Raw genomic sequence first — 55,493 nt, 5'->3', positions numbered from 1 at the left:
GGAAATGCGGGCCGACGCGCTCCCAGCGCTCGGTCGCGAAAACCACCGCCGACAGGGCGAGGAGGGCGGTCAAACCGAGCATGATCGCCGACAGGCGGTCAGCGACCAGATTGATCGCGACCGGTGCCGGCCAATTGCCGAGGAGGTAGACGATGCCGAGGCGCTCCTCACCCCCGTGGACACGGCCGATCAGTATGGCCGCAACGGCGATCAATGCCAGGATGGACAGCAGCGACAGCGCGGATTTCAGCCGGCGTTCGCGATCGTCGAAGAACAGCATCAGCGCGCCCGCGAAAAGCGGGATCAGGACGGGCGCGACCGCGAGATGTGCGGGAGACAGGTCCATTATCCGTCCTCCCTTCCATCGACATGGTCGGTTCCGGTCAGTCCGCGCGAAACGATCAGCACGACGAGGAACAGCGCGGTCGTCGCGAAGCCGATGACGATGGCCGTCAGCACGAGCGCCTGCGGCAGCGGATCGGTATAGGCCGACACGTCGACGGGCGAGGAACCGTCGAGGACCGGCGGCGCATTCACGCGCAGCCGCCCCATCGAGAAGATGAAAAGGTTCACCGCGTAGGACAAAAGCGCCAGCCCGATCACGAGTTGGTAGGTGCGCGGGCGAAGGAGAAGCCAGACGCCCGACGCAGTGAGAATGCCGATTGCGGCTGCAATGACGAGTTCCATCAGCTCTGCCCCCCTTCGCTGGTCTGTCGCGGCGCCTTCCCGCGCTTCATGCGCAGGGATTGGTGGGCGATGGCGACGAGCATCAGCACGATCGCGCCGACGACGAGGCTGAAGATGCCGAGGTCGAACAGAAGGGCGGAAGCAGTGGGCATTTCACCGACGAACGGAATCTCCGTGTATTGGAAATATGTGGTCAGGAACGGGTAGCCGAACAGGAACGAAGACATGCCAGTCAGCAAGGCCACCATCAGGCCGAAGCCGATCCACCGGACCGGCAGGATGCGCAGCCGCTCCTCGACCCAGCGGGTTCCGCCCGCCAGATATTGCAGGAGGAACGCGATGGCCATCGCGACGCCGGCCGCGAAGCCGCCGCCGGGCAGATCGTGCCCGCGCAGGAACAGGTAGGCGGCGAGAAGCGTGATGACCGGGAACATCCAGCGCATGATCACCGAGGGAACCAGAAGGTAGTCCTTCACCGTCTCGCCGACCTCGCGGTCCATGCGTGCATCGTCGAACTCGTTCTGGTCGCGCTGCTGATAGGGAAGTTCCGACGTGTCCTCCGCCGGACGGAAGCGGCGAAGCAGTGCGTAGATCGTCAGCGCGACGGCCGCCAGAACGACGATCTCGCCGAGCGTATCGAAGGCGCGGAAATCGACCAGGATCACGTTGACGACATTGGTGCCGCCGCCTTCCGAATAGGCGTGTTCGAGATAGAAATCGCCCACCGTCGGAGGCAGCGGGGTCAGCATGACCAGGAGCGCGAGGATCGCGACGCCGACGCCGGCCGCGACCGCGATTGCAAAATCGCGATGACGCCGCAGCCGGGTCTTCGTGTCGACGCCCTCGTAGATTTCCTCGTCGCGCTTGGGCAGCCAGCGCAGGCCGAGCAGGATGAGGACGGTGGTGACGATTTCGACGAGAAGCTGCGTGACGGCAAGGTCGGGTGCGGAGAACCAGACGAAGGAGACGCACAGGATGAGGCCGGTTCCGCTCATCAGGATGACGGCGGCAAGCCGGTGGAACTTGGCCTGGTATGCGGCGGCCACAGCGCAGAACGCGCCGATCGCCCACAGGACGCCGAGCACCGGATCGAGTCCGCGTGCGGTGAATTCCGGCCATCTGTCGCCTGCCCCCCACATCGCCCAGACGCCGGCGAGGACCGCAAGCGCCACGAAGATACGAAGCTGCGGTTGAAGGCGGCGCGTCGCCAGAGCGGCTTCGAGCGCGCGCGCCCAGCGCCAACTGACCGTGACCAGTATGCGCTCGAAGATGCGCTGGCCGCGCAGGCGGCGGAAATAGGGCGGTCCTTCCTCGCTCGTGCGCAGGTAGGTCTTGAGCTGCCAGTAGAGCAGGAGGCCCGCCACGAGCGCGATCACGCTCATGAGCAGCGGGATGTTGAAGCCGTGCCAGAGGTAGAGGCCGTATTGGGGCGTGTTGTCGCCGAGGACCGAAACGGCGGCGGTTTCAAGAAACGCACCGACGGCGATGCCCGGAATGATGCCGACGATGACGCACAGGATCACGAGAAGCTCGACCGGCCGGCGCATCCACTGCGGCGGCTCATGCGGCTCATGCGGCAGATCGGCCGGCCTGGGGCCGAAGAAGACATTGTGGATGAAGCGGATCGAGTAGGTCACCGCGAACGCGCCGGCGAGCGTTGCGACATAGGGTGCGACGCCATCGAGGAGGGTGTCCTGATGTTCCGCAAGGGCTTCGGCGAAGAACATCTCCTTCGACAGGAAGCCGTTCAGCAGCGGTACGCCGGCCATTGCAGCGCTGGCGACCATCGCGAGCGTCGCCGTAATCGGCATGGCGTGGAACAGTCCGCCCAGTTTTCGCATGTCGCGCGTGCCGGCCTCGTGATCGATGATACCGGCCGCCATGAAGAGCGACGCCTTGAACGTCGCATGGTTCATCATGTGGAAGATCGCGGCGACGAGCGCCAGCGGACTGCCGAAGCTCAAAAGCGTGGTGATGAGGCCGAGATGGCTGATCGTCGAATAGGCGAGCAGACCCTTGAGGTCCTGTTGGAAGATCGCGAAATAAGCGCCGAGCAGCAAAGTCGTCATGCCCGCGAGGCCGACGATCGCAAACCATTCGGGCGTGCCCGACAGGACGGGCCAGAAGCGCGTCAAAAGGAAGACGCCCGCCTTCACCATGGTGGCCGAATGCAGATAGGCCGAGACGGGCGTCGGCGCGGCCATGGCGTTCGGCAGCCAGAAATGGAAGGGGAACTGCGCGCTCTTGGTCAGCGCACCCAGAAGAATGAGGAGCAGCGTCGGCAGATAAAGGTCGTGCGCGCGGATCAGGTCGCCCGATGCGAGCACCACGTCCAGATCGTAGCTGCCTGCGATATGGCCGAGAAGGACCATGCCGGCGAGAAGGCAAAGACCGCCTGTTCCGGTGATCGTCAGCGCCATGCGCGCGCCGTCGCGCGCGGCCTGGTTGTGATGCCAGTAGCCGATCAGCAGGAACGAAAAGATGCTGGTCAGTTCCCAGAAGACGGCGAGCAAAATGAGGTTGCCGGAAACGACGAGGCCCAGCATCGCGCCCATGAAGGCCAGGAAGAACGCATAAAAACGCGCCACCGGGTCCTTCGGCGACATGTAGTAGCGGGCGTAGATCACCACGAGCAGGCCGATGCCGGTGATCAGCATCGAGAAGAGCCAGGCGAAACCGTCCATGCGCAGCGAGACGGAAAGGCCGAGCGCCGGCACCCATTCGATCGTGTGGCGCACGACGCCGCCGTCGACGACCGACGGATAGGCCGACGCGGTGATGATCAGCCCGCCGAGCGCCACCGTGCCGGCAAGCCAGGCCTCGGCATTGCGCGCATTGGACGACAGGAGCGCGGCAAGAACCGCTCCGACGAAGGGAAGCGCGACGAGCGCCGCGAGAAGGCCGCTATGCCACATCAGGAACGTGCCCCTTCTTCATGCCTTCCCGACGCGATGACGCAGCCTTTGCGTGCAAGGCCAAAGCGTGCTCGAGGCATAAAGGACGGAGCAGGTAAAATGGGCATTATGGGGCTTTCGTCATCGAACTGGCGGCTCACCCCATGGCTTCAGACCGTAAAACGGTGCGTCGGGGGCGGATTTTGCGGCGTGACCGATGCCGCAGGAGGCGCGCGCGAGGAATATCGCACGATAAGACCATATCGCAGATCGGGGCGTTGCAGGTCGGGGCCGTCGCTGTGCGCGGTGACGTCCGCCATGAAAGCCGATGATTGCTGAATGCCCGACCGATCGTCTGGAACGTCCCCGCGCTGATCGCCGGCCGCATGGATGCGGTTGCGGGACTCGTCGGCCTGATCGGGTGCGACGTGAGCCTCATCCATCACGCCGGCCGACATGGCCGCGACCGGATGGGACGGTACCGATGGAAGGCCGCCATAGGCCAGCACTGCAAAAAGCAGAAGCACGAAAGCAGGCAAGCGCCAGATCGGCGCAAGCCACCAACTGTCCCCAGCATGTGCGGTGCGGGATGTTTCCACTCAGAACGTCTCTCGGTTTGGAATACTCTAGATAGTTCGCGCTGGGCGGGTTGTCCATGCGACGAGAGTGCCCAATTGCGACGTTTTGATCTCCTCGGCGAAATACCGCTTCACGCTGTCCTCCTGCTTGCCGCGCCGCTGGCCCTTGAGACGCTCGCTCCGGAATGCGACAAGCACGAAGACCAATCATGCGAGACTGAAATGCTCAAGACCCCTTACCTCCTCTTCCTGGGCGATGTGCCCGATCCGCTTGCCGCCAAGGTGGCCAACGGCATCAAGGACTGGCGGCCGGACCTGTCGGTCGGCCAGTACCGGATGGATGGCTGCAAGGCCGATCTCGGCCTGACGGACATGACGATATCGCAGGCGAAGGCGGCCGGCGCACAGACGCTCGTCATCGGCGCGGCCAATCGCGGCGGCGTCATCTCGAAGGAGTGGGTCGCGGTCATGCTGGAAGCCATCGAGGCCGGCATGGACGTCGCCTCGGGCCTGCACGACCTGCTGCGCGAGGTGCCAGAACTCGTCGAAGCGGCCGAGCGCCATGGCGTCAGGCTGATCGACGTGCGCATTCCCACGGTCGACTATCCCATCGCCAACGGTGTCCCGCGCAAGGGCAGGCGTTGCCTTGCGGTCGGCACGGACTGCTCGGTCGGCAAGATGTACACCGCGCTCGCCATGGAAAAGGTGATGCGCGAACGCGGCATGAACGCCTCCTTCCGCGCCACCGGCCAGACCGGCATCCTGATCACCGGCGAGGGCGTGCCGCTCGACGCCGTCATCGCCGACTTCATGGCCGGATCCATCGAATGGCTGACGCCCGACAATGACGAAGACCACTGGGATTTGATCGAAGGACAAGGCAGCCTGTTCCACGCCTCCTATTCGGGCGTGACGCTGGCGCTGATCCATGGCGGCCAGCCCGATGCGCTGGTTCTGTGCCACGAGCCGACGCGCGCGCATATGCGCGGCCTGCCGGGCTACAAGCTGCCTTCGCTCGACGCCCTGCGCGACCTCGCGGTCCAGATGGCGCGTATGGTCAATCCCGATGTGAAGGTGATCGGCATCTCGGTCAACACGGCTGGCATGAGCGAGGCCGAGGCGCGCGCTTATCTGGCGAAGGTGGAGGCCGAGATGGGCCTGCCCGCCATCGACCCGTTCCGCGACGGTGCCGACCGTCTCGTCGACGCGCTCGCCTGAACGAGAAGAACGGTTCCCGCACCTGTGCGCGGGAACCGCTGGCGGGGGCGCGCGAAGGCGCCCCCTGACGGATCAGAACTGCCGGCCGATCGCGCCGTCCACCGAGTATTTGTTTCCGCCCCGCACGACGAAGAGGAACGTCGCGGCCGCCCAGATCAGCGACAGCTCGGCTCCCGAATAGCCCTGTTCAAGCTGGATCCAGTGGAACCAGACGGTGACGAGCAGGACGAAGGTCGCCGCCAGCGCCACCGGCCGCGTCAAAAGGCCGATGAGAAGCAGGAAACCGCCGACGAATTCGGTCGTCGCGAGTGCGGGCGACCAGAACCAGCCGGGATAAAAGCCGATGCCTTCGACCATTTGAACGGCGCCGAGTGGCGCCTGGATCTTCGGCCAGCCATGCGCCATCAGCGCAAAGCCGATGACGACGCGCAAAAGCGTTTCGGAAATATCGTTCAGCGCCGCATAGACGGGTTTGAGGCGAGGCAGGATGAGGGTTTGCGACTTCGGGGAAGCCGTTGTGAAAGTGGTATCGGTCATGTTGATGAACTCCATCGCGAGCGCTCGTTTCCTAAGGCTCGACGTATCGATTTCGTCCCGCTGGGGACGCGAATGAATGTGGATGGAGTTCAGGCGCGGGGCGGTCGCTTCGGATTTCGAGGCGTCAGCCCGTCATCGGTCGTCCCGGATGCGGCGGCGTGGACCTGGCCGCCGGACCGGCACAAATACGTCCCGCTGGAGGCCAGATAAGGCCCCAGACATTTCGAGGATTTCTCGGCCGTTCCGCCTTTGACGGGCACGGCCGCCGGATCGATGCAGAACTCGCCGTTTTCCATGGTGACGCAGCCCGACCCGGAATCCGTCTCGGGGCTCGCGGCCGAAGCGGCGAACGTCGCCGCAAGCAGCGAAAAGATCATCGCGAGGGAAAGCAGGAGTTTCATGCGACCAGCGGAGCGGGGACCAAAGCCAATGTCGCTCTTTTAATGGCAGCACCGCGCCATGTGCAAGGCTGCCGCGATCCCGTTTCGGTGAACACTGAGGTCAGTGCGCGTGCCCTCGATCAGCCATCGTAGCCGTCGACGATGATCATCTCGGCGTCCGCGACTTCCTGACGGATGGCCTTGGCTGCCTGATACTCGGCCGAATTGTAGCAGTCGAGCGCGGCCTGCATGGACGGAAATTCGATGACGACATTGCGACCGCGTCCCTTGCCTTCCATCGCATGATAGGTGCCGCCGCGCGCGAGGAATTTCGCGCCATAGCGCTCGAAAGCCGGCTTTGCCGTCGACACGTAATCCTTGTAGCGCTCGGCGTCGCGAACCTCGACATGCGCGACCCAGTATCCCTTGGTCATGTTTTCCTCCCTGTTGCGGCGCTCAGGCGCCTTTCATTTCATCGAGAATTGCAGATGCCGCCGCGCGTCGATCGGGTGCGGCGATGATCGGTCGCGCGACGACGAGGTGGCTCGCACCGGCCTTGAGTGCGTCCGCCGGCGTGACGACGCGCTTTTGGTCGCCATGATCGGCACCGGTCGGGCGGATGCCGGGCGTGACGACGGCCATGTCCGGCCCGACGATGCCGCGCACCGCGCGCGCCTCGGCGGCCGAGCAGACGATGCCGCCCATGCCGGCTTCGCGGGCCTGTGCCGCACGCCTGGCAACGAGCGAAGCGGCATCGTCGCCATATCCCGCTTCGATGAGATCGGCGTCGTCCATCGACGTCAGCACCGTGACGCCGAGCAGGCAGATGTCGCTTCCCTTCGCCGCCTCGACCGCCGCGCGCATCGCCTTGGGATAGGCGTGCAACGTCAACATGGTGACGCCCATCCGGGCGATGTTCTCGACGCCCTTGGCGACGGTGTTGTCGATGTCGAGCAGCTTCATGTCGAGGAAGACGGACTTGCCGCTTGCCGCAAGATCGCGCGCGAAGTCGAGGCCGCCGGCGAAGGCGAGCTGGTAGCCGATCTTGTAGAAGGAAACGAGATTGCCGAGTTCGGCGACGGCGCGCTCGGCCTCGGCAAGGGTAGGCAGGTCCAGTCCGACGATCAGGCGGCTGTCAGGCATGGCATCATGTGTCATGGTTTCCCCTCGGTCGGCTGCATCAGGCGCTGACGCGCGGCGATTTCAGATTTGCGTGGTCGATCAGCGTCTTGCAAAGCCGCTCCATGCCCTTGCGGAGCCGGTCGTCCTTGAACGCACCGTTTTCCTCGAACGCCGAACCCCCGTTCGGCACCGAAACCTGCGGCGCGATGACGTCGGCCTGTATGTGGGACAGCACGGCGCGCAGATGCGCGCCGCTCCGGATCCCCGCGAAATGACCAGCGGATGAGGAACACAGCGCCATCACCTTGCCGTTGAAGGGGCGCACCGGACGCCCGTCGATCTTCGACACGCGGCTGATCCAGTCGATCGCGTTCTTCACGAGCGGAGGGATCGAGCCGTTATATTCGGGTGTCGCGATCAGAACGGCGTCGTGACCATCGAACAGGCCGGCGAGCTTGACGGCGTTCTGCGGCACGCCCTTTTCGCTCTCCAGATCCTCGTCCATCAACGGCAGCGGATAGTCGGCCAGCGAGATGCGCGTGACGTCCGCGCCTTGAACCGCCAGTTCCTTGTGGGCCAGATCTGCCGTCTTGCCGCTGTAAGCCCCACTTCGGATGGAGCCGGCAAAAACGAGAATCTTCGGGGTCATGAGGCAGTTGTTCCTGTGCTCGTCGGCGTCCTATAGAGCATGATGCAGCGAAGTGGAATCACTTGCCGTCGCAGATATGCGGCAAAATAGGAACCTGGACCATGATGTCGTCCGAAAACCGGTTCCCACTTTTCGGCATCATGGTCCGACCGATGGAAGCAGGTTGTCAAAACGGCCGCTATGCCTGCGGGCGGCGATAGAGCCAGAGCTGCGTAGGCGGGAAATTGCGCAGCACGAAATCGAGGTGCTCGACCACATAGTCGCCCTTGCCGGCGGGGACGGGCGATCTCGGCCCATAGGTAAGCTGGACGACCGGCCGTCCGGGCGGGACGCGGTTCAGCAGATCGTCGACATAGGCGACGCGCTGGTCGACCGGGAAGTTCAAGAGCGGCACGCCCGACACGATCGTATCGAAGACGAGGCCGCGATCCTCGCCGAGCGTATCATCGAGGTTGAAGGCGTCGCCCTCGATGATGTTCACGTCGGGAAACTGCTCGACCAGATGCTCCACGAAATCGGCGGAGTATTCGATGGAGTAAAGCTTTTCGGGGGGAATGCCGCGCTCCAGGATCGCCTTGGTGATGACGCCGGTGCCGGGGCCGAGTTCGAGAACGGGAAGACCCGAATCGGAATTGATGACGGATGCCATGCGCCGCGCCGTGACGGAACTCGTCGGGATCACCGAACCGACCGCGCGCGGCTGGTCGAGCCAGCCCTTGAGAAATTTCAATTCCTCGTCGAAGCGCCGCGTCAGCCGCTGCAATCCGTTCTTCATGCGTCCATCCCTTCGATTCGCTGTGCAAGGGACCATGCCGGCGCCAAGCAGACAAGCATTATCCGGGCCAATCGATCACAGGATTTCGTGATGAGAGAATGTCAGTTGCCGAAGGACTCGAAGAAATCCTTCATGCGGCTGAAGAAACCGGAGGCTTGCGGACTGTTCTCCGTCGATGACAATTCCTCGAACTCCTGCAGCAGCTCCCGCTGTCTCTTCGACAGGCTCTGCGGCGTTTCGACAGCGACCTGAATGTAGAGATCGCCGACCTGATTCTGGCGAAGGACCGGCATGCCCTTTCCGCGCATGCGAAACTGGCGGCCGTGCTGCGTGCCCTCGGGAACCTTTACGCGCGTTTGCGTGCCGTCGAGCGTGGCGACCTCGAAGCCGCCGCCGAGCGCGGCCGTCGTCATCGAAATGGGCACCTTGCAATACAAATCGGCACCGTCGCGCTGGAAGAATTCATGCGGCTTGAGCGACAGGAAGATATAGAGATCGCCCGAAGGTCCGCCGCGCAGCCCCGCCTCGCCCTCGCCGGACAGGCGGATGCGCGTCCCGTCCTCGATGCCGGCGGGAATGTTCACCGACAGCGCGCGCTCCTCGGTGACGCGGCCCTGCCCGGCGCATTTGCGGCACGGGTCCTGGATCGTCTGGCCGCGCCCCTGACATTGCGGACAGGTGCGCTCGATGGAAAAGAAACCCTGCGCCGCGCGCACGCGGCCCGAGCCTGAGCACATCGAGCAGGTGACGGGCTGGGTGCCGGGCTTCGCGCCCGAACCGGTGCATTCGTCGCACACCATCGAAGAGGGAACGCGAATCTGCGCGGTCTTGCCGGCAAAGGCTTCCTCGAGCGTGACTTCCATGTTGTAGCGCAAATCCGCGCCGCGATTGCTGGCGCCGCCGCGCCGGCGTCCGCCCATCATGTCGCCGAAGATATCTTCGAAGATATCGGCGAAGCCACCACCCTGTCCGAACCCACCGCCGCCGCCGCCGAAGCCGCCGCCATTCTCAAAAGCGGCATGGCCGAAGCGGTCATAGGCCGCCCGTTTCTGGGGGTCCTTCAACGCCTCATAGGCTTCGTTGATGTCCTTGAACTTGCGCTCCGCATCCGCATTGTCGGGATTGCGGTCGGGATGGTACTGCATGGCCAGCTTGCGGAAGGCGACCTTCAATTCCTTCTCGTCGGCGCTCTTTTGCACTCCGAGGGTCTCGTAAAAGCAGGCCTTCATGGTCATCCCTGGCTGGTCTCGATCATCTGGCTATGGGGCTTCGCGGCACTCGAAACGGCGTTACGCCAGCGCTCGATTTAGGAAGCCCGAGCCTCCTATGCCATAGCGCCGGCAAAGAGCCACGCGCATTTCGGCAACAATTCGCATCAAAAACGAAGAAACCCGGCGCAAGGCCGGGTTCCCCGTTCGTCTTCGTGCAATCAGGCGGACTTCTTCTTGTCGTCGTTGTCGTCGATTTCCTCGAAATCGGCATCGACCACGTCTTCGCCGCTCTTGGCGGCATCCGCCTTGGCGTCGGCTTCGGCAGCTTCCGCCTGGCTGGCCTCATACATGGCCTGACCGAGCTTCATGGACACTTCGGCCAGCGTATTCGTCTTGGCCGTGATGTCCTCCGCATCGTCGCCTTCGACGGCGGTGCGCAGGTCGGCAATCGCGGTCTCGATCGCCTGACGATCCTCGGCCGAAACCTTGTCGCCGTAATCCTTGAGCGACTTCTCGGACGAGTGGATCAGGCTTTCGGCCTGGTTCTTCGCCTCGACGGCTGCGCGACGCTTCTTGTCGGTGTCGGCATTCGCCTCGGCGTCCTTGACCATCTTCTCGATGTCCGCGTCGGAAAGGCCCCCCGACGCCTGGATGCGGATCTGGTGCTCCTTGCCGGTGCCCTTGTCCTTGGCCGAGACGTTGACGATGCCGTTGGCGTCGATGTCGAACGCGACCTCGATCTGCGGCACGCCGCGCGGTGCGGGCGGAATGCCGACGAGGTCGAACTGGCCGAGCGCCTTGTTGTCGGCGGCCATTTCGCGCTCACCCTGGAAGACGCGGATCGTCACGGCCGACTGGTTGTCCTCGGCGGTGGAGAAGGTCTGCGACTTCTTGGTCGGGATCGTCGTGTTGCGGTCGATGAGGCGCGTGAACACGCCGCCCAGCGTCTCGATGCCGAGCGACAGCGGCGTCACGTCGAGCAGTAGCACGTCCTTGACGTCGCCCTGCAGAACGCCGGCCTGGATGGCCGCACCCATGGCGACGACTTCGTCCGGGTTGACGCCCTTGTGCGGCTCCTTGCCGAAGAACTGCTTCACGACCTCATGCACCTTGGGCATGCGCGTCATGCCGCCGACGAGGACGACTTCGTCGACTTCGCCCGCATTGAGGCCGGCATCCTTGAGCGCCGCCTTGCAGGGGCCGACGGTGCGCTGCACGAGATCGTCGACGAGGCTCTCGAACTTGGCGCGCGTGAGCTTCATCGTCAGGTGCTTCGGACCGGTCTGGTCGGCCGTGATGAAGGGCAGGTTGATCTCGGTCTGCGCGGAAGAGGAAAGCTCGATCTTCGCCTTCTCGGCGGCTTCCTTGAGGCGCTGCAGGGCCAGCTTGTCGCCCTTCAAATCGATGCCCTGTTCCTTCTTGAACTCGCCCGCGAGGTATTCGACGAGGCGCATGTCGAAATCCTCGCCGCCGAGGAACGTGTCGCCATTGGTCGACTTCACCTCGAACACGCCATCGCCGATCTCGAGAATCGAGATGTCGAACGTGCCGCCGCCAAGATCGTAAACGGCGATGGTCTTGCCGTCCTTCTTGTCGAGGCCATAGGCGAGCGCGGCAGCCGTCGGCTCGTTGATGATGCGCAGGACTTCAAGGCCGGCAATCTTGCCGGCATCCTTGGTGGCCTGACGCTGGGCGTCGTTGAAATAGGCCGGAACGGTGATCACGGCCTTCTCGACCTTCTCGCCGAGATAGGATTCGGCGGTTTCCTTCATCTTCTGAAGGATCATCGCGGAAATCTGCGAGGGGGAATAATCGGTCTCGTGCGCCTTCACCCAGGCGTCGCCATTGCCCGCCTTGATGATCTGGTAGGGCACCATGCCCTTGTCCTTCTGCGTGGTCGGATCGTCGAAGGTGCGGCCGATCAGGCGCTTGATCGCAAAGAGGGTGTTTTCCGGGTTCGTGACCGCCTGGCGCTTGGCCGGCTGGCCGACGAGGCGCTCGCCGTCGCCCGTGAATGCGACGATCGAAGGCGTCGTGCGCGCGCCTTCCGCGTTCTCGATCACCTTCGCGTCCTTGCCATCCATGACGGCGACGCAGGAATTGGTCGTTCCAAGGTCGATACCGATTACTTTAGCCATTTTTCTTGTCTCCGCTTGGCAGGCCGTCTTTGGACCCAATGAGGCGTTCCGGACGACGGCCCCCGTTTCAGTGAAAGTGCCGCGCGCGAGCTTTTGCAGTGCCCGTCGCAACTGTGCGGCGTATATAAGAAGGGCCAATTTGGGACGCAAGTCGGTCCAGGCAATCAATCCACCGTCAAAGCCCGGTCAGGGTGTTTCCGGTTTTGCCGTTGCCTTCCCCGAGAGTTGCGCGCGCTCGAAACCGAGCACCACGAACAGCGACAGGACAAGTGGAATGATCAGGTAGAGAAGCCGGAACACGAAGAGCGCGGCCAGAACGTCGACCGGGTCCATCTCCGGCAGGCCGGTGATGAACACCAGTTCCAGAACGCCGATGCCGCCCGGCGCATGGCTCAGCAACGCGACCGAGAAGGAGACGAGGAAAATGCCGAGCACGATGAAGTAACCGGGGTTTCCCGCTTCCGGCAACACGAAATAGACGATGGCGGCGGCGCAGGCGAGTTCGAGCGGTGCGATGACGAGCTGGCGCGAGACGATCGGCAGGCGCGGATAGGTCAGCTCGAAGGAGCCGATCTTGAGCGGGCGCAGTTTCAGCCAGCTACCCAGGACGTAGATGGCGATCAGTGCGAGGATGAAAAGCCCCGTCGTCGTCGAAGCCTCGACCGGGAGAACGTCGACGAAACGCTCGGTGATGTCCGGCTTGATGAGCAGCACCAGCCCGGTCAGGAGCAGCGTCCCGAGCGCGAACGTAAACGAGCAGAAGGCGACGAGAACGCCGACCTCGGACGCCGTCAGCCCTTTCGAGGAATAGGCGCGGTAGCGCACCAGCGCCCCGGAAAAGACGGATGCGCCGATATTGTGCGCAAGGGCATAGGTGGTGAACGAGCAGAGTGAGATGAAGAGCCAGCCCACCTTTCGCTTCAGGTGCATCAGCGCGAGGTGATCATATCCGGCCAGCGCGGCATAAGCGCCGAGCGTGGCGATGACGGCGAGGCACCAGTCGCGCGCGCCGATGGCCACGAAACTGTCCCAGAACTCGTCGAGCGAGGTTCCGCGCAATTCCTTGGCAAGAAGCCAGATCGACAAGGCGACGGCGCAAAGACCGATCAGAGCCCAGACCTTGTTCTTCAGCGTTCCATCTCCCGAATCAATCCCCATTCCCATTGATCTATCGATCACGCAAAATGTCGAGTTGAAATATTAACGGAGCGTACATTCGCTCGCCGCTCAGACGAATTCCCATCCGTCCTTTTCGCCCGCCCGGTATGACGCGTTCACGACAAGCTGGTTGCGCAGGGAATCTTCGAGCGAGAAGATGGCGATGTCTTGACCGCGTGCCCGCGCGGCGAACGCCTCGACCTGAATCCGGTATTGCCGTGTGCCGGGAAACCGGAAAACGCGCGCTTCGACGCGGCGCTGGTCGTGAAGTTCGATGCGGTGGTGATCGAAATCGCCCGCATTGAAGGGCGCATGGACGGAAATGAAACCGTCCTCCCCGTGGAAGACCATTTCCTGCCGCAGGGCCATCTGGGTCGAGCAGTAGAAGGACAGTTCGAAATCGCAGAAATCGGCGGTCACATCGGCGAGGATGTCGGTTCGAAAATCGCGGTCCCGCTTGACCGTCGCGCGAACGCGTTTCGGCTCCGCGCCCGTGGCGAGGCGGGTCGTGACGATCGGATAGACACCGATATCGGGCAGCGCGCCGCCGCCGAGATCGAGCCTGTTGCGCATATTGTCGGGGTCGCGGTTGAAGTAGGTAAATGCGCCCTGGACCTTCCGCAGCCGGCCGATCGCGCCGGCGGCGATCAGGTCGCGCACCTTCGCCCATTGCGGATGGTAGAAGACCATGAAGGCTTCGGAAACAACAACGCCGTTGCGGTCCCGCGCGGCGATGACCGGCTCGATGTCGGCGGCTTTGAGCGCCAGCGGCTTTTCCACCAGCACATGCTTGCCGGCATCGGCGGCCCGGATCGCCCATTCGGCGTGTTCGGAGGTCGGCAGCGGAATATAGACGCCGTCGATGGCATCGGATGCGAGGAGGTCGTCGTAGGAGCCGAAAGAATGGGGCGCGCCGAACCGTGTCGCGAGCGCCGCCGCCCGCGCACCGTCGCGGCTGGCGATGCCCGCCAGCACGCCGTTTTCCGATTCGAGGATCGCCGGGATCACATGATCCCGCGCGATCTTCGCGGTCGACAGGACGCCCCAGCGGAACATCGTCACGCCCTCAGGACCCCGCCCGTCGACTTCTCCACATTGGCGACGATCTTGGCCGCCAACGCCTCGAAATCCTCGTCGGTCAATGTGCGATCAGCGGGCTGGATCGCGACCTCGATGGCGACGGACTTCTTGTCGGCGCCGAGCGAAGAACCTTCGAAGATATCGAAGACGCGCACGTCCGAAACGAGCTTCTTGTCCGCCCCGGACGCGGCCTTGACGATCGCAGCGGACTCGATCCCCTTGTCGACGACGAAGGCGAAATCGCGCTTCACCGCCTGGAAGGGCGAGAGTTCGAGCTTCGGCTTGGTCCGCGTCGCCTTGGCCTTCGGCTCGGGGATCGCGTCGAGAAACACCTCGAAGCCGGCGAGCGGGCCGGCGGCGTCGAGCGCGTCCAGCGTCTTCGGATGGAATTCGCCGAACGTGCCCAGCACCATCTTCGGCCCAAGCTTGATCGTGCCCGAACGGCCGGGGTGATACCACGCCGGGCCGCCCGCCTCGACCTGAAGCTTGTCGACCGGCGCGCCGGCCGCTTCGAGGGCCGCGAAGGCGTCGGCCTTGGCGTCGAAGACGCCGACGGGGCCTGCATTGCCCGCCCAGTTGCGGCCCGAACCATCGAGCTTCGCCGTACCGCGACGGATGCCTGCCGCCACGCGCCGCTGGCCGTCCGGTGCATCGCTTTCATAGGTTCCCGACACTTCGAACAGCGCGACATCATTCAGCCCGCGATCGGCATTGCGCTGCGCGGCTGCGATCAGCCCCGGCAAAAGCGACGGGCGCATGTCGGACATGTCGGCGGCGATCGGGTTTGCAAGCTTGAGCGCTGTGGTCCCGCCGCCGAAAAGTTCGGCATGGGCGGCCGGGATGAACGACCATGTGACGGCCTCCATCATGCCGCGCACGGCCAGCGCCCGCTTCGTTGCGCGCGTGCGAATCTGAATCGGCGTCAGCATCTTCGAATTGACCGCGCCGAAGGACGGCAATGGTTGCGGCGCGATGTTGTCGACACCGTAAAGTCGCATGACTTCCTCGACGATGTCGGCCTTGCCGTCGACGTCGGGACGCCAGGACGGCACGGCGACCTCGATCGCCTCACCCTTGTCCTGCGGTGCGAAGCCGAGGCGGTCGAGGATCGAGATCGATTCGTTCTTCGAGACGTCCAACCCCGTCAGGCGCTTGACCTCCGAAGCTGGCATCGAGATGCGCTTCGCCTCGTAGCCAGCATAGCCGGTGACCTGCGTTTCGCTCGCCGTGCCGCCGCAGATGTCGAGAACGAGCCGCGTCGCCAACTCGATGCCCGGCACCATGAATTCGGGATCGACGCCGCGCTCGAAGCGATAGCGCGCATCGGTGATGATGCCGAGCGCGCGCCCCGTCTGCGCCACGTTGATCGGGTTCCACAGCGCCGATTCGATCAGCACGTCGCTTGTGTTCTCGTCGCAGCCCGAATGCTCGCCGCCCATGATGCCAGCGATGGATTCGACGCCGTTCTCGTCAGTGATGACGCACATGCCTTGCTTCAAGGTGTATTCGCGCGTGTCGAGCGCCAGCACCTTTTCGCCATCCCGCGCCGAGCGAACGGTGAGGTCGCCTTTGACCTTGGCGGCGTCGAAAACGTGGAGCGGACGGCCACGATCGAATGTGACGTAATTGGTGATGTCGACCAGGGCGTTGATCGGGCGAAGGCCGATGGAGATCAAACGCTGCTGCATCCATTTCGGCGAAGCGCCGTTCTTGACGCCCTTTACCAGCCGCAGCGCGAAGCCGGGGCAAAGCTCGCCGTCCTCGATCATCACCTTCACTGGGGTCTCGCCGGTTCCGGCCACAGGCTTGACCGGTGATGTCTTCAGCGTACCGAGACCCGAGGCGGCCAGATCGCGCGCGATGCCATGGACGCTCGTCGCATCCGGCCGGTTGGGCGTCAAATTGATCTCGATCACCGGATCGTCGAGCTTCGCATAGGTCGCGAACGGCGTGCCGACCGGCGCATCTGCGGGCAGGTCGATGATGCCGTCATGCGCGTCCGAAAGCTGCAATTCGCGCTCCGAGCACATCATGCCGTGGCTTTCGACGCCTCTGATCTTGCCGACGGACAAAGTCACGTCGATGCCCGGAACATATGCGCCCGGCGCGGCGAACGCGCCGACAAGACCTTCGCGCGCATTCGGCGCGCCGCACACGACCTGTATGGGTTGGCCGTCGCCGGTATCCACCATCAGCACGCGCAGCTTGTCGGCGTCGGGATGCTGGACGGCGCTGACGACCTTCGCGATGACGAACGGCTTCAGCGCCGCCTTGTCGTCGACCGCCTCGACCTCAAGGCCGATCATGGTCAGTCGCTCGCAGATCTCGTCGAGCGAGGCGTCGGTGTCCAGGTGGTCCTTGAGCCAGGAAAGCGTGAATTTCATCGTGTTCGTCCAGTCTGAAGGTCAGCGTTCGACGGAAAAGCCGTTGAAGCGTGGAAGGTCGTCATCAATGTGAAGGAACGGCAGTTGCCGTTCCACAAAGGCATGGCGTGTGGGCGGATAATTTTCCGGATCGTCCATGAAGCCGAGCGACAGATAGATTTCACCCGGCAGTCTTTCGTCGCGATAGCCGATCTGGCTTCCGCAATGCTCACAGAACGACCGCGTCACACCACCCGCGCGCCACGTCTTCGGCTCGCCGTGCCATGTCAGATGCTCGTCGCGAAAGCCCACAAACGCCATGACCGGCGCGCCGGTCTGCTTGCGGCAATCGCGGCAATGGCAATAGGAGCGGAAGGTCGGCTCGGCGGAAGCGTCGAGCGCGATCAGGCCGCAGCGGCAGGAACCTGTGTGGATCGTCATGATTACTCTGCCGCGATCTGCGGCTTGACCGCGTCCGGATACTTCCACCCGCTCAGCATTCCGCGCACGGAAAGATCCTCGTCTACGTCCGGCCAGTGAACGCCGTCCAGCATCAATTCCACCTTGTTTCTCTCGGAAGCGGTCGCTGCCAGAAGCCGGGGATACCACCATAGCGGGGTAACGACTTCCCTTCCATCTCCCAGCCGCACATGCAGACTGGACGGGTCGCACCACGCCTCTATCGGACGCTCACTGTCCGGATACGGATTTGAAGAATTCATCCCACGCCTCCAGAAACTCGTTCCTGTGCTCGTTGGCAACTTCGAGGATACGCTTCAAGTCGGAACTCTTGAAGCCTTGATGTTCGGCGAACTCGACCGCGTTCAGCCAAACCTTCGCCTTGCCGCCCTGGCCCGACGCGTGAATGTGCGGCGGCTCGCCCATATCCGATCCGTAGAAATGGAACCGGATACCGTATTTGCGCAAGACCGTCGGCATACCTAGCTCGACAACCCCCCGAACAGCGTCGGCATGTCGAGCGGGCGGAAGCCGTAATGCGACAGCCAGCGCACATCCGCGTCGAAGAAGGCGCGCAAATCCGGCATGCCGTATTTCAGCATGGCGATGCGGTCGATGCCCATGCCCCAGGCGAAACCCTGATATTCATCCGGGTCGAGGCCGCCGGCGCGCAGCACGTTCGGGTGAACCATGCCGCAGCCGAGGATTTCCATCCAGTCGCTGCCTTCGCCGAAGCGCACTTCGCCGGGCCGCGATCGGTCGCACTGGATGTCGACCTCCATCGATGGCTCGGTGAAGGGGAAGAAGGACGGGCGGAATCGCATCTTCACCTGCGGCACCTCGAAGAACGCCTTGCAGAACTCTTCGAGCACCCACTTCATGTTGGCGACGTTGGCGGTCTTGTCGACCACCAGACCCTCGACCTGATGGAACATCGGCGAATGGGTGGCGTCGGAATCCTGCCGGTAGGTCTTGCCGGGAATGACGATGCGGATCGGCGGCTTTTGCGTCTCCATCGTGCGGATTTGCACCGGCGAGGTGTGCGTGCGCAAAAGCTTTCTTTCGCCCGCCTCATTCGGCTGGAAGAAGAACGTGTCGTGCATCTCGCGCGCCGGATGGCCTTCGGGGAAGTTCAGCGCGGTGAAATTGTAATAGTCCGTCTCGACGTCCGGCCCCTCGGCGATGGCGAAGCCGAGATCGCCGAAGATCGCCGTAATCTCGTCGATTACCTGGCTGATCGGGTGGATGCGTCCGCGCTCGGCCGGCGACTGGCGAACGGGAAGTGTCACATCGAGTTTTTCTGCGGTAAGACGCGCGTCGATCGCCGCGTCGCGCAATTCGCTCTTGCGTGCTGCGATCGCGTCGGTGACGCGCTGCTTCAGGCCGTTGATCGCCGGTCCCATCGTCTGGCGCTCCTCGGGGCTCATTGCACCGAGTGTCTTGAGTTTTTCGGAAACCGAACCCTTCTTGCCGAGCGCAGCGATCCGCAACTCTTCGAGCGAGCCTTCGTCGGAAGCTGCGGCAACGCCGGCCATTACCATCGTTTCGAGTGTGTCGAGTTCGCTCATCGGATCGTCATCCACTGATCTTGGTTCAGGCAAGGAAAAACCCGCGCCGGTTGTCCAGCGCGGGTTCCCAATTATCAAATTCGCAGGGTTTGGGAAGCGCTGGCTCAGGCGACAGCGCGCTCAAACTCACCCGGTGTCTTGTCCTTGAGGTACTCGAGGGCACCTTTGGACTTGGCGACCAGGGCGGTGAATGCCGCCGGCTCATGAATCGCCAGATCGGACAGAACCTTGCGGTCGACCTCGATGCCGGCCTTGTTCAGGCCGTCGATGAAGCGGCCATAGGTCAGGCCATGCTCGCGGACGGCCGCATTGATGCGCTGAATCCACAAAGCGCGGAAATTGCGCTTGCGGTTCTTGCGGTCGCGGTAGGCGTATTGCAGCGACTTCTCGACCGCCTGCTTGGCGATGCGGATGGTGTTCTTGCGGCGGCCGTAAAAACCCTTGGCGGCCTTCAGAACCTTCTTGTGCTTGGCGTGGGACGTTACGCCCCTTTTGACTCGTGCCATGTCATGATCTCCTTAAAATCGGTTCTGAAAGCTCAAAGCCCGCCGCCGTTCGGCAGATAGTTCTTGATGACCTTCTTCCCATCGGGCTCGGCCAGAACCATCATGCCGCGCGCGTCGCGGATGAACTTGTTGGAACGCTTGATCATGCCATGGCGCTTGCCTGCGGCAGCCGCCTTGACCTTGCCGGAAGCGGTGATCTTGAACCGCTTCTTGGCCGAAGACTTCGTCTTCATCTTGGGCATTTTGCTTCTCCGTTTCTCTGCGCTCACGCAGGCCGGCTTGCACCGGCCGCTCCGCGAGGGCGTCGGATGACCGACGGCGGCCTTTCGACCGCTTCTCGCTTCGCTCGATATCGAGTTGAGCTTTTAAGCATTACGAGCCGACACGGCATGCCCTGCCGGACGGCTCATGAACGCGGAGTCTATAGCCGCGCCGACGATAAAACGCAACGGAGATTCGATCCGCTGCGCCGAATGCGGAAATTTGCAGCTCAGCGTGGCGCGAGCACCATCATCATCTGGCGGCCTTCGAGCTTCGGTTCGGCCTCGACCTTGGCGATCTCGGCGACTTCCTCGCGCACGCGGTTGAGCAGCTTCATGCCCAGTTCCATATGCGCCATCTCGCGGCCGCGGAAACGCAGTGTCAGCTTGACCTTGTCGCCTTCGTCGAAGAAGCGACGAACCGCGCGCATCTTCACGTCGTAATCGTGCGTGTCGATGTTCGGACGCATCTTGATCTCCTTGATCTCGATGGTCTTCTGCTTCTTGCGCGCCTCGGCGGCCTTTTTCTGGCTCTGATACTTCATCTTGCCGAGATCGGTGATCTTGCAGACGGGCGGCGTCTGGTTCGGCGAGATTTCCACGAGATCCATTCCTGCTTCCTCGGCGAGGATCAGGGCTTCATTGATCGACACGACGCCACGATTCTGGCCTTCGGCATCGATGAGCTGTACCTGCGGTACGCGGATGTCGCGGTTGGAGCGCGGGCCTTCTTTGGTCGGCGCCGCGGCTTTGAACGGTCTGCGAATGGTCGTAGTCTCCTCAAATCATTGACGTTCAGGACTGAATTTTCAGGCGGGCGCTGCAATGCGCTCGGCTATTGCGCGTGTCAATAACACGGCACGGGCAAAAAATCACGGGTCGCGCGAAAAACTGGCGATCTGTTGCGCCCATGCTATCAGATGGCGCAAATCGCTGCCGGATCAAGGAGAGGGACATGATCGAAGCGCCCGAACACGTCAATGTCGAGGGAAGCAACATCGCCTATCGCCACCGCGCGGGAGCCGCGCCGGGGGTCGTGTGGCTCGGCGGATATCGCTCCGACATGCTCGGGACCAAGGCAGAGGCGCTGGACGCCTGGGCGCGCGACAACAGCCGCGCCTTCCTGCGCCACGATTATTCGGGACACGGGGAATCGGGCGGCGACTTCAGGGATGGCACCATCTCGCGGTGGCTCGCGCAAAGCCTCGCAATCTTTCGGCAGAGGACCGAAGGCCCTCAGATCCTCGTCGGCTCGTCCATGGGCGCATGGATTGCGCTTCGCATGGTGCAGGAACTGCACAAGGCAGGCGAGGGCGATCGCATCGGCGCGCTTTTGCTGCTCGCCCCTGCGCCCGACTTCACCATGGAACTGATGGAGCCGGAACTGACCGACGCCCATCGCCGCGACCTCGAAACGAAGGGCTACATGGAAGAGCCGTCGGAATATTCACCGGAACCCAATACCTACACGCGCGCGCTGTTCGAGGATGGGCGGGCGAACCGCGTCATGGACGGCATCGTCGACACCCACTGCCCCGTCACGATCATCCAGGGTCTCGCCGACCCCGACGTGCCGCACACCCATGCGCTCAAGCTCGTGGAGCATCTGCCGGCCGACGACGTGACGATCTCGCTGGTCAAGGATGGCGATCACCGCCTGTCGCGGCCGCAGGACATCGCGCTGATCCTGAAGGCCACACAGGGGCTGGTCGAGCGGATTTGCGACTGATGCGGCTGTCGGTCGTCGTCTCCTCCTTCGTCGCGGCGGTCGTCGGCTTCGGCGGCACGCTGGCGCTCGTCATCGCAGCAGCCAGCGCCGTTGGTGCGACGCAGACGCAGACCGCGAGCATGGTGACGGCGGTGTGCCTCGCCAAGGCGGCCGAGACGCTCATCCTCTCGTGGTGGACGCGCATGCCCGTCATCACCGCATGGTCGACGCCCGGCGCGGCGCTGATCGGCGCGAGCGCGGGCTTCACGATGGGCGAGGCGGTCGGCGCGTTCGTCGGTGCCGCTTTGCTGCTGACGCTTACGGGGCTGGTCCGCCCGCTGACAAGGCTCGTCGCGCTGATCCCGTCCTCGGTCGCGTCGGGCATGCTCGCCGGCATCGTCGTGGCCTTCGTCATGGGCGCGGCGCGTGCCGCTGGAGCCGACCCAGTGCTCGTCCTGCCGCTGATCGTCGCCTTCTTCGTCATCCGCCTCGTCAATCCGGCGCTGTCGGTCCTCGTGGTTCTCGTTGGAGGCGTCGCGCTCGCTGTCATGCTGGGGCGGGTCGGAACGCTCCCGGCCTTCGAGATGTCGACTCTGGTCTGGACGACGCCGGAATTCTCGCTTGCTGCCTTCATCGGGCTGGCCGTTCCGCTCTATCTGGTCACCATGGCCTCGCAGAACCTGGCCGGCATCGCCGTCCTGCGCGCGGCAGGCTACGAGCCACCGGCCGGTGCGCTGATCGCGACCACGGGGTTCTTCTCGCTCGTCTCCGCTCCCTTCAACGCGCTCACCACCAATCTTGCCGCCATATCGGCGGCGATCTGCACGGACCCCGACGCCCATCCCGATCCGAAGAAGCGCTGGCTGACCGGGCCGTTCTACGCACTCTGGTACGTTTTCTTCGCGATCTTCGGTGCGTCGGTCGTCGCGCTTTTCGACGTGTTGCCGCCGAGCCTCATCCTGCTCGTGGCCGGCATCGGTCTGCTCGGCCCGCTCACCAATGCGCTGGCGCTCGCCATGGCTGACCCCGCCGAGCGCGCGCCTGCAATCGTCGCCTTCGCGGTCACGGCCTCGGGTGTCGCCGTCGCCGGTATCGGCGCGGCGTTCTGGGGTCTTGTGGCCGGACTTGCCGTGTTTTTTCTCGATCGCGTTGCGGCGCGGCTGCGCAGACGATGAAGGCAATCCTGCCCGGCTGATGAGGCGGAATCATTTGGCCATGGACCCCTGTGACAAGCACAGGGGTGACGGGATGAAGGTTCCTGGCAATCTCCGACGTAAGCGATTTCCATCACCCTTTCCGCCGTCACCCCTGTGCTCGTCACAGGGGTCCATGCCTCTATGGTCCCAAAACAACCCCGGTCCAGAACCATCCGCCACCCCGCCCATCCGATTTTTCTTGAAGTCGGTTTGCACCCTTCCCATCTGCTTTGGAGCAGTCACGAGGGCTGCAAGCCACCGGGAAAGGAACGGGTGACGATGACGAAGACCGCACTGATCCGTCCAGCATGGACGCCAGCCACCATCGCCTTGATGGTCATCGGCTTCATGGTGTTCTGGCCGCTGGGCCTCGCCATGCTTGCCTACATCATCTGGGGCGATCGCCTCGACGGCTTCAAGAGCGAGATGAACCGCGCAACCGACGGGTTCTTCTCCTCCTGCCGCAAGGGCGCTTATCGCACCAGCGCGCCGCGCACGGGCAACGTCGCTTTCGACGACTGGCGCGAGAAGGAACTCGCCCGCATCGAGGAAGAGCGTCGCAAGCTCGACGAGATGCGCACCGAGTTCGACGAGTATCTGCGCGAACTGCGCCGTGCCAAGGATCAGGAAGAGTTCGACCGCTTCATGTCGAAGAACTCACGCAATACGCCTGAAAAGCCTCAGAACGGCGAAATCCTCAACCCGGCCTGATCGCCGGTTTGAACGAACATGCCACGGCGCCGCTCATGCGGCGCCGTTTTCGTTTCAGGATCGTTTTTCGGATATTCACCGGTTCGAATCGTCTAGATTGACGCCATGGTGCTTGGTCTTTTCCGCTCCCGTCAGCGCGCGCCCGCTGCGCCGATCGTCCGCGATCATCGCGTCGCGGACCGAACCTTGCCGTTGCGCATCGTCGAGAACGCGCGCGCCAAGCGCCTGACCTTGCGCATCGACGCAGGGGGCAAGGGTCTGCGCATAACGATCCCGCCGGGCGTCGCTCCCCGCGAGGTCGACAAATTCCTTGAACGGCATAGCGGCTGGCTCGAAGCGCGTCTGGCAAAACTGCCCGGTGACGCGACCCTGCGGCCTGGCGCACGGCTTCCGCTGCGCGGCGTGCCGCATCTCATCGTCCACCGGCCGGGGCGCGGAACCGTCAGCATCGGCGATGCCGGCGGCGAACCGGCACTGATCGTCCACGGCGACGAACGCCACCTGCCGCGCCGACTGGCGGACTTTCTCAAGCGCGAGGCGAAGCGCGACATCGCGGTGCTGGTCGAAAAGCATACGGCAAGCGTCGGTCGCCCCGCCAAGTCGATCCGCTTCAAGGACACGACGAGCCGCTGGGGCTCGTGCACGTCGGACGGCGCGCTCTCCTTTTCCTGGCGCATCATGATGGCCCCGAAACCGGTCATCGACTACCTCGTCGCCCACGAGGTCGCGCATCTGAAAGAGATGAACCACGGCCCGAAATTCTGGGCGCTGTGCCGAGACCTATGCTCCCGCACCGACGAGGCCCGCGCCTGGCTGAAGAAGAACGGCGGCGCGCTGCAGGCGATCGGTTTCGGGGCGGATTGACGACAAAGTCCTGCCGTCATGGATGTAGAGGCCTGGATTCCTGTGACGAGCACAGGAATGACGGGATAGATGGTTTTGCAAATCTCTGGCGTGGCGAGTTCCATTACCCGTCTCGCCGTCATTCCTGTGCTCGTCACAGGAATCCAGGCCTCTACCGTTCAACCTCAAATGCGTGCCGAGAAGCCTTCTCCTCGACTTCGCCGCGTTTTCATGCCACTCGCCTCTCATGACTTTCGACATCAAGATCTGCGGCCTGAAGACCGAAGCAGCGGTGAATGCCGCGCTCGGCAACGGCGCGTCTCACATTGGCTTCATCTTCTTCGAAAAGAGCCCACGCCATATTGAGCCAGATGAGGCGCACCGCCTGCGCGAAGGCGCGCGCGGCAAGGCGAAGGCCGTCGCCGTCACGGTGGATGCCGATGATGCCGTGCTGGACGCCATCGTTTCCGCCATGTCACCCGACATGATCCAGCTTCACGGCAAGGAAACGCCCCAGCGTGCGTCCGAGGTGAAGCAGCGTTACGGCCTGCCGGTCATGAAGGCGTTCGCGGTCAGCACGCCTGACGATCTTGCGCTCATCGCGCCCTATCGCGGCATCGCCGACCGGTTCCTCTTCGACGCCAAACCGCCCAAGGGTTCTGATCTTCCGGGCGGCAACGGCGTGTCGTTCGACTGGCGCCTTCTCGCCGCGCTTGACCGCGATGTCGATTACATGCTTTCCGGGGGGCTCAATGTCGGCAATATCGGCGATGCGCTGCGGCAGACGAACCCGCCCGGCATCGACATATCGTCCGGCGTGGAAAGCGCTCCGGGGATCAAGGACCCGGCGCTGATCGAAGAATTCTTCGCGGCAATTCGCGCCGCGCGCGCCCAGATGGCCTGAGGAGATTTTCATGAACAGCCCGGTTGCGCCCAATTCATTCCGTACAGGCCCCGATCATGAGGGCATGTTCGGCATCTTCGGCGGACGCTTCGTCGCCGAGACGCTGATGCCGCTGATCCTCGATCTGGAGCGCGAATGGAACGCGGCCAAGGTCGATCCCGAATTTCAGGCCGAGCTGAAATCGCTGTCGACGCATTATGCGGGCCGGCCGTCCAAGCTCTATTTCGCCGAGGGCCTGACGCGGCATTTGGGCGGCGCGCGCATCTTCTTCAAGCGCGAGGATCTGAACCACACCGGCTCGCACAAGATCAACAATTGCCTCGGCCAGATCCTGCTCGCACGCCGCATGGGCAAGACGCGGATCATCGCCGAGACGGGGGCGGGCCAGCACGGCGTCGCCTCGGCGACTGTCGCGGCGCGGTTCAACCTGCCCTGCGTCGTCTATATGGGCGCGACCGATGTCGAGCGTCAAAAGCCCAACGTCTTTCGCATGAAGCTGCTCGGTGCCGAGGTGAACCCCGTTTCCGCCGGCCACGGCACGCTCAAGGATGCCATGAACGAGGCCCTGCGCGACTGGGTCACGAATGTCGAGGACACCTATTACCTGATCGGCACCGCCGCCGGCCCGCATCCCTATCCCGAACTGGTGCGCGAGTTCCAGTCGGTGATCGGCATCGAGGCACGCGCGCAGATGCTCGAACAGGAAGGGCGTCTGCCCGACGTCGTCATTGCGGCGGTCGGCGGCGGCTCGAACGCCATCGGCATCTTCCATCCGTTCCTCGACGATCCCGACGTGAAGATCGTCGGCGTGGAAGCCGGCGGGCATGGCCTGTCGGGCGACGAGCATTGCGCATCGATGAGCGCCGGCAGACCGGGCGTCCTGCATGGGAACCGCACCTATCTGTTGCAGGACGAGGACGGGCAGATCAAGGACGGCCACTCGATCTCGGCCGGCCTCGACTATCCCGGCGTCGGCCCCGAACACTCCTGGCTGCGCGATACGGGCCGCGTCGAATATGTCCCGATCATGGACGACGAGGCGATGGAAGCCTTCCAGCTCTGCACGAAGACGGAAGGCATCATCCCGGCGCTGGAATCGGCCCATGCCATCGCGCAGGCGATGAAGATCGCGCCGCAGATGCGCAAGGACGAGACGATCATCGTCAATTTGTCCGGCCGCGGCGACAAGGACGTGCACACGGTGGCCACGATGATGGGCATGGAGATCTGAGAATGACCGACACCCGCATCGACCGCCGCATGGCCGCATTGAAAGAAGAGGGCCGCCCCGCGCTCGTGACCTATTTCATGGGCGGCGACCCGGATTACGAGACCTCGCTGTCGATCATGAAGGCGCTGCCGAAGGCAGGTTCCGACGTGATCGAACTCGGCATGCCGTTTTCCGATCCGATGGCCGACGGCCCGGCGATCCAGGCGGCCGGGTTGCGCGCGCTGAAGGCCGGCCAGACGCTGAAGAAGACGCTCGCGATGGCGGCCGATTTCCGCCGCGAGGACGATGAGACGCCGATTGTGCTGATGGGCTATTACAACCCCATCTACATCTACGGCGTCGAGCGTTTCCTGACCGACGCCAAGGCATCCGGCATCGACGGGCTGATCGTGGTCGACCTGCCGCCCGAGATGGACGCCGAATTGTGCGTCCCGGCGTTGAAGGCGGGCATCAATTTCATCCGCCTCGCGACGCCCACGACCGACGACAAGCGCCTGCCCAAGGTTCTCGAAAACACGTCGGGCTTCGTCTATTATGTATCGATGCTCGGTATCACCGGTTCCGCGCTGCCCGACACGACCAAGGTGGCCGGTGCTGTCGCCCGCATCAAGGGCCACACGGATCTGCCGGTCTGCGTCGGCTTCGGCGTCAAGACGGCCGAGCAGGCCCGCGCCATTGGCGCGTCGGCGGATGGCGTCGTCGTCGGCACGGCCATCGTCAACGCGGTCGCCAATGTGCTCGGGCCGAAAGGCGATAAGACCGCCGATCCGGCCGAGGCCGTGGCGACGCTGGTGTCCGGTCTGGCGCAGGGCGTGCGGTCCGCGCGCCTTGCAAAGGCAAGCTGACCGGCCCATCTCCAATCGAACGGCTATAACGGATAAAAGAACAGGCCCCGCGATGAACTGGATCACGAATTACGTCCGCCCCAAGATCAATTCGATGCTCGGCCGGCGCGACATGCCCGAGAATCTGTGGATCAAGGATCCCGAGACGGGCGAGATGGTGTTCCACAAGGATCTGGAGAGCAATCAATATGTGATTCCGGCGAGCGGCTATCACATGAAGATCTCGGCGAAGGAGCGGCTGCGCTACTTCTTCGACGATGGCATATACGAGACCGTCGAGAACCCGAAGGCGCCCGTCGATCCGCTGAAATTCCGCGACGAAAAGCGCTATACGGACCGCCTGCGCGACGCCAAGGCCAAGACGGGCATGGAAGATGCCGTCCTCAACGGTGTCGGCACGATCGAGGGCCTGCCGATCGTCGCGACGGTTCAGGATTTCGCCTTCATGGGCGGCTCGCTCGGCATGGCGGCCGGCGAGGCGATCATTCGCGGTTTCGAAACTGCGATCGAGAAGAAGCGCCCGCTGGTGCTGTTCGCAGCTTCGGGCGGCGCGCGCATGCAGGAAGGCATCCTGTCCCTGATGCAGCTCGCCCGCTCGACGGTCGTGGTCGACCGGCTGAAGGAAGCCGGCCTGCCCTATATCGTCGTTCTGACCAATCCGACGACGGGCGGCGTGACCGCTTCCTACGCGATGCTGGGCGACGTTCACATTGCCGAGCCAGGCGCCCTGATCGGCTTTGCCGGTCCGCGCGTCATCGAGCAGACGATCCGCGAGAAGCTGCCGGAAGGCTTCCAGCGTGCCGAATATCTGATGGAGCACGGCATGGTCGACATGGTCGTCTCGCGCCTCGAACTGAAGTCGACGATCGCGCGGCTCCTGAAGATTCTGACGCACACGCCGCTGGAGCCGGTGCCCGCGCTCGCCGATTTGTCGCACGAGGCTGACGAAAAGACCGCCGCCTGACACTCAGCATCGGAGCCCGGCCATGACGCTTTTGACCGCCGAGCAGCAGATCGAGCGGCTGATGTCGCTGCATCCGAAGGGTTTCGACCTTTCGCTGGAGCGCATTCGCGATCTGCTCGAGCGCCTCGGCAATCCGCAGGATCGCCTGCCGCCGGTGATCCACATCGCCGGCACCAACGGCAAGGGGTCGGCGGCCGCCTTTTCGCGCGCTTTGCTCGAGGCTGGCGGCCGCACGGTCCATGTCCACACCTCGCCGCATCTGGTGCGCTGGCACGAACGTTATCGTCTGGGTGAAGCCGGCGGGGGAAGGCTGGTCGACGACGCCGTCTTCGCCGAAGCGATCGCGCGCGTCGCAAGCGCCAATGAAGGTCGCACGATCACCGTATTCGAAATCCTGACCGCCGTCGGCTTCGTACTCTTTTCCGAGCATCCGGCCGACGCGACGATCCTTGAGGTCGGGCTCGGCGGGCGCTTCGACGCGACCAATGTGATCGCCCGCCCCGCCGTCTCCGTCATCATGCCGATCTCGCTCGATCATGAGGCGTATCTGGGCGACCGGGTCGAACTCATCGCCGCCGAAAAGGCCGGCATCGTCAAGCGCGGCCAGCCCGTCGTCATCGGCGCGCAGGAACATGACGCCGCGCGCGAGGTGCTGATCGATGCCGCCGAGCGGCACGGGTGCCCGGTTCTGATCTACGGACAGGATTTCATCGCCTATGAGGAAAACGGCCGGCTGATCTATCAGGACGATGACGGGCTGATGGACCTTGCCTTGCCGCGTCTGATCGGCCGCCACCAATATGCCAATGCCGCGACCGCCATCGCCGCGATCAAGTCAGCCGGCTTCGACGGCTCGCTGCGCGTGGCCGAACGCGCGATGAAGAAGGTCGATTGGGCGGGCCGCATGCAAAGGCTGGCCGAGGGCCGGCTCGTCGACCTCGCGCCGGAGGGTGCGGAAATCTGGCTCGACGGCGGCCACAATCCGGGCGCCGGAACCGTCATCGCCGAAGCCATGGCCGAACAGGAGGAAAAGCGCCCGCGTCCGCTGTTCCTCATCGCGGGCATGATCAACACCAAGGACCAGTCGGGTTATTTCCGGGCGTTCGAGGGCATGGCTCGCCATGTCTTCACGGTCCCGGTCACGCATTCGGAGTCCGGCGTGCCCAATGATGAACTGGCCGCGCGGGCGATGGAGGCGGGCCTGACGGCCGAGCCGGTCTCGTCGGTGGAGAGCGCCCTGCGGCTTCTGGCCGAAACCTGGGACAGAGCCGACGCGTCGCCGCGCATCCTGATCTGCGGATCGCTCTACCTCGCGGGCGAGGTTCTGGAAAAGAACGGCACGCCGCCAGTTTGATCTTGTAGCCGAAATGCATCGGGAATGCTGAGGCATGGACCCCTGTGACGAGCACAGGGGTTCCATGCCTCGATAGTTCCGCCACACCGACGGTTCGGAACCACGGCCGACATAAAAAACCCGGCGCGAGGCCGGGTTTTTGGTTTGCGGTCCGATCGGCAATCAAACGTTGCCGCTGATCCAGGATGACAGCGCCGTCTTCGGAGCCGCGCCGACCTTCATGTCGGCCACTTCGCCGCCCTTGAAGATCATCAGCGTCGGAATCGAGCGCACGCCGAACTGTGCGGCAAGTTCCGGGTTTTCGTCGATATTGACCTTGGCGATCTTCACCTTGCCGTCGAGCTCGGTCGCGATCTCGTCGAGCGCAGGGGCGATCATCTTGCACGGGCCGCACCATTCGGCCCAGAAGTCCACGACCACCGGCCCGGCCGCCTGCAGCACGTCTGACTGGAAATTGTTCTTGTCGATCTTGATCGCTGACATTCGGGAACTCTCCTTGAAACCTGCGTGTTCGGCCTGATGTGGTGGTATGTCGCGCCGGCTTCAAGCGTGCCGGCGGCCAGAATCATTGAAGCTCAGTTCAGCACGGATGAACGGCGCTTTCAAACGCCGATCGTCGCATCCGTCATCCCGCCTTCCCGAGCGCGCCCAGCTTTGCCAGCATCGCCGCGCCGGATCTGATGCCGTTGATGAAGCAGTCGATGGTCAGGTTCTCGTTGGGCGCGTGATTGGCCTCGTCGGCATTTGCGTAAGGCACGAAAAAGGCCGGAATGCCGAGAATCTTCGTGTGGACATAGTCCGGCCCGCTCGCGCCCAGCGCGGGATAGAGCAGCGGTTCGACGCCATGCGCGGCGGTCAGGCCCTGAACGATGGCGTCGGCATAGGGCGTGTCGATCGCCGTCTTCGAGGGCAGCATCGAGCCGTGGCGGATGAATTCGACGTCGGGCGCATGATGGCGCACATGCGCTTCCACCTTGGCGAACACGTCTTCCGGGTCCATGCCGTCGACAAGGCGCATGTCGCATTTGGCGATCGCTTCGGCCGGCAGCACCGTCTTGGTGCCGGGACCGCCATAACCGCCATGCAATCCGTTGATCGTCAGGGTCGGGTGGAACATCAGCCGGTCGTAGAACGGACGGTCCTTCGGTGCGTCGAGTTCGGAAAGTCCAAGCTCGTTCATGAATTCGGGCAGGTCGAGCGGTAGATCGGCCGCGCGTGCGCGGTCGACATTGCTGGGCGCGATGATGTCGTCGTGGAGCCCGTCGATGGTGATCGCGCCCGCGTCGTTCTTCATGGTGCCGAGAAGATGCACCAGCTTCCAGATCGCGTTCGGCATCACGCCGCCGTAATTGCCCGAATGCGTGTCGCGGTCGGCGGTCTTCGCCTTCAGGTCGAAACTGACGATGCCGCGCACGCCGAAGGTGACGATCGGCCGGCCCGAAATGTGCAACGGACCGTCGGCGGTTATGACGAGATCGGCCTTCAGCCGGTCGCGGTGCTTGCGGGCGAATTCGGCGATGTGCGGCGAACCGATCTCCTCTTCGCCCTCGAGCAGCACGATGATGTTGCAGGGCAGATCGCCATGAACAGTGAGCCAGGATTCGATCGCCAGAAGCTGCGCGAAGTGCTGGCCCTTGTTGTCGCCGACGCCGCGCGCATAGATACGACCGTCCCGGATTGTCGGCTCGAAGGGCGGGCTGACCCAGGCTTCGAGCGGTTCGGGCGGCTGCACGTCGTAATGCCCGTAAAGCATGACGGTCGGCACGTCCTTGCGGTCGCCGCGCCGCGCGACGACCATCGGATGGCCCTCGGTCTCGACGGCCTCGGCTTCCATGCCGAGTTTCCCGAGCATGCCGACCAGCATATCGGCGACTTCGCGGATGCCGATATCGTGCGCGCTGATCGAGGGATGCCGGACATAGTCGATAAGGCGTGAAATAAAGCTGTCCCGGTTCGAATCGATATGCTCGAAAATCTGCGCAAGCCGGTCGTCGACGAGTTGCTTCGTCATGTGCGTCCTTCCCGTTAGTGATCTGCGAGGTGCCTAGCATCGTCGTCGCCGTCCGGCAAAGCACACGCTAACGAACCCGCTGGTGCAGGCAGATTACGTTGCGTCTATGGGCGATCACCAAATGCAACCTGTGGTAAGGTTGTCATGTAGGGCCAATTCTTCTAGCGTCCGGCTCCTGGGGATAATCTCTAAAAAGAGGCGCACGACGCCTCGAATATCAAGAACACCTGACGACCAATGGAGAGGGTCTATATGATGATGTCACGTTCGCGACGGATTGGTTTCGGTCTGCTTGTTTCGACTGCGCTGACGGCTGCATTTGCGGCGCCGGGCAATGCTCAGGAACGCGTTCCCGCGGTGACGATCGCAACCACGACCGAAGCCTACGACCCGATCCGTTACGAGGCGGCCTTCATCGTCGCCGAGGCATGGCGCGAACTGGGGCTCGAGGTCAACGTCCAGCCGACGGAGTTCTCGACCCTTCTCGGTCGCTTCTACGACCAGCAGGATTTCGACGCGACGATCATCGGCTGGTCGGGCCGCGTCGACCGTCTCGATCCGCAGTTCTTCCTGGGGACGCTGGATTCGCGCCAGTCCGAGCCGGGCGGCAACAATCCGGGCGGCTACCACAATCCCGAATATGACGAACTCTTCACGCGCCAGTCGCAGGAATTCGACGTGGAGGCACGACAGGAACTCGTGCAGCAGATGCAGGAGCTCTACGTTCCCGATGCGCCGGTGATCGTGCTGTTCTACCGCGACGAGGTCGTGGCCTACAACAACGCGGCCTTCGAGGGCATGGAGGCGATGGCCGGCGAAGGGCTTTACTCTGAATGGGGTCCGATGCAGGCCCGCCCGCTGACGGATCGTCAGACCTTGCGTATCGGCGGCCCGCAGGAGCCGGACAATCTCAACCCGCTCGCCTCGACTTCGGTCTGGGGCTGGAAGTGGATGCGCCTTTATTACGACCGCCTCATTCGCCTGTCGCCGGATGTCGAGCCGATCAACTGGATGGCCGCATCCGTCGAAGCCGTCGACGACACGACGATCGACGTCACGCTGCGCGAGGGCCTGACCTTCCATGACGGCGAGCCGGTCACGGCCGAGGACGTCGCCTTCACCTTCAATTACTACAAGAGCCAGAGCTACGCCTATTTCGATGCCTATCTGGACTCGCTCGAAAATGTCGAGGCCACGGGTGACCTGACCGTTCGTTTCAACCTGTCCGAGCCGTCCGCGTCCTTCGCGAATATCGCGCTGTCGCAGATTTCGATCCTGCCCGAACATCTGTGGGCCGATATCGAGAACCCCGGCGAACTGACGCCGGACCAGATCCCGAATATCGGTTCCGGGCCGTTCAAGTATGACGCCTACAGCCGCGGCGAGATCATGTCGCTGGCGAAAAACGAGGATCATTTCCACGCCGACGAAATCGCCGTCGATGGTGTCGAGTTCGTGATCTATGCCGACATGGAAGGCGTGTTCACGGGTCTTCAGACCGGCGCGATCGACATGACCGCCTGGCGCATGGAAGCCGGGCAGATTCCGCTTGCCGAGCAGCAGGACGACCTGACGGTCGTGACGGTGCCGGATTTCGGATACTATCACATGACCTTCAACACCAAGCGCGAGCCGTTCGACGACCGCGAGGTGCGGCGCGCTCTGACGCAGGCGATGGATCGCGAGCGCATGGTGAATGTGCTCCTCGACGGTCGCGGCGAGGTCGGACACTCGATCATCGCGCCGGTTAACGCCTTCTGGAGCGCGCCTTTCGTCGAGCAGTTCGAGTACGACATGGATGCGGCGCGCGCCGCGCTCGAGGAAGCCGGGTATTCGTGGGACGGTGAAGGCCGCCTCGTCAAGTAATCCTGAACGCTGACTGCGCGACCCGCCGCATCTCCTTGCGGCGGGTCGCAAGCCATTTGCGCAAGGCCGGAACATGAACCGCCGTAGCTATTTGATCCGCCGTGCCTTCCAGGCACTGGTCTCGCTCTTCATCATCGCGACGCTCCTGTTCTTCCTGTTCCGGTGGGGGCTGCCGGACCCGACGACCGCGCTCGTCGCCGAGGGCCTCAGCCCCGAACAGCGTGAAATGGTGCGCCAGAGCTTCGGCCTCGACCAACCCCTGTGGCGGCAATATCTGCTCTTCCTGCAAAACGCCGTGCAGGGCGATTTCGGCTATTCCTTCCACTATCGCGCACCGGTCGCCGACATCATCTGGGAGCGGCTCGGCAACACGATGGTGCTGATGGTGACGGCAATCCTGATCGCCTATCTCATCGGCGTGCCGCTCGGCGCGTGGCTGTCCTGGCGTCGCGGCACCCGCGCCGACACGGTCGGCATCTTCGCCGGGCTGATGTTCCGCTCCGCGCCGATGTTCTGGACCGGCATGATCGGCATTCTCGTCTTCGGCGTGATGCTCGGTCTTGCCCCGACCAGCGGAATGCGCACGCTGCCCTATACGAGCACCGGCTTCTTCGACAAGATCACGACGCTCGACTTCCTGTGGCACCTGACGCTGCCGGCCATCGTCGTCGCGCTCTACTATCTCGGCTCGCCGCTTTTGATCATGCGCAACACGATGCTGGAGGTCTATGGCGAGGATTTCATCGAGATGGCGCGCGCCAAGGGCCTGCCCGAGCGGCGCATTCTCTACAACCACGCCGCGCGCAACGCGCTCCTGCCCGTCGTCACGCAGCTTGCCGTCACGATCGGCCTTGCTGCGGGCGGTCAGGTCGTGGTCGAGGTCGTGTTCTCATGGCCGGGTCTTGGCCGTGAAATCCTGAGCGCGGTGCGCACCTCCGACTTCCCGCTGGCGCAGGCGAGCTTCCTCGTCATGGCCGCCTTCGTGATCTCCCTCAATCTTCTCGTCGATATCCTCTATTCGACGCTCGACCCACGCGTGAGCTTCAAATGATCGTGCCTTCCGCTATCAGGAGCGCCGCCAAGCCGCTTCGTCTGGTTCTGGCCGACCGGCTCGCCGTCATCGGGCTGGCGGTCCTATCCGTCATCGTCGCCATGGCGCTCGCCGCGCCCCTGTTGTCGCCTCACGATCCGAATGCCATCAACGAGGTCGAGGACGCATCCGTGCTCGTGCGCGAAGCGGGCGAGGGCGGCGCGATCAACTGGAGCCTGTCGCCGTCGCTCGGCGAATACGCCATTCAGGCAGCCGACGACGACGGTGCCGGAAACGGCATCGCGGTCGGCCGTCAGGGCACCGTCTATCGGTACGGCCCGGATGGCTGGGACGTGATCGGCTTCCCGCAAATCGTCGATTTGAACGGTGTCGCGATAGCTGAGGACGGCCGCGCGCTGGTCGTCGGTTCGGACGGCACGATCGCGCTTCTCGACGGCACCGGATGGACGTCCGTCGATGCACCCGCTTCCGCCCATCTGCGCTCCGCCGCATGGGTCGATGAAAATTCCGCACTGATCGTCGGGGGCGGCGAGGAGCTTTGGCTGCTCGATCTTGCCGGCACGCCTTCGGTCACGGAGATCGAAAGCCCGGTCGGGCGCGGCTTCGCGCTCAACGCGGTGCAGCGCGATGCGGACGGTACACTGCTGGCCGTCGGCGATCGCGGCCTTGCGATCCGTTATGATCCGCAGACGGGCGAAGCCGAACTTGAACGGCTCGGCACACAGCGCGAATTGAACGGCCTACACATTTCGCCCAACGGGCAAGCGATCGCGGTCGGCGAGCGCGGCACGGCGGTGCGCCGCACAGCGCCCGGAGAGCGCTGGGCAGAGGACACGACACCGGACACCCGCGCGCTGCGCGCCGGCTGGGTCGGCGACGACGGACGCGCGGTTGCGGTCGGCCGTAACGGCATCATCATCGAGCATGACGGCGGGGAATGGCTGCGCGTGCCGGCCGAGAGCGAACGTCATCTGCGCGCGCTTCTGGTCGCCGGTGACGACATCCTCGCGCTCGGCTCCGACCGCTTCGTCAACCGGCTCGCCCCGCCGAGCGCCGACCATTGGTTCGGCACCGATCATCTGGGCCGCGACCTCTTCAGCCAGAACGTCCACGGCTCGCGCATTGCGCTTCTCGTCGGCTTCCTGGGGGCGGCGCTCGTCGTGCTGATCGGCACCAATGTCGGCCTCGTCGCCGGCTATTATCGCGGCCGCACCGAAACGGTGCTGATGCGCACGGTGGACGTGATGTACGGCATTCCGTTCGAACCGTTCGCACTGATCCTGGTGCTCCTGTTCGAGCCGAGCCTGCTGATCGTCATCCTCGCCGTATCGCTGCTCACATGGCGGACGGTGGCGCGACTGATCCGAAGTCAGGTGCTGTCGCTGCGCGAGCGGCCCTTCGTGAAGGCCGCGCGGGTCGCCGGCGCGTCCGATCTGCGGATCATGTATCTCCACATCTTTCCGAACGTGATGCCGCTCGTCTTCCTCGAACTCGCCATCATCGTCGGCGTGTCGATCATCGCGGAGGCAACATTGTCGTTCCTCGGACTCGGGCCGCCGCAATCGATCTCGTGGGGCGGCATCCTGCACAATGCGCGTCTTTCGGGCGCGTGGCGGACCGCCTGGTGGTGGAACCTGCCGCCCGGTTTCTTCATCATGACGACGGTGCTGTCCGTGTTCTTCATCTCGCGGTCGCTCGAACTCATCGCCAATCCGCGACTGAGGGCGCGCCAATGACCGAACCGCTTCTCGACGTGAAAGACCTCGCCATCCACTATCGCACCGGCGCAGGGCCGGTGCGGGCGGTGGACGGCATCGACTTTTCGATCCGGCCGGGCGAATCGCTCGGACTGGTCGGCGAATCCGGCTGCGGCAAGACGACGGCCGCCAAGGGCATGCTGCGGCTGCTCCCGCCGAACGGAGACGTGGCCGCCGGCTCGATCCGCTTTTCAGGTCGGGACCTCGTGCCGCTTTCCGAAGAAGAGATGCGCAAGGTTCGCTGGAAGGATATCGCCTGGATCAGCCAGGCGGCGATGAACGCGCTCGATCCCGTCTACCGTGTCGGCGACCAGATCGTGGAGGCCATGCAGGCCCATATCCAGATCGACAAAAAGGATGCCTGGGCGCATGGCGAGACGCTGTTCCGCGCGGTCGGCATCGATCCGTCGCGCCTGTCGGCCTATCCGCATGAAATGTCGGGAGGCATGAAGCAGCGCGCCATCATCGCCATGGCGATGGCGCTCGATCCGGCGCTCGTCATCGCCGACGAGCCGACGACCGCGCTCGACGTGGTCACGCAGGCGCAGATTCTCGCGCGCCTCGGCAAGTTGCGCCGCGAGCGCGGCATGTCGCTGCTGTTCATCACGCATGACATTTCCGTCGTGGTTCAGACCTGTGATCGCGTCGCTGTCATGTATGGCGGCAAGATCGTCGAGACCGGCCCGGTCCGCACCGTATTCCGCGCGCCCGCCCACCCCTATACGATGGGCCTGACCAACGCGTTCCCGACGCTGGAAGGGGCGCAGCGCGAACTGATCTCGATCCCCGGTACGCCGCCCAACCTGCTTGACCCGCCGACGGGATGCCGCTTCGCCGCGCGCTGCCCGTTTGCGCAGGAGCGTTGCATCGCCGAGGCGCCCGCCTTCCACAATGTTGGCGGCGATCACGCGACAGCTTGCCATTTTCCCGAAAAGGCCGAGGAATTCCGCGCGATCTCCGCGCGCAACGAGACATGGGCAAAGGTCGGCCAGCGGCTTGGCGAAATCGCCAGCGCGATCAATTCGCCCGCCGACGACATCGGCGAAGGCAATGTCATCGAAGTGCGCGGCCTGAAGCGCCATTTCCCTGTCGCCGGCGGCTTCCTGTCGTCATTTTCGAAGAAGGAAGACCGTAAGGTCCATGCCGTCGACGGCATCGATTTCGAATTGAAGGCTGGTGAAATCCTCGGGCTTGCCGGTGAATCCGGTTCGGGCAAGACGACGACCGGCGAGATGCTGGTCAAGCTTCAGGATGCGACCGAAGGCGAAATCCGTTTCGCGGGCAGCGATGTTGCGCATCTCAAGGGCAAGGATCTGAAGGCGTTCCGCCGCTCGGCGCAGATGGTCTTTCAGGACCCGTATCAAACGCTCAACCCGCGCTTCACCATCGCCGATATCGTCGGCGAGCCGTTGACGATCCATGGTCTCGCCAAAGGCAAGGATTTGAAGCTGCGTGTGCGTCAGGCGCTGGAGCGTGCCGGTCTCAAGCCGGCCGAGACCTATCTGGAGCGGTTCCCACACGAATTGTCTGGCGGCCAGCGCCAGCGCGTTGCCATCGCGCGCGCGATCGTGCTGGAACCAAGCTTCATCGTCGCCGACGAGCCTGTTTCGATGCTCGACGTGTCGATCCGCGCGGGCGTCCTCAACCTCATGCGCCGCTTTCGCGAGGAACTCGGCATCTCCTTCGTCTATGTCAGCCATGACCTGCCGACGATCCGCTACGTCGCGGACCGCACGGCGATCATGTATCTCGGCCAGATCGTCGAGATGGGGCCGACCGAAGACGTCATCTCCAAGCGTCTGCACCCCTATACGCGGCTTTTGCTCGATGCGAGCCCGGAACCCGATCCGGATATCGTCAAGCCGCCGCTCGAGGCGGCCGGCGAGATTCCGAGCGCGATCGAGCCGCCGAATGGCTGCCGGTTCCACACAAGATGCCCGCTGGCGACGCCCGTCTGCGGCTGGGAAGGGCGTGACGTGAAGTCGGCGCTCGATTTGCGGACGATCGAAGGCGACGCGCCGGCGCATCTCGGCAAGGCCACGGTCGAGGGTCTCGACATCTTGATCGAGGTGAAGGGCGATGCGGCGGCTGCGGCCGACGAGGTCATGTCGATCCTGACCGTCCGCAGCCCGGCGCTTGCCGAGGTGGCGCGGATCGAGCCGCGCGGCACTAACATTCATGTCGGCTTTGAAAAGAAAGAGCCGCCACCGATCCGCAAGCTCGAAGACGGGCACAAGGTGGCCTGCGTTCTCTACGACTGAGGTGCATTTCACTCACCGCAAAATCTCACGACCGCCGTTTTCGGCGGTCGTGTTCGTTTGGAGAGCACCAAATTCGCGATTGTCGCCCGTCGTCTGAATTGTTATAGATCATTACAAGTTTGTGCGATCTGCCCGGTGACGGGTAGCCGCAGGCGGGAGGAGACGCCTTGGAATTCACGATTCTGGCTTTCCTGGTTCAGGACGGCGTGACCAACGGCGCGATTTATGCGCTGCTCGGTCTGGCGCTCGTTCTGGTCTTCGCCGTCACCCGCGTCATTTTCATCCCCCAGGGCGAATTCGTGGCCTATGGCGCATTGACGCTCGCCTTCCTCGATGTCGGCCGAATGCCCGGTACGGCGATGCTTCTGGTCGTCTTCGGCATCGCCGCGTTCCTGTTCGATCTTGTCGAAACGCGCCTGCGACCGGGATTGCCCGCACTGGCGCGGTCGGCCGCCATCAATCTGGTCCTGCCGTTCGCGATCTACACGGCCGCGCTTTTCATCGTTCCCACCGAACCGAATGCCTTCGTCAAGGCGCTTTTGACCATCGTCATCGTCGCGCCGATGGGCCTTTACGTCTATCGCATCGCCTATCGCCCGCTCTCCGATGCCACCGTTCTGGTGCTTCTCATCACATCAGTCGGCGTCCATCTGGCGATGATGGGGCTGGGTCTCGCCTTCTTCGGAGCCGAGGGCTTCCGCGCGCGTCCGCTGACGGCCGGTTCGTTCTCGGTCGGCTTCATGCCGGTCGCCGCTCAGGCAGTGTGGATCTATGGCGTGACCATCGCGGCGATGGTCGGGCTTTATTTCTTCTTCGAGAAGACATTGCTCGGCAAGGCGCTGCGCGCCACCGCCGTCAATCGCCTCGGCGCGCGTCTCGTCGGCGTGCGCACGCAATTGACCGGCGGCACCGCCTTCGTCCTTGCCGCAACCATCGGCGCGGTCTCGGGCGTGCTCATCGCGCCGATCACCACGGTCTACTATGACACCGGCTTCCTGATTGGTCTCAAGGGCTTCGTCGCGGCGATCATCGCGGGCCTGTCGAGCTTCCCGGTCACGGCGCTGGCCGCCATCGGCGTCGGTCTGGTCGAAGCGCTCGCCTCCTTCTACGCCAGCAACTTCAAGGAGATCATCGTCTTCACGCTGATCATCCCGGTCCTGATCTGGCGTTCGCTCACCACCGATCATCACGAGGACGACTGATCATGGCGCTCGACCGCAGGCTCATCGGCTTTGTCGGCATCGCGGTCGTCGCGGCCGTTCCCTTCCTGCCGATCCCGCCATTCTGGATCACGCTTTTGAACAATATCGGCCTCGCCTCGCTGGTGGCGATCGGCCTCGTGCTTCTGACGGGCGTCGGCGGCATGACGTCGTTCGGTCAGGCGGCGCTGGTCGGTTTCGGCGCCTATACGACGGCGGTCCTGACGACGGCTTACGGGTTTTCCCCCTGGGCGACGCTGCCGCTTTCACTTCTGGCGGGGGCGCTGGTCGCCCTTCCGCTCGGCCTCATCACCGTGCGGCTATCCGGTCATTTCCTGCCGCTCGGCACCATCGCCTGGGGTCTGGCGCTCTACTACCTCTTCGGCCAGATCCAGCTTTTCGGCCGCTATGACGGCATCACGGCGATCCCGCCGCTGGAACTTGCCGGCCATCGCTTCTTTTCGTCGGGCTCGATCTATTACGTCATCTGGGGCTGCGTCATCGCGGTCGCCATCGGTGCGCGCAACCTTCTGGATTCCCGCGTCGGGCGCTCGCTGCGCGCCTTGCGCGGCGGCACGCAGGCAGCCGAGGCCTTCGGCGTCGACATCGTACGTGCCAAGCTCACCGTCTTCGTGCTGGCGGGCGTGCTTGCCGCACTGTCCGGCTGGCTCTACGCGCATATGCAACGCTCGGTGAACCCGACGCCCTTCGGCCTCAATATGGGCATCGAGTATCTGCTGATGGCGGTCGTCGGCGGCGCGGGGCACGTCTGGGGTGCGATCTTCGGCGCGAGCCTCGTCCTGATCCTGAAGGACCTGCTCCAGCGCTTCCTGCCCGACCTCGTCGGCATCACCGGCAATTTCGAGATGATCGTCTTCGGAATTCTGCTGGTCGCCATCCTCCAGTTCAGCCGCGACGGACTCTGGCCGCTCATCCTGCGCGCGCTGCCGGCCCGAAAGCGACGACCGCTGCCCAAGGCCGACGGCGCGCTCGGCCGCCGCAAACTCGCGCCCGAAGGCACCACGCTCGTCAAGCTCGAAGCCGCGCGCAAAACATTCGGAGGCCTCGTCGCCGTCAACGACGTCTCGTTCGATGTGAAAGCGGGGCAGATCGTCGGCCTGATCGGGCCGAACGGGGCGGGCAAAAGCACCACGTTCAACCTGATCACGGCTATCTCGCCCTTGAGCGGCGGCAAGGTGATCTTCGGCGACGCGACCGCTTCGGCGAAAAGCCCACGCGAGGTCGCCCGCCACGGCATCGCCCGCACCTTCCAGCACGCCAAGGTGCTGCCGGAGATGACCGTTCTGGAAAACGTTGCGCTCGGCGCGCATCTGCGCGGTCGCTCGGGCGTGGTTCGCTCCGTCCTGCGGCTCGACCGCGCCGAGGAAGCCATTCTTCTGGCCGAGGCCGAAACGCAGATCGCGCGCGTCGGGCTGGCCGATTATCGCGACCGCCCGGCGGGCGATCTGGCCCTCGGCCAGATCCGCATCCTCGAAATCGCCCGTGCGCTCAGCCTCGATCCGGCGCTGCTGCTTCTCGACGAACCGGCCGCCGGACTTCGCCACGGCGAAAAGCAGGAACTGGCGGAGTTGTTGAAGAAGCTGCGCGCGGAAGGTGTCGGCGTGCTTCTGGTCGAACACGATATGAGCTTCGTCATGGGGCTGGTCGATCATCTCGTCGTCCTCGACTTCGGCACCAAGATCGCCGAGGGCAACCCGGCCGAGGTGCGCCGTCATCCCGCCGTCGTGTCGGCCTATCTCGGAGGCGTGTCGTGAGCCTTCTCCAACTCTCCGATATCCGCGTTTCCTACGGCAAGGCCGAAGTCCTGCATGGGGTCGACCTTGCCATGGCAGAGGGGCGCATCGTCACCGTCATCGGCGCAAACGGTGCCGGCAAGACGACGCTGCTCAATGCCGCTATGGGCGTCGTGCCGTCGAGCGGGACGATCCTTTATCGCGGAAAGCCGGTGCCGCCGAGCGTCGAGGGCCGCGTCGCCGCCGGCATGTGCCTGGTCTCGGAAAAGCGCGAGCTCTTCGGCTCCATGAGCGTCGAAGACAATATGGAGCTGGGCGGCTTCCTGCGGTCGGCGTCGGAGCGGGCCGAAGCACGCGCTGACCTCTATGATCGCTTTCCACGCCTGAAGGAACGACGCAAACAGCTTGCCGGAACGCTTTCGGGCGGCGAAAGGCAGATGCTGGCGCTTGCCCGCGCACTGATGAGCCGGCCGAAGCTTCTCCTATTGGACGAACCGAGCCTCGGCCTCGCCCCGAAGATCGTCGCCGAAATCCTCGGCATCGTCGCTGAACTGCGCTCGACCGGAGTATCGATCCTCTTGGTGGAGCAAAATGCGCGCGCCGCTCTGGAGATCGCCGATGAAGCGCATCTGATGGAACTCGGCGAAATCCGCCGATCGGGCAGCACCGATGAAATGGCCGCCGATCCGGCTGTGGTCGAAGCCTATCTCGGCGGAGGATAGTCTTCCAACTATATAAAAAGCCCGCCGGATCGCTCCGACGGGCCTTTCCTTCGGCAGCGCAAACCGGTCAGTCGACCAGTTCGAACGTGCCTTCATTGGCGGTCAGAAGCACCACGGCGCGCTCGTCGAGGCCGAGGTGATCTTCCGGCGTGAACTCGAACACGCCCTGGCTGGCCGGGAAAGGTCCGCCGGTCTCGATCGCTTCGCGCAATGCCGCGCGGAATTCCGGCGTGCCGGGCTCCGCGCTTTCCATGGCCAGCGGCACCGCGACTTTCAGGATCGCCATCGCGTCGTGGATATGCGCGCCAAACTGCGTGCGCGTGCCTTCGCCGAAACGCTCCTCATAGGCGGTGACGTACTCCATGCCGTCCGCCTTGGTCTCGGATGCGTCGGGCTGAAGCTCGGCGACCATGACCGGTCCGGAAGCGAAGATGGTGTTGGCGGCCGCGCCTTCGGCGATACGCAGGAAGTCGAACGTCACGGCCCCGTGCGTCTGGTAGATCGTGCCCTCATAGCCGCGTTCGCGAAGGGCGATCTGCGGCAATGCCGCGCCGGTGCCGGATGCACCGACGAAGACGGCGTCCGGCTGGGCGGCGACGAGGCGCAGCACCTGCCCCGATACGGAGGTGTCCGGACGCGCATAGCGCTCCTCGGCCACCATTTCGAGTCCATATTCGGCGCCGATGGCGCTCATCTGGCTGACCCACAAATCGCCATAGGAATCGGAAAAGCCGATATAGCCGACGGTATTGACGCCGTCCGCCTGCATCTTGGCGAACAGCGTGCGGGCGATCAGCCCCGCCGATTGCGGCAGGACGAAAGTCCACTCGCCGTCCGAAACGTTCGGCGGGACGGGCGAAGCGGTCAAATGAGGCGTCTCGGTTTCGGCGGCAACGCCTGCCACCGCGATCGATGCGGGCGTCAGGGCCGAACCGACGATCACGTCGGCATTGTCGTCGGTGATCAGGCGGCGCGCATTGGTGGTCGCGATCGAGGGGTCTCCCTGATCGTCAAGCACGATGACGCGGATCGGCTCGCCGTCGATATTGTCGGGCCACAATTCGACCGAGTTGCGCAGCGGGATGCCGAGCGCCGCGCCCGATCCGGTGGCCGAAACGGTAACGCCGATGGTGATGTCGGCGAGTGCGGCGGTCGCCGCGAACGGCACCGCCATGGTCGCGAGCATGAGCGCGCGTGAGAAATTCTTCATGTCTTCCTCCCTGAAGGTCCATGACGGACTTTGTTATCCTACATAATCATTTCGCCGTCCGTCAATTCGCCTTCGGGGCCGGCGCGTCAGTCTCGCTTGGGCACATTCAGGCCGATCTGGCTTGCCGGCCGAGCGATACAGCGTTCGAGCCAGGACGTGACGTTCGGCACCTCGTCAAAACCGAGTTCTTCGCGCCCGCCATAGAAGACGTCCACACCTCGTATCCATGGAAACATCGCGATGTCCGCGATCGTATACTCGTCGTCCATGATCCATTGGCGACCGTCGAGCCGCTTGTCGAGTACACCGAGCAGGCGTCGCGATTCGTCGCGGTAGCGATGGGCCGGACGCCGGTCCTCGAATTCCTTACCTGCGAATTTGTAGAAGAAGCCGAACTGACCGAACATCGGCCCGATGCCGCCCATCTGGAAGAACAGCCATTGCAGCGTCTCGTAGCGCCGCGCGGCGTCTGTCGGCAGGAGCTTGCCGGTCTTTTCGGCGAGATAGACGAGGATCGCGCCGGATTCGAACAGGCCGAGCGGCTTTCCGCCGGGACCGTCAGGGTCGATGATCGCGGGAATCTTGTTGTTCGGGTTGAGTGACAGGAATTCCGGTGTCGTCTGATCGTTGGTGTCGAAATCGACGAGATGCGCCTCATAGGGCAGGCCCATTTCCTCCAGCGCGATCGAAATCTTCAAGCCGTTCGGCGTCGGCAGCGAATAGAGCTGAAGACGATCGGGATGTGTGGCGGGCCAGCGTTTGGTGATGGGGAAGGCGGACAGGTCGGACATGAAGCGCTCCGTTGGTGGGTCCCAACGAGATATGGCTTGGCATGCCGGTTGCAAGCGTTACGCTGTCCTGCGAGCCGATACACAGCGTTCGCCAATCTGGAATTTCGAACCGATCATGATTCCCGTCCAGCCTCCGGTATTGCAACGCGTGCGCGCCGATGGACGGGTCTCGGTCAGGCAGATCGATGGCCGCACGCGTCTTCACCGCCTGTTTCAGGAGGGCGCGGCCAAGATTCGCTTTCCCGCACCTGAAAGCGCCGCGCTTGAAGCGGTTCTGATCAACACGGCCGGCGGGCTGACCGGCGGCGACCGGGTCGAATGGTCGGCCGATGCTGCCCCCGGCTCCAGCCTCAGCCTGACGACGCAGGCATGCGAGAAAATCTATCGCGCTGGCACGGGCCGTGCCGAAGTTTCGGTCGCGCTGAAGGCGGGCGCGGGTGCGCGTCTTTGCTGGCTGCCGCAGGAGACGATCCTGTTCGACGGCGCGGCACTGTCGCGCCGGCTCGACGTCGATCTGGCGCAAGACGCCAGCGCGCTGATCCTCGAAGCGACGATCTTCGGTAGGAAGGCGATGGGCGAGCGGGTGGACCGGGCGATGTTTCACGATCGCTGGCGTGTGCGCCATGCCGGCCGCCTCGTCCATGCCGAGGATTTCCGCATCGGTCCCGATGTCGCGGACCAGCTTTCCCGCCAGGCGACTACCAACGGTGGCCGCGCCGTCGCGACGCTTCTGTTTCTCGGCGAAAATGCGGAGGAACTGCTCACGTCCGTTCGCGCGCTGACCGGCGAGGCGGGCAGTGCGAGTTTCTGGTGCGTCGGCGGGACTGGCAAGCTTCTTGCCAGAATCGTTGCCGAGGACGGCTACGCCCTGCGCCGTCGGTTGCTGCCCCTGGCTCGACTGCTCAACGGGCAGGCAGGTCTGCCCAAGATTTGGACAAGCTGAAAGTGATGAGATGAATTTGACGCCACGGGAAAAGGACAAACTCCTGATTGCGATGGCCGCCATCGTGGCGCGCAGGCGACTGGAGCGCGGTGTCAGGCTCAATCATCCCGAGGCGATCGCGCTGATCACCGATTTCGTCGTGGAAGGCGCGCGCGACGGGCGCTCGGTCGCCGACCTGATGGAGGCCGGCGCGCATGTCGTCACGCGTGATCAGGTGATGGAAGGTATCGCCGAGATGATCCACGACGTTCAGGTCGAGGCGACCTTTCCCGACGGCACGAAGCTCGTGACCGTCCATGAGCCGATCCGCTGAAATGATGAAACGACGAGGATTCTCCGCCATGTCCAAGCGACTGCCGCTCACTGTTCTTTCGGCGATGCTGTTCTCGACGGCCGCCTTCGCTCATCCGGGCCATGGCGCGCATGTCGAAAACGGCTTTCTGGCCGGTTTCCTGCACCCGTTGACGGGGCTCGATCATATTCTGGCGATGGTCGCCGTCGGGTTGTGGGCGGCCGCGCTCGGCGGCCGGGCGGTGCTTGCCGTTCCCGCAGCCTTCGTCACCTTCATGTCGGCGGGGTTCCTCGCGGCGCTGGGCGGCGTGCCGCTGCCCTATGTCGAGCCGATGATCCTCGGTTCCGTGGTCGTGATCGGTCTTCTGGTGGCCGCGTCCGTCAGGCTGCCCGTCGTGCCTGCCGCCATCCTCATTGGTCTGTTCGCGGTGTTCCACGGCCATGCTCACGGCACGGAAATGGGGCAATCGGAAACGCTCGTCTACGGTGCAGGTTTCCTTATCGCCACCGTACTGCTGCATGGTGCGGGCATATGGCTGGCCGTTGCGCTCACACGATTCGACCTGCGCGATCTGCCCGTTCGTGCGCTGGGTGCGGCAACGGCGTTCACCGGGCTGCTCGTCTTCGTTGCCGGCTAAGGAGGTATCGATGATTCCCGGAGAGATAATCGCGGCCGACGGCGAGATCGAACTGAACGGCGGCAAGGAGGCCGTGACGCTCAAGGTCGCCAATGCCGGCGACCGGCCGATCCAGGTCGGCAGCCACTATCATTTCCATGAGGTCAATGAGGGGCTCGTCTTCGATCGCGACGCGACGCGCGGCATGCGCCTCGATATCGCCGCCGGCACCGCCGTGCGGTTCGAGCCCGGCCAGGAGCGCGACGTGACTTTGATCCCGATCGGCGGCGCGCGCACGATCTTCGGTTTTCAGCAGAAGATCATGGGCGCGCTGTGACGGTGACGCGCCTACTGGGCGGGTGCGTCCGGCGCGGCTTCGGGTTCTGCCGGAGGCTCGTCGGCGGGCGCCTCGGGAACGGCCGTTCCCGGCTCCGCGCCGGCGACGAAGATCGTCGCCGTCCTGTTCTCGTTCTCGAATTCGATCGCGACGATGTCGCGTACCAGAATCTGCCGCGAATTCACCGCGTGGTAGAAGATCGCGCTGCCCTCGATCGCCTGCTGCAATTCGACGATCTGGTCGGCATTTTCCGCGCGCTTTTCGCTGATCCCGCTGTCGCCTGCACCCACTCCCGGCAGGAAGACGATATCGACTTCTTCGATATTGAAGGCGCGGCGCACGATCTGCGCGTTGTCGAGGCTCGCGTCGATCGCCGTGACGACCCGGCCGCTTTCCTCGGTCGCGCTCAATTCCTCCGTCTTGACCTCGCTGTCGACGATGGTGTCGATCGCGCCTTCGCTGTCGAGGCCCTGGGCAAGGGCGGACGGCGCGGCGCAGGCAAGCGCCCCGGCCAGGAGGATGGCAAGTCGCGACGCATGTTTGGGCTGGGTGGTGGCCATCTCGTTTGGTCTCTCGATCGTCCGTTTGTGTTTCATATCTGGAGCGGGCGAGCATATTTCGCAACCGCGAAACCCATCTCTCCTAACACGAAAAGGCGGCGCGGGTTCAAGCCCGCGCCGCCACAAATCGTCTCGGACCGCCTGTTACTGGACGTAGACGACCAGTTCGCCATCGGCTGCAGTCTCGGCCGCGACGACGTCGGCCACCGCGACATCTTCGGCCTCGAGTGCCGACGAAACCGCCGTGTTGGCTTCGAGCGCCGCCTGCAACTCGGTGATTTCCGCGCTGCGCTCGCTCGTGGCCGTCTCCAGCGCCGTCATGTCGGCCCCTTCCAGCTCGCCGATGCGAACGACATCCACGCTGCCGACTTCCGTCATCGTGTCGATGGCGGCGGTGCTGGTGGCGTTGCCCTCGATAGCGGCAAGCGCGCCGTCGAAGGTCGCCTCGCCGCCGATAGCGGCAGTCGCGTCCGTATCGACCTCAGCCGGCAAGGTCGTTGCGCCGGCCGGGGCTTCCCCCATGGGCGCTTCCATCGTGTCGGTGCCACCCGTCACGCCGGTTTCGACTTCGGTGCCGTCACCGGCTCCCGGTGCGACTGGCGATTGCTGCGCCAAGGCTGGGCCTGCAAGCATCGAAGCGCTCATCAGGGCGGCGGTGGTCAGTCCGATAATCCGTTTCATCGTGAATTTCCTCTTCGGTTCGATTTGAAATCTGTCCCTTGCTCACGATTGCCGTCCGTGAACGACTGGTCCCTCAATGCTTCGCCGCGGGCTCGGTTTCATTCGGCGCGAGGCCATTCGCGGGTCATTTCGTGGCGACAGCGTGTGCAATGTGACGACCATGTGTCGCCTCGCCGCCAAGTCGTTGAGAACGATCGTTTCCCAGGAGAAAATCATGCCTAGCCGCCTGTCGCGCGCCGCCTATGCGCGCATGTTCGGACCGACGACCGGCGACAAGGTTCGCCTTGCCGACACGGAACTCTTCATCGAGGTCGAGCACGACCTGACCACCTATGGCGAGGAGGTGAAGTTCGGCGGTGGCAAGGTCATCCGCGACGGCATGGGCCAGAGCCGGGTCGCGCGCGCCGACGGCGCGGTAGACACGGTGATCACCAATGCGCTGATCGTCGACCACACCGGCATCTACAAGGCCGATGTGGGGCTGAAGGACGGTCGCATCCATTCGATCGGCAAGGCCGGCAACCCGGATACGCAGGACGGCGTGACGATCATCATCGGCCCCGGCACCGAGGCGATCGCTGGCGAGGGCAAGATCCTGACAGCGGGCGGCTTCGACGCGCACATCCATTTCATCTGCCCGCAGCAGATCGAGGAGGCGCTGAATTCCGGCATCACGACGATGCTCGGCGGCGGCACCGGCCCGGCGCATGGCACGTTGGCGACCACCTGCACACCCGGACCGTGGCATCTGGCGCGCATGATCCAGTCCTTCGACGCGTTCCCGATGAATATCGGCCTGTCGGGCAAGGGCAACGCCTCGCAGCCCAAGGCGCTGGAGGAGATGATCCTCGGCGGGGCCTGCGCGCTCAAGCTTCACGAGGACTGGGGCACGACGCCGGCGGCCATCGATTGCTGCCTGTCGGTCGCCGACGCGTTCGACATTCAGGTGATGATCCACACGGATACGCTGAACGAAAGCGGTTTCGTGGAAGATACCATCGCGGCCATCGGCGGCCGCACCATCCACGCCTTCCACACCGAGGGCGCGGGCGGCGGACATGCGCCCGACATCATCAAGGTCTGCGGTTTCGAGAACTTCATCCCGTCCTCGACCAATCCGACCCGGCCCTACACGGTCAACACGATCGCCGAACATCTCGACATGCTGATGGTCTGTCATCACCTGTCGCCCTCTATCCCCGAGGACGTGGCCTTCGCCGAAAGCCGCATCCGCAAGGAGACAATCGCGGCCGAGGACATCCTGCACGATATCGGCGCGTTTTCGATCATCTCGTCGGACTCTCAGGCGATGGGCCGCGTTGGCGAAGTGGCGATCCGCACCTGGCAGACGGCCGACAAGATGAAACGCCAGCGCGGCCGCCTGAGGCAAGAGACCGGCGAGAACGACAATTTCCGCGTTCGCCGCTACATCGCGAAATACACGATCAATCCGGCCATCGCTCAAGGACTGTCGAAGGAGATCGGCTCGATCGAGATCGGCAAGCGCGCGGACCTCGTGCTCTGGAACCCGGCCTTCTTCGGCGTCAAACCGGACATGGTTTTGGTCGGGGGCATGATCGCGGCGGCGCCGATGGGCGACCCGAACGCGTCCATCCCGACGCCGCAACCGGTTCATTTCCGGCCGATGTTCGGTTCCTTCGGCAAGGCCGTGACGAATTCGTCCGTCACCTTCGTTTCCCGCGCAGCGCTCGATTCGGGTCTGAAAGGGCGGCTCGGCGTCGACAAGGAGATGGTCGCGGCGGAAAACACGCGCGGCGGAATCTCCAAGCGCTCCATGGTGCTCAACGATGCGATGCCGCATGTCGAGGTCGATCCGGAAACCTACGAGGTCCGCGCCGACGGCGAACTCCTGACCTGCGAGCCGGCGACGGTTCTGCCGATGGCGCAACGGTATTTTCTGTTCTAGCGTCGCATCGCAGAAATTTTGGGAGGACTGGAATGTACAAGGCTATCGGCGCGCCAGGTTCGCGTCTCGTGCGTGTGACATGGATGTTGGAAGAATTGGGGGAAGCATATGAATTCGCGCCCGCCAAACAGCATTCCGAACTCATGTATCGCTACAATCCGAGCGGCAAGGCGCCCGCGCTTGAAGATGGCGATGTCATCATCGTCGATTCGGCCGCAATCGTCTTCTATCTCGCCAACAAGCATGCCGACAAAGGCATGGGCGGTGACAATCCGGCCGAGCTCGGCGAGATCGCTTCGTGGCTTTTCTTCGCGCAGGTGGAACTCGAAGCGCCGCTTTGGAACAAGCTCAAGCATCGGATGATGCTGCCCGATGACCAGCGCGCGGAAGTCGGCCCGTGGACGAAGGCCGAGTTTGATCGCGAGGTCGAGACCTTCGACAAACGTCTAGGCGACAGGCAGTTCGCCATGGGCGACCGCTTCACTTGCGCCGACGTGATTCTCGGCCATTGCGGGCAATGGGCGCGCGGGGCGAAATTCGAGATCGCATCGGACCGCGTCAACGCCTATTTCGACCGCGTGCTGGCCCGCCCGGCGCTGGCGCGTGCGAAGCAAAAAGAAAAGGAATCAACAGAAGCATGATGTACCGGGGGAACGCCGTCGTGCGGGCGCAGGATCGCGACGGGCGCAACGTGATCGGTAACGCAGGGCTCGCGCATGACGAGCGGCATTTGCGCCGCAAGCTCCTGATCCTCGATACAGGTGCGCGTGTCCTCATCGATCTGCCGCAGCCGGTCGCCCTGGCGGCCGGCGATTGCCTTCTACTCGATACCGGCGACCTGGCGGAGGTCAGGGCGGCCGACGAGAACCTTCTCGAAATCCGCCCGCGCGACAGGCTGCATCTGGTCGAACTCGCCTGGCATATCGGAAACCGGCACCTCGCCGCACAGATCGAGGACGACCGCATCCTCATCCTGCGCGACCATGTCATCGAGGCGATGCTGGAAGGGCTCGGCGCGACGGTCGTTCATGTCAGGACGGGTTTCGAGCCGGTGCGCGGGGCCTATTCCGGCAAGGCGCACGGTCACGACCATCACCATTCGCACGGCCATGGCTGATACGGCCGCATCGCTCAGGCTGATGGCATGGCTGTCGCCGGCCTTTCCGGTCGGCGCGTTCAGCTATAGCCACGGGCTGGAGCGGGCGGCGGGCGACGGCCTCGTCGCCAATGCGAACGGCTTGACTGATTGGCTCCAAGTCCTGCTCGACCATGGCACGGCATGGAATGATGCGCTTCTGGCCGCGCAGGCGTGGAAGCGTGCGACCACCGATGGCGACCTCGTTGAGCTTGCCGAACTTTGCGAGGCGATGGCCGGCTCAGTCGAGCGTCATCTGGAGACGATGGCGCAGGGCGCGGCCTTTGTGAAATATGTGGCGCAATGGACGGGAGAACGCACGCTGCCCGACCCATGCCCATATCCGGTCGCGTTCGGCGCATCGGCCGGCTGGGTCGGGCTTGATCTCGACGCCACCGTCGCCGCATTCGCGCAAGGCTTCGCCTCCAACCAGATTCAGGCCGGCATCCGGCTTTCGCTTCTCGGGCAGGATGCGGGCGTGCGCCTTCTTCATGCTCTGGAACCGAGGATCGTCGCGATGGCGGATCGCGCCGCGCTCGCTTCGCTGGACGATCTGGGCAGCGCGGCGCTGACTGCCGAAATCGCCGCCATGAACCACGAAACCCAACATGTAAGGCTGTTCCGCTCATGACTTCACCCAATGGCCCCCTGCGCGTCGGCATCGGCGGGCCTGTCGGCTCCGGCAAGACGACGCTGACCGAAAAGCTCTGCAAGGCGATGCGTGACGAGTTCTCCATCGCCGTCGTCACCAACGACATCTACACCAAGGAAGACGCCACCGCCCTCGTGCGCCTCCAGGCGCTGTCCGAAGACCGGATCGTCGGTGTGGAAACCGGCGGTTGCCCGCACACCGCCATCCGCGAAGACGCCTCGATCAACCTTCAGGCGATCGATGCGCTCAACGCGCGCATTCCCGGCCTCGACATTATCTTCATCGAATCGGGCGGCGATAATCTCGCCGCAACCTTCTCGCCCGACCTTGCCGATCTGACGCTCTATGTCATCTCCGTCTGCCAGGGCGGCGACATCCCGCGCAAGGGCGGGCCGGGCATCACGCGGTCGGATTTCCTCGTCGTCAACAAGGCCGATCTGGCGCCCTACGTGAATGTCGATCTGGGTCAGATGGACATCGACGCCAAAGCCTCGCGCGGCGAGCGCCCCTTCGGTTTCACCGACCTGTCGCGCGGCAAGGGCGTGGCCGAAATCGTCGACTTCATCGTCGAGCAGGGCGGCTTGCGCGCCTGAGAGCATGCAAGCTTGCGGCACGTTTCAATGCCGTGTAAGCGCATGCACATGTCGTTATGTCCGAGGAGAATATAATGCCCGCCACCCCGCCCTTTCGCGCCGACCATGTCGGCAGCCTGCTTCGCCCGCAATCGGTCAAGGATGCCCGCAGGAAGTTCTTCGAGGACAAATCGATCGAGGCGGACGAACTTGCGGCCGTCGAGGACGAGGCGATCCGCGACGTCATCCGCCTTCAGGAAGAAGCCGGCATTCCCGCCATCACCGACGGTGAAATCCGCCGCCAGTTCTGGCACTTCGATTTCATGGGCGAGCTGACCGGGTTCGAGCTGGAGCGCCGTCAGGAGGGCGTCCAGTTCCACGGCACCAAGATTCCGCCGGTCTATCCGACGATCACGGGCAAGCTCGATTTCCCCGACGACCACCCGATGCTGGAGCACTTCAAGTTCGTCGCGGCGAACACGAGGGCGACGCCGAAGATTTCGATCCCCGGCCCGAGCTGCTGCCATTTCCGCGTCGCCAAGGACGACATCCATCCGGCCGAGTACAAGGACGTCGAGGTGCTTTTCGCCGATCTGGCGAAGACCTATGCCAAGGCCGTCAAGGCGTTCTACGAGGCCGGTTGCCGCTATCTCCAGATGGACGATATCTTCTTCGCCTATCTGTGCGATCCCAAGCACCGCGCCGACAAGAAGGCGGCGGGCGATGATCCGGACTGGTTGATCGACCAATATGCCTGGATGATGCACGAAGCGATCAAGGATCGTCCCGACGACATGGTCATCGGCATGCATATGTGCCGCGGCAATTTCCGCTCGACGCATGCGGCCGAAGGCGCTTATGACCCTGCCGCCGACGCGATCTTCAACAAGACCGGCGTCGACATCTACTTCATGGAATACGACACCGAGCGCGCCGGCGGACTGGAGCCGCTGCGCCTTCTGCCGAAGGGCAAAAAGCGGGTGTTGCCGGGCTTCATCACGACCAAGACGGGCGACCTCGAAAAGCTGGACGATCTGAAGCGCCAGTTCGACGCCGCGTCGAAATTCGCCGATATCGACCAGCTCGGCATCGCGCCGCAATGCGGTTTCGCCTCCACCGAAGAAGGCAACGCGATCACGGTCGACGACCAGCGCCGCAAGCTCGACCTCGTCGTCAGGACGGCCGAAGCCATCTGGGGCGGCGTCGACAAGTAAGGCTCCGTCCGCTGCTCACATTTTGTTGCGCGGCGGGCCTATTCATTGCCGCTTAACCATGTCTCGGGCAAAACATCCGCTTGGGACAGGGTTTGCGGGAGTGGGATGGATGGACATGATGAGGCGGAAGCCGGTTTCGCCGGCAGCGGCGATGCTGGCGGCATTGTGCCTGTTCCTGTCGGCCTGCACGGCGGCTTCCGTCCTGCCCGATCCGCCGCCGCCGATCCCGTCCGAGAAATATGCCGCCATCGTCGTCGACGTTAATTCCGGTCAGGCGCTCTATTCGGCGCATGCCGATGCGCTTCGCTATCCGGCCTCGCTGACCAAGATGATGACCGTTTTCATGCTGTTCGAGACGCTCGACCAGGGCCGTCTCACCAAGGCATCGATGATCCCCGTGTCGGAATACGCGCGCGCGCAGGTGCCGACCAAGATCGGCTTCGATCGCGGCGGTACCATCGATGTCGATTCGGCGATCCGTGCCCTCGTCATTCGCTCCGCGAACGATGTGGCTGTCGCAGTCGCCGAGCATCTCGGCGGCACGGAAGAGAATTTCGCGGCATTGATGACGCAGCGCGCACGCCAGATGGGCATGTCGTCGACCACGTTCCGCAACGCGTCCGGCCTGCCCAACCCCGGCCAGCAGACGACTGCGCGCGACATGGCGCTGCTTTCGATCGCGTTGCGCAAGCGCTTCCCGCATCATTATCACTATTTCGGCAACCGCGAATTCACCTATGCGGGCCGCACCATACGCGGGCATAACGATCTTCTCGAAAGCGTTGCGGGCGTCAATGGCCTGAAGACCGGTTATATCCGCGCATCGGGCTTCAATCTGGCCACCTCCGTCGATCGCGGCGGACGGCAGATGGTGGCCGTGGTCATGGGCGGCGAGACGGCAAGAAGTCGCAACGCGCACATGCAGGAGTTGATCGAGCAATATATGCCGATGGTCGGAACGAGCGCACCGAACGCGCCGCAGCCGCGCCGCCCGATGCTCGCCGCCTTCAACTGAAAATCGTAAAGCGCTTCACCCAGCGCCGGTCGATCCGGTCCTTGATGCGCCAGACCCATCGGCCTGCGCACCAGAACATGCCCCAGCTCGCGACGGCGCGCTGATCCCCGCTCGCCAGAAGCATCAACTGCCGCGCGGGCGGATGCCATGCCCGCAACTGTTCGTTCGCGGCACGCAGGTGCAGATTTTCGGCGAGGATAGCCCCGGCCCGCACGGCGCTGACGCCGGATTTCGGCTGCCATGCTCCGGCAAGCGTGGCGCAATCGCCGGCCGCGAAAATATCCGGGTCCGACACGCTTTGCAGCGTTTGGCGAATAGCGATGAACCCGTCCTCGAGAGCGAGGCCGGTATGTGCAAGCCAGCCATGCGGCGTCGGGCCCGCGGCAAGAAGGGTCGCGTCCGAACGAAAACGCCTGCCGTCGGCCAGAACGATTTCCGTCGCGCTGATCTCCGCGACCGGCGCATGTTCTATAAGCGAAATGCCGCGCGTCTCGAACAGCTTGCGGATCTGCCGGCGCAAGCCGTCGGGCTTTTCTTCGAGGAGAGCGCCGGCCGTGACCAGCCGCACGCGGTTCGCCGGAGGAAGTCCGGGCAGGACAGCGTGATGATGCACCGCAAGCGCGGTTTCGACCCCGCCCGCACCGCCGCCGATCACGGTGAACCGCTCGTCCTCGGAACCGTTCCCGACCGCCGCCAGCAGCCTGTCGATCGACCGAACCGGTATCGCATGATCGCGTGCGCCCGTGATGGAATCGGGCACGAATGCGCCGCCGATGTCGAGCGACAGGAGATCGAAGGAAAGCTCGCGCCCGTCATCGAGAAGCAGCCTGCGCCGGCCCCGGTCGATGCCGTCGCCGCGCCCCTGGATGAAATCGACGGAGTTGGCCCGGCACAGCGCGGGAAGATCGATCTCGACCTCCTCGCGGCGATAGTGTCCCGCCAGAAGGCCCGACAGCATGCCCGAATAGATGACCTTCTCGTCCGGCGACACCAGTACGATTTGCCAACCGGCAAGCGGTCGCCTGCCGAACGATTCCACGACCTGAAGATGCGCATGGCCACCGCCCGCAAGCACGATCCGCCCTGTCACGCGCCCTTCTTCCGTTTGGACGTCAATCCGGGCATCGGACGGGAAATCGGAATCCGGTTTCAAGACGATCTGATGCCTCGTCAAATGTGCGGGCGCCCTTCGGTGCCTGAAAGGCGCGCGGGCATTCTGGCCGCGGAACTCTCGGCGCGTCAACGTGCAGGGGACGACATCCGACCCCCCTAATATGCCGAGTAATGCGGTTCAGTGAAGGATCACATATTGATGCGCCATCGTGCTTCGGTTATGACGCTTGTGCCGCTGGCGCAAGCGTCAAGGCACGGAAGCACCCGTAGCTCAGCTGGATAGAGTGTCGCCCTCCGAAGGCGAAGGTCACAGGTTCGAATCCTGTCGGGTGCGCCAACTCCCTATTGTGTACGACCCGGAGACATGGGTAACAGAATGTACCTAAGACATGGGTGACAACCTCGTGCCGAACGGGTTGTCGATGGTCTGCAAGGTCTTCTGTTCCAGGTCGATATATCCCAGATCATAGTGCAT

At 63.8% G+C, this 55,493-nt stretch carries 57 protein-coding genes and 1 tRNA gene (1 of these 58 running past the window's edge); 29 read left to right on the top strand and 29 right to left on the bottom strand.

The window, feature by feature from the left end; all coding sequences use genetic code 11:
- From GTW25_RS07910 to GTW25_RS07895, 4 genes are all read right to left on the bottom strand, one after another.
- Nucleotides 1-346 carry the 5' end (the start) of a monovalent cation/H+ antiporter subunit D gene (locus GTW25_RS07910; RefSeq protein ID WP_252911514.1) on the bottom strand. Its footprint begins 1,274 nt before the window's first position, so 346 of the gene's 1,620 nt are visible here — the first part of the coding sequence; the start codon lies at nt 344-346; its stop codon lies beyond the left edge, outside the window.
- Nucleotides 346-687 (bottom strand): Na+/H+ antiporter subunit C, encoded by a 342-nt coding sequence (locus tag GTW25_RS07905; protein ID WP_252911513.1) that lies wholly within the window; start codon nt 685-687, stop codon nt 346-348. Before GTW25_RS07905 ends, GTW25_RS07910 begins: the two co-directional genes overlap by 1 nt.
- Nucleotides 687-3,602, bottom strand: a complete 2,916-nt coding sequence (locus tag GTW25_RS07900; RefSeq protein ID WP_252911512.1) for a monovalent cation/H+ antiporter subunit A — start codon at nt 3,600-3,602, stop codon at nt 687-689. The genes GTW25_RS07905 and GTW25_RS07900 overlap by 1 nt, the downstream gene beginning before the upstream one ends.
- A gap of 149 nt (nt 3,603-3,751) precedes the next feature.
- The gene (locus GTW25_RS07895) at nt 3,752-4,180 is read right to left on the bottom strand and encodes a hypothetical protein (RefSeq protein WP_252911511.1); all 429 of its coding nucleotides are present in this window, start codon (nt 4,178-4,180) and stop codon (nt 3,752-3,754) included.
- A gap of 201 nt (nt 4,181-4,381) precedes the next feature.
- On the opposite strand from GTW25_RS07895, the gene dgcN reads away from it, so the two are divergent.
- Nucleotides 4,382-5,377: an N-acetyltransferase DgcN gene (gene dgcN / locus GTW25_RS07890; RefSeq protein ID WP_252912040.1), complete on the top strand. Its 996-nt coding sequence runs from the start codon at nt 4,382-4,384 to the stop codon at nt 5,375-5,377.
- Nucleotides 5,378-5,449: 72 nt separating this feature from the next.
- Here the strand turns inward: dgcN and GTW25_RS07885 are convergent, their stop codons facing one another.
- From GTW25_RS07885 to infC, 18 genes are all read right to left on the bottom strand, one after another.
- Nucleotides 5,450-5,914, bottom strand: coding sequence for a DoxX family protein (locus GTW25_RS07885; RefSeq protein WP_252911510.1), 465 nt, complete (start codon nt 5,912-5,914; stop codon nt 5,450-5,452).
- Between the two features lie 89 nt (nt 5,915-6,003).
- Nucleotides 6,004-6,315, bottom strand: coding sequence for a hypothetical protein (locus tag GTW25_RS07880; RefSeq protein WP_252911509.1), 312 nt, complete (start codon nt 6,313-6,315; stop codon nt 6,004-6,006).
- A gap of 119 nt (nt 6,316-6,434) precedes the next feature.
- Nucleotides 6,435-6,728, bottom strand: a complete 294-nt coding sequence (locus GTW25_RS07875; protein WP_252911508.1) for a DUF1330 domain-containing protein — start codon at nt 6,726-6,728, stop codon at nt 6,435-6,437.
- A gap of 22 nt (nt 6,729-6,750) precedes the next feature.
- Nucleotides 6,751-7,452 carry an orotidine-5'-phosphate decarboxylase gene (pyrF, locus tag GTW25_RS07870; protein ID WP_252911507.1) on the bottom strand — a complete coding sequence of 234 codons (702 nt, stop codon included), beginning with the start codon at nt 7,450-7,452 and terminating at the stop codon, nt 6,751-6,753.
- Between the two features lie 22 nt (nt 7,453-7,474).
- Complete coding sequence (locus tag GTW25_RS07865; protein WP_252911506.1) at nt 7,475-8,065, bottom strand: NADPH-dependent FMN reductase; 591 nt, start codon at nt 8,063-8,065, stop codon at nt 7,475-7,477.
- A gap of 178 nt (nt 8,066-8,243) precedes the next feature.
- Nucleotides 8,244-8,840, bottom strand: a complete 597-nt coding sequence (pmtA, locus tag GTW25_RS07860; protein WP_252911505.1) for a phospholipid N-methyltransferase PmtA — start codon at nt 8,838-8,840, stop codon at nt 8,244-8,246.
- 101 nt (nt 8,841-8,941) lie between these two features.
- Entirely contained in the window at nt 8,942-10,069 is a 1,128-nt protein-coding gene (gene dnaJ, locus GTW25_RS07855; protein ID WP_252912039.1) for a molecular chaperone DnaJ, read from the bottom strand.
- A 200-nt stretch (nt 10,070-10,269) separates the two neighbouring features.
- Nucleotides 10,270-12,228, bottom strand: coding sequence for a molecular chaperone DnaK (gene dnaK / locus GTW25_RS07850; protein WP_290127947.1), 1,959 nt, complete (start codon nt 12,226-12,228; stop codon nt 10,270-10,272).
- A gap of 147 nt (nt 12,229-12,375) precedes the next feature.
- Nucleotides 12,376-13,353, bottom strand: a complete 978-nt coding sequence (locus GTW25_RS07845) for a lysylphosphatidylglycerol synthase transmembrane domain-containing protein (protein WP_252911503.1) — start codon at nt 13,351-13,353, stop codon at nt 12,376-12,378.
- Between the two features lie 63 nt (nt 13,354-13,416).
- On the bottom strand, nt 13,417-14,403 hold the full coding sequence (locus GTW25_RS07840; protein WP_252912038.1) for a Gfo/Idh/MocA family protein: 987 nt from the start codon (nt 14,401-14,403) through the stop codon (nt 13,417-13,419).
- A gap of 2 nt (nt 14,404-14,405) precedes the next feature.
- Entirely contained in the window at nt 14,406-16,811 is a 2,406-nt protein-coding gene (gene pheT, locus GTW25_RS07835; protein WP_252911502.1) for a phenylalanine--tRNA ligase subunit beta, read from the bottom strand.
- A gap of 21 nt (nt 16,812-16,832) precedes the next feature.
- Nucleotides 16,833-17,231, bottom strand: coding sequence for a GFA family protein (locus GTW25_RS07830; protein WP_252911501.1), 399 nt, complete (start codon nt 17,229-17,231; stop codon nt 16,833-16,835).
- Between the two features lie 2 nt (nt 17,232-17,233).
- Nucleotides 17,234-17,512: a DUF2442 domain-containing protein gene (locus GTW25_RS07825; protein ID WP_252911500.1), complete on the bottom strand. Its 279-nt coding sequence runs from the start codon at nt 17,510-17,512 to the stop codon at nt 17,234-17,236.
- Nucleotides 17,481-17,729 carry a DUF4160 domain-containing protein gene (locus tag GTW25_RS07820; RefSeq protein ID WP_252911499.1) on the bottom strand — a complete coding sequence of 83 codons (249 nt, stop codon included), beginning with the start codon at nt 17,727-17,729 and terminating at the stop codon, nt 17,481-17,483. The genes GTW25_RS07825 and GTW25_RS07820 overlap by 32 nt, the downstream gene beginning before the upstream one ends.
- A 2-nt stretch (nt 17,730-17,731) precedes the next feature.
- Nucleotides 17,732-18,817: a phenylalanine--tRNA ligase subunit alpha gene (gene pheS, locus GTW25_RS07815; protein ID WP_252911498.1), complete on the bottom strand. Its 1,086-nt coding sequence runs from the start codon at nt 18,815-18,817 to the stop codon at nt 17,732-17,734.
- Nucleotides 18,818-18,921: 104 nt separating this feature from the next.
- Nucleotides 18,922-19,323, bottom strand: a complete 402-nt coding sequence (rplT, locus tag GTW25_RS07810; RefSeq protein WP_252911497.1) for a 50S ribosomal protein L20 — start codon at nt 19,321-19,323, stop codon at nt 18,922-18,924.
- A gap of 32 nt (nt 19,324-19,355) precedes the next feature.
- A complete protein-coding gene (gene rpmI, locus GTW25_RS07805) occupies nt 19,356-19,565 on the bottom strand; it encodes a 50S ribosomal protein L35 (RefSeq protein WP_252911496.1) in 210 nt (69 codons plus the stop codon).
- A gap of 248 nt (nt 19,566-19,813) precedes the next feature.
- Nucleotides 19,814-20,350 (bottom strand): translation initiation factor IF-3, encoded by a 537-nt coding sequence (gene infC / locus GTW25_RS07800; protein WP_252912037.1) that lies wholly within the window; start codon nt 20,348-20,350, stop codon nt 19,814-19,816.
- Nucleotides 20,351-20,538: 188 nt separating this feature from the next.
- Between infC and GTW25_RS07795 the strand changes: the two genes are divergently transcribed.
- The 9 genes from GTW25_RS07795 to GTW25_RS07755 all read left to right on the top strand — a co-directional run bounded on the left by GTW25_RS07795 (nt 20,539) and on the right by GTW25_RS07755 (nt 29,339).
- The gene (locus GTW25_RS07795) at nt 20,539-21,312 is read left to right on the top strand and encodes an alpha/beta hydrolase (RefSeq protein WP_252911495.1); all 774 of its coding nucleotides are present in this window, start codon (nt 20,539-20,541) and stop codon (nt 21,310-21,312) included.
- A complete protein-coding gene (locus GTW25_RS07790) occupies nt 21,312-22,466 on the top strand; it encodes a benzoate/H(+) symporter BenE family transporter (RefSeq protein ID WP_252911494.1) in 1,155 nt (384 codons plus the stop codon). Before GTW25_RS07795 ends, GTW25_RS07790 begins: the two co-directional genes overlap by 1 nt.
- Before the next feature lie 300 nt (nt 22,467-22,766).
- On the top strand, nt 22,767-23,198 hold the full coding sequence (locus GTW25_RS07785; RefSeq protein ID WP_252911493.1) for a DUF2852 domain-containing protein: 432 nt from the start codon (nt 22,767-22,769) through the stop codon (nt 23,196-23,198).
- 105 nt (nt 23,199-23,303) lie between these two features.
- A complete protein-coding gene (locus GTW25_RS07780) occupies nt 23,304-24,062 on the top strand; it encodes a M48 family metallopeptidase (protein WP_252911492.1) in 759 nt (252 codons plus the stop codon).
- Nucleotides 24,063-24,288: 226 nt separating this feature from the next.
- Entirely contained in the window at nt 24,289-24,945 is a 657-nt protein-coding gene (locus GTW25_RS07775; RefSeq protein ID WP_252911491.1) for a phosphoribosylanthranilate isomerase, read from the top strand.
- 10 nt (nt 24,946-24,955) lie between these two features.
- Nucleotides 24,956-26,176 carry a tryptophan synthase subunit beta gene (gene trpB, locus GTW25_RS07770; protein ID WP_252911490.1) on the top strand — a complete coding sequence of 407 codons (1,221 nt, stop codon included), beginning with the start codon at nt 24,956-24,958 and terminating at the stop codon, nt 26,174-26,176.
- 2 nt (nt 26,177-26,178) lie between these two features.
- Nucleotides 26,179-27,021 carry a tryptophan synthase subunit alpha gene (gene trpA, locus GTW25_RS07765; RefSeq protein WP_252911489.1) on the top strand — a complete coding sequence of 281 codons (843 nt, stop codon included), beginning with the start codon at nt 26,179-26,181 and terminating at the stop codon, nt 27,019-27,021.
- Nucleotides 27,022-27,073: 52 nt separating this feature from the next.
- The gene (gene accD, locus GTW25_RS07760) at nt 27,074-27,985 is read left to right on the top strand and encodes an acetyl-CoA carboxylase, carboxyltransferase subunit beta (protein WP_372493090.1); all 912 of its coding nucleotides are present in this window, start codon (nt 27,074-27,076) and stop codon (nt 27,983-27,985) included.
- A 22-nt stretch (nt 27,986-28,007) separates the two neighbouring features.
- Entirely contained in the window at nt 28,008-29,339 is a 1,332-nt protein-coding gene (locus GTW25_RS07755; RefSeq protein ID WP_252911488.1) for a bifunctional folylpolyglutamate synthase/dihydrofolate synthase, read from the top strand.
- Between the two features lie 162 nt (nt 29,340-29,501).
- Here GTW25_RS07755 and trxA read toward each other — a convergent pair whose 3' ends face one another.
- Together trxA and GTW25_RS07745 are read right to left on the bottom strand one after the other, a co-directional pair.
- Entirely contained in the window at nt 29,502-29,822 is a 321-nt protein-coding gene (trxA, locus tag GTW25_RS07750) for a thioredoxin (RefSeq protein WP_252911487.1), read from the bottom strand.
- 142 nt (nt 29,823-29,964) lie between these two features.
- Complete coding sequence (locus GTW25_RS07745) at nt 29,965-31,350, bottom strand: M20/M25/M40 family metallo-hydrolase (protein WP_252911486.1); 1,386 nt, start codon at nt 31,348-31,350, stop codon at nt 29,965-29,967.
- Nucleotides 31,351-31,707: 357 nt separating this feature from the next.
- Here GTW25_RS07745 and GTW25_RS20565 point away from each other — a divergent pair, with 357 nt between their 5' ends.
- From GTW25_RS20565 to GTW25_RS07710, 7 genes are all read left to right on the top strand, one after another.
- Nucleotides 31,708-33,216 (top strand): ABC transporter substrate-binding protein, encoded by a 1,509-nt coding sequence (locus tag GTW25_RS20565; RefSeq protein ID WP_252911485.1) that lies wholly within the window; start codon nt 31,708-31,710, stop codon nt 33,214-33,216.
- A gap of 73 nt (nt 33,217-33,289) precedes the next feature.
- Nucleotides 33,290-34,267: an ABC transporter permease gene (locus tag GTW25_RS07735; RefSeq protein ID WP_252911484.1), complete on the top strand. Its 978-nt coding sequence runs from the start codon at nt 33,290-33,292 to the stop codon at nt 34,265-34,267.
- Nucleotides 34,264-36,003, top strand: a complete 1,740-nt coding sequence (locus GTW25_RS07730) for an ABC transporter permease subunit (protein WP_252911483.1) — start codon at nt 34,264-34,266, stop codon at nt 36,001-36,003. The genes GTW25_RS07735 and GTW25_RS07730 overlap by 4 nt, the downstream gene beginning before the upstream one ends.
- Nucleotides 36,000-38,285 (top strand): ABC transporter ATP-binding protein, encoded by a 2,286-nt coding sequence (locus GTW25_RS07725; RefSeq protein ID WP_252911482.1) that lies wholly within the window; start codon nt 36,000-36,002, stop codon nt 38,283-38,285. The genes GTW25_RS07730 and GTW25_RS07725 overlap by 4 nt, the downstream gene beginning before the upstream one ends.
- A 167-nt stretch (nt 38,286-38,452) precedes the next feature.
- Complete coding sequence (locus GTW25_RS07720) at nt 38,453-39,487, top strand: branched-chain amino acid ABC transporter permease (protein WP_252911481.1); 1,035 nt, start codon at nt 38,453-38,455, stop codon at nt 39,485-39,487.
- A gap of 2 nt (nt 39,488-39,489) precedes the next feature.
- The gene (locus GTW25_RS07715) at nt 39,490-41,259 is read left to right on the top strand and encodes a branched-chain amino acid ABC transporter ATP-binding protein/permease (RefSeq protein WP_252911480.1); all 1,770 of its coding nucleotides are present in this window, start codon (nt 39,490-39,492) and stop codon (nt 41,257-41,259) included.
- On the top strand, nt 41,256-41,960 hold the full coding sequence (locus GTW25_RS07710) for an ABC transporter ATP-binding protein (protein ID WP_252911479.1): 705 nt from the start codon (nt 41,256-41,258) through the stop codon (nt 41,958-41,960). The genes GTW25_RS07715 and GTW25_RS07710 overlap by 4 nt, the downstream gene beginning before the upstream one ends.
- 67 nt (nt 41,961-42,027) lie before the next feature.
- Here GTW25_RS07710 and GTW25_RS07705 read toward each other — a convergent pair whose 3' ends face one another.
- Together GTW25_RS07705 and GTW25_RS07700 are read right to left on the bottom strand one after the other, a co-directional pair.
- Nucleotides 42,028-43,170 (bottom strand): ABC transporter substrate-binding protein, encoded by a 1,143-nt coding sequence (locus GTW25_RS07705; RefSeq protein WP_252911478.1) that lies wholly within the window; start codon nt 43,168-43,170, stop codon nt 42,028-42,030.
- Between the two features lie 86 nt (nt 43,171-43,256).
- Entirely contained in the window at nt 43,257-43,961 is a 705-nt protein-coding gene (locus tag GTW25_RS07700; protein WP_252911477.1) for a glutathione binding-like protein, read from the bottom strand.
- Between the two features lie 115 nt (nt 43,962-44,076).
- On the opposite strand from GTW25_RS07700, the gene GTW25_RS07695 reads away from it, so the two are divergent.
- From GTW25_RS07695 to GTW25_RS07680, 4 genes are read left to right on the top strand one after another with little or no spacing between them, the layout of a single operon-like run.
- Nucleotides 44,077-44,904 (top strand): urease accessory protein UreD, encoded by an 828-nt coding sequence (locus GTW25_RS07695; protein ID WP_252911476.1) that lies wholly within the window; start codon nt 44,077-44,079, stop codon nt 44,902-44,904.
- Between the two features lie 10 nt (nt 44,905-44,914).
- Complete coding sequence (locus GTW25_RS07690) at nt 44,915-45,217, top strand: urease subunit gamma (protein ID WP_252911475.1); 303 nt, start codon at nt 44,915-44,917, stop codon at nt 45,215-45,217.
- 28 nt (nt 45,218-45,245) lie between these two features.
- Nucleotides 45,246-45,833 (top strand): HupE/UreJ family protein, encoded by a 588-nt coding sequence (locus GTW25_RS07685; protein ID WP_252911474.1) that lies wholly within the window; start codon nt 45,246-45,248, stop codon nt 45,831-45,833.
- 10 nt (nt 45,834-45,843) lie between these two features.
- Nucleotides 45,844-46,149: an urease subunit beta gene (locus GTW25_RS07680; protein WP_252911473.1), complete on the top strand. Its 306-nt coding sequence runs from the start codon at nt 45,844-45,846 to the stop codon at nt 46,147-46,149.
- 11 nt (nt 46,150-46,160) lie between these two features.
- On the opposite strand, the gene GTW25_RS07675 is transcribed toward GTW25_RS07680, so the two are convergent.
- Nucleotides 46,161-46,709: a hypothetical protein gene (locus tag GTW25_RS07675; protein WP_252911472.1), complete on the bottom strand. Its 549-nt coding sequence runs from the start codon at nt 46,707-46,709 to the stop codon at nt 46,161-46,163.
- A 144-nt stretch (nt 46,710-46,853) separates the two neighbouring features.
- Complete coding sequence (locus GTW25_RS07670; protein WP_252911471.1) at nt 46,854-47,390, bottom strand: hypothetical protein; 537 nt, start codon at nt 47,388-47,390, stop codon at nt 46,854-46,856.
- Nucleotides 47,391-47,604: 214 nt separating this feature from the next.
- Here GTW25_RS07670 and ureC point away from each other — a divergent pair, with 214 nt between their 5' ends.
- The 7 genes from ureC (at nt 47,605) to GTW25_RS07635 (ending at nt 53,905) form a co-directional block, all read left to right on the top strand.
- The gene (gene ureC / locus GTW25_RS07665) at nt 47,605-49,317 is read left to right on the top strand and encodes an urease subunit alpha (RefSeq protein WP_252911470.1); all 1,713 of its coding nucleotides are present in this window, start codon (nt 47,605-47,607) and stop codon (nt 49,315-49,317) included.
- Between the two features lie 32 nt (nt 49,318-49,349).
- Nucleotides 49,350-49,958 (top strand): glutathione S-transferase family protein, encoded by a 609-nt coding sequence (locus GTW25_RS07660; protein WP_252911469.1) that lies wholly within the window; start codon nt 49,350-49,352, stop codon nt 49,956-49,958.
- Nucleotides 49,958-50,434 carry an urease accessory protein UreE gene (locus GTW25_RS07655; protein WP_308206250.1) on the top strand — a complete coding sequence of 159 codons (477 nt, stop codon included), beginning with the start codon at nt 49,958-49,960 and terminating at the stop codon, nt 50,432-50,434. The genes GTW25_RS07660 and GTW25_RS07655 overlap by 1 nt, the downstream gene beginning before the upstream one ends.
- On the top strand, nt 50,427-51,083 hold the full coding sequence (locus GTW25_RS07650; RefSeq protein ID WP_252911467.1) for an urease accessory protein UreF: 657 nt from the start codon (nt 50,427-50,429) through the stop codon (nt 51,081-51,083). The genes GTW25_RS07655 and GTW25_RS07650 overlap by 8 nt, the downstream gene beginning before the upstream one ends.
- Nucleotides 51,080-51,697 (top strand): urease accessory protein UreG, encoded by a 618-nt coding sequence (ureG, locus tag GTW25_RS07645; protein ID WP_252911466.1) that lies wholly within the window; start codon nt 51,080-51,082, stop codon nt 51,695-51,697. The genes GTW25_RS07650 and ureG overlap by 4 nt, the downstream gene beginning before the upstream one ends.
- Before the next feature lie 74 nt (nt 51,698-51,771).
- Nucleotides 51,772-52,890: a 5-methyltetrahydropteroyltriglutamate--homocysteine S-methyltransferase gene (locus GTW25_RS07640; RefSeq protein WP_252911465.1), complete on the top strand. Its 1,119-nt coding sequence runs from the start codon at nt 51,772-51,774 to the stop codon at nt 52,888-52,890.
- Between the two features lie 115 nt (nt 52,891-53,005).
- A complete protein-coding gene (locus GTW25_RS07635; protein ID WP_252911464.1) occupies nt 53,006-53,905 on the top strand; it encodes a D-alanyl-D-alanine carboxypeptidase family protein in 900 nt (299 codons plus the stop codon).
- Here GTW25_RS07635 and GTW25_RS07630 read toward each other — a convergent pair.
- Nucleotides 53,898-54,995 (bottom strand): FAD-dependent oxidoreductase, encoded by a 1,098-nt coding sequence (locus GTW25_RS07630; RefSeq protein WP_252911463.1) that lies wholly within the window; start codon nt 54,993-54,995, stop codon nt 53,898-53,900. The genes GTW25_RS07635 and GTW25_RS07630 overlap by 8 nt on opposite strands.
- 283 nt (nt 54,996-55,278) lie before the next feature.
- Between GTW25_RS07630 and GTW25_RS07625 the strand changes: the two genes are divergently transcribed.
- Nucleotides 55,279-55,355 (top strand) — tRNA-Arg (locus GTW25_RS07625).
- Nucleotides 55,356-55,493 lie beyond the last annotated feature (138 nt).

It is taken from the genome of Aliihoeflea aestuarii, assembly GCF_024105665.1.
In the GTDB taxonomy this organism is placed as follows: Bacteria; Pseudomonadota; Alphaproteobacteria; order Rhizobiales; family Rhizobiaceae; genus Aliihoeflea; species Aliihoeflea aestuarii.
This window is presented reverse-complemented; position numbering and strand designations above follow the sequence as displayed.

What these genes read in the sequence shown, in the direction of transcription:
- GTW25_RS07905 (WP_252911513.1), bottom strand. Translation starts at nt 687, where the DNA reads ATGGAACTCGTCATTGCAGCCGCAATCGGCATTCTCACTGCGTCGGGC.
- GTW25_RS07650 (WP_252911467.1), top strand. Translation starts at nt 50,427, where the DNA reads ATGGCTGATACGGCCGCATCGCTCAGGCTGATGGCATGGCTGTCGCCG.
- GTW25_RS07680 (WP_252911473.1), top strand. Translation starts at nt 45,844, where the DNA reads ATGATTCCCGGAGAGATAATCGCGGCCGACGGCGAGATCGAACTGAAC.
- GTW25_RS07875 (WP_252911508.1), bottom strand. Translation starts at nt 6,728, where the DNA reads ATGACCAAGGGATACTGGGTCGCGCATGTCGAGGTTCGCGACGCCGAG.
- GTW25_RS07670 (WP_252911471.1), bottom strand. Translation starts at nt 47,390, where the DNA reads ATGAAACGGATTATCGGACTGACCACCGCCGCCCTGATGAGCGCTTCG.
- GTW25_RS07790 (WP_252911494.1), top strand. Translation starts at nt 21,312, where the DNA reads ATGCGGCTGTCGGTCGTCGTCTCCTCCTTCGTCGCGGCGGTCGTCGGC.
- dgcN (WP_252912040.1), top strand. Translation starts at nt 4,382, where the DNA reads ATGCTCAAGACCCCTTACCTCCTCTTCCTGGGCGATGTGCCCGATCCG.
- ureC (WP_252911470.1), top strand. Translation starts at nt 47,605, where the DNA reads ATGCCTAGCCGCCTGTCGCGCGCCGCCTATGCGCGCATGTTCGGACCG.
- trpB (WP_252911490.1), top strand. Translation starts at nt 24,956, where the DNA reads ATGAACAGCCCGGTTGCGCCCAATTCATTCCGTACAGGCCCCGATCAT.
- GTW25_RS07735 (WP_252911484.1), top strand. Translation starts at nt 33,290, where the DNA reads ATGAACCGCCGTAGCTATTTGATCCGCCGTGCCTTCCAGGCACTGGTC.
- pheS (WP_252911498.1), bottom strand. Translation starts at nt 18,817, where the DNA reads ATGAGCGAACTCGACACACTCGAAACGATGGTAATGGCCGGCGTTGCC.
- rplT (WP_252911497.1), bottom strand. Translation starts at nt 19,323, where the DNA reads ATGGCACGAGTCAAAAGGGGCGTAACGTCCCACGCCAAGCACAAGAAG.
- GTW25_RS07655 (WP_308206250.1), top strand. Translation starts at nt 49,958, where the DNA reads ATGTACCGGGGGAACGCCGTCGTGCGGGCGCAGGATCGCGACGGGCGC.
- GTW25_RS07830 (WP_252911501.1), bottom strand. Translation starts at nt 17,231, where the DNA reads ATGACGATCCACACAGGTTCCTGCCGCTGCGGCCTGATCGCGCTCGAC.
- trxA (WP_252911487.1), bottom strand. Translation starts at nt 29,822, where the DNA reads ATGTCAGCGATCAAGATCGACAAGAACAATTTCCAGTCAGACGTGCTG.
- GTW25_RS07885 (WP_252911510.1), bottom strand. Translation starts at nt 5,914, where the DNA reads ATGACCGATACCACTTTCACAACGGCTTCCCCGAAGTCGCAAACCCTC.
- GTW25_RS07705 (WP_252911478.1), bottom strand. Translation starts at nt 43,170, where the DNA reads ATGAAGAATTTCTCACGCGCGCTCATGCTCGCGACCATGGCGGTGCCG.
- GTW25_RS07780 (WP_252911492.1), top strand. Translation starts at nt 23,304, where the DNA reads ATGGTGCTTGGTCTTTTCCGCTCCCGTCAGCGCGCGCCCGCTGCGCCG.
- GTW25_RS07820 (WP_252911499.1), bottom strand. Translation starts at nt 17,729, where the DNA reads ATGCCGACGGTCTTGCGCAAATACGGTATCCGGTTCCATTTCTACGGA.
- GTW25_RS07785 (WP_252911493.1), top strand. Translation starts at nt 22,767, where the DNA reads ATGACGAAGACCGCACTGATCCGTCCAGCATGGACGCCAGCCACCATC.
- rpmI (WP_252911496.1), bottom strand. Translation starts at nt 19,565, where the DNA reads ATGCCCAAGATGAAGACGAAGTCTTCGGCCAAGAAGCGGTTCAAGATC.
- GTW25_RS07775 (WP_252911491.1), top strand. Translation starts at nt 24,289, where the DNA reads ATGACTTTCGACATCAAGATCTGCGGCCTGAAGACCGAAGCAGCGGTG.
- GTW25_RS07675 (WP_252911472.1), bottom strand. Translation starts at nt 46,709, where the DNA reads ATGGCCACCACCCAGCCCAAACATGCGTCGCGACTTGCCATCCTCCTG.
- GTW25_RS07725 (WP_252911482.1), top strand. Translation starts at nt 36,000, where the DNA reads ATGACCGAACCGCTTCTCGACGTGAAAGACCTCGCCATCCACTATCGC.
- ureG (WP_252911466.1), top strand. Translation starts at nt 51,080, where the DNA reads ATGACTTCACCCAATGGCCCCCTGCGCGTCGGCATCGGCGGGCCTGTC.
- GTW25_RS07900 (WP_252911512.1), bottom strand. Translation starts at nt 3,602, where the DNA reads ATGTGGCATAGCGGCCTTCTCGCGGCGCTCGTCGCGCTTCCCTTCGTC.
- GTW25_RS07845 (WP_252911503.1), bottom strand. Translation starts at nt 13,353, where the DNA reads ATGGGAATGGGGATTGATTCGGGAGATGGAACGCTGAAGAACAAGGTC.
- GTW25_RS07660 (WP_252911469.1), top strand. Translation starts at nt 49,350, where the DNA reads ATGTACAAGGCTATCGGCGCGCCAGGTTCGCGTCTCGTGCGTGTGACA.
- GTW25_RS07755 (WP_252911488.1), top strand. Translation starts at nt 28,008, where the DNA reads ATGACGCTTTTGACCGCCGAGCAGCAGATCGAGCGGCTGATGTCGCTG.
- GTW25_RS07635 (WP_252911464.1), top strand. Translation starts at nt 53,006, where the DNA reads ATGATGAGGCGGAAGCCGGTTTCGCCGGCAGCGGCGATGCTGGCGGCA.
- GTW25_RS07640 (WP_252911465.1), top strand. Translation starts at nt 51,772, where the DNA reads ATGCCCGCCACCCCGCCCTTTCGCGCCGACCATGTCGGCAGCCTGCTT.
- accD (WP_372493090.1), top strand. Translation starts at nt 27,074, where the DNA reads ATGAACTGGATCACGAATTACGTCCGCCCCAAGATCAATTCGATGCTC.
- GTW25_RS07865 (WP_252911506.1), bottom strand. Translation starts at nt 8,065, where the DNA reads ATGACCCCGAAGATTCTCGTTTTTGCCGGCTCCATCCGAAGTGGGGCT.
- GTW25_RS07730 (WP_252911483.1), top strand. Translation starts at nt 34,264, where the DNA reads ATGATCGTGCCTTCCGCTATCAGGAGCGCCGCCAAGCCGCTTCGTCTG.
- GTW25_RS07695 (WP_252911476.1), top strand. Translation starts at nt 44,077, where the DNA reads ATGATTCCCGTCCAGCCTCCGGTATTGCAACGCGTGCGCGCCGATGGA.
- GTW25_RS07825 (WP_252911500.1), bottom strand. Translation starts at nt 17,512, where the DNA reads ATGAATTCTTCAAATCCGTATCCGGACAGTGAGCGTCCGATAGAGGCG.
- GTW25_RS07880 (WP_252911509.1), bottom strand. Translation starts at nt 6,315, where the DNA reads ATGAAACTCCTGCTTTCCCTCGCGATGATCTTTTCGCTGCTTGCGGCG.
- GTW25_RS07715 (WP_252911480.1), top strand. Translation starts at nt 39,490, where the DNA reads ATGGCGCTCGACCGCAGGCTCATCGGCTTTGTCGGCATCGCGGTCGTC.
- GTW25_RS07840 (WP_252912038.1), bottom strand. Translation starts at nt 14,403, where the DNA reads ATGTTCCGCTGGGGCGTCCTGTCGACCGCGAAGATCGCGCGGGATCAT.
- pheT (WP_252911502.1), bottom strand. Translation starts at nt 16,811, where the DNA reads ATGAAATTCACGCTTTCCTGGCTCAAGGACCACCTGGACACCGACGCC.
- GTW25_RS07745 (WP_252911486.1), bottom strand. Translation starts at nt 31,350, where the DNA reads ATGACGAAGCAACTCGTCGACGACCGGCTTGCGCAGATTTTCGAGCAT.
- dnaJ (WP_252912039.1), bottom strand. Translation starts at nt 10,069, where the DNA reads ATGAAGGCCTGCTTTTACGAGACCCTCGGAGTGCAAAAGAGCGCCGAC.
- pyrF (WP_252911507.1), bottom strand. Translation starts at nt 7,452, where the DNA reads ATGACACATGATGCCATGCCTGACAGCCGCCTGATCGTCGGACTGGAC.
- pmtA (WP_252911505.1), bottom strand. Translation starts at nt 8,840, where the DNA reads ATGAAGAACGGATTGCAGCGGCTGACGCGGCGCTTCGACGAGGAATTG.
- GTW25_RS07685 (WP_252911474.1), top strand. Translation starts at nt 45,246, where the DNA reads ATGTCCAAGCGACTGCCGCTCACTGTTCTTTCGGCGATGCTGTTCTCG.
- GTW25_RS07690 (WP_252911475.1), top strand. Translation starts at nt 44,915, where the DNA reads ATGAATTTGACGCCACGGGAAAAGGACAAACTCCTGATTGCGATGGCC.
- trpA (WP_252911489.1), top strand. Translation starts at nt 26,179, where the DNA reads ATGACCGACACCCGCATCGACCGCCGCATGGCCGCATTGAAAGAAGAG.
- GTW25_RS07700 (WP_252911477.1), bottom strand. Translation starts at nt 43,961, where the DNA reads ATGTCCGACCTGTCCGCCTTCCCCATCACCAAACGCTGGCCCGCCACA.
- GTW25_RS07795 (WP_252911495.1), top strand. Translation starts at nt 20,539, where the DNA reads ATGATCGAAGCGCCCGAACACGTCAATGTCGAGGGAAGCAACATCGCC.